Here is a 57,671-nt window from a genome sequence, read left to right as displayed (position 1 = left end):
GGCGTGTCAGTGCGCTGGGCGGTTTTTTTCTATGTCTGGAAGTGGTGTCGGGGTGAAAACTAGTTAGCCCCCTAACTCATTTGGACACCTACTTTATATAGGATGGGGTTGGTAGGTATGGGGAAAAACTCTGTTTAAAGCTATTTCCCACAGGCCTACACTTTACGCAGTGCACTTACGGAGATACATAAACAATGCCTGCTTCTTCTAGATGTGAGACAGGCATTTTCTATTTAACTTATATGTATTCGCTTTCATTTATGTTTTTGTAAGGGTTGTCTTACAATATAAGTATAATTACCCGAAAACTAGGGGGAATACCTTGTTGTTTTTTGTCAAATTCAGTCCTTTCAGATTATTTCTAAACTAGCAATACTCTCTATAATTAGAAGAGTATGACTATTTCACAAAAAAGAAGGGACTGTTTACCTTGAAGAGAGGCTTCCAACAACTAGGAAAAAAGGTTTTGGCTGTAACAATGGCACTTTCATTGCTTGCCACACCATCCATGTTCAACTCAGCTGAGGCTGCACCTAAGGGACCAAAAGCAGGAAAGCATGATGTCGAATTGAGAGTGATGGGAACGACGGATATCCACACACACTTACATAATTATGATTACTATAAGGATGCAGAAACCGACGAATTCGGTCTAGCAAAAACGGCTACTTTAATCAAACAGGCACGTGAAGAGTCAGTAAACAGCCTGTTATTTGATAACGGAGATCTTATTCAAGGAAATCCGCTTGGCGATTACAAAGCGAAGGTAGATGTATTGCAGCCTGGAGAAGTTCATCCTGTTTTCCAAGCTATGGAACTACTTGACTATGATGCGGCTACGCTAGGAAATCACGAATTCAACTATGGTTTGGATTTCTTGGAGGAAGTGTTGGACGACGCTCCATTTCCATATGTAAGTGCTAATGTATTCAAGGATGATGGCAAGAAAAATAACAAACATTATATCCAACCATATCAGATTATCAAGAAAAAGGTAAAAGACAAAAAAGGGAAAAATCAAGTATTGCGTGTCGGTGTGACCGGTGTTGTTACTCCACAAATCACTCAATGGGATAAAGCCCATCTAGAAGGGGAAGTTGTGACGAAGGACATCGTCAAGTCTGTAGAAGCAGTCATCCCTAAAATGAAAAAAGAAGGAGCTGATATCATCATCGTTCTTGCCCACTCCGGTATTGGGGATGCTGAGTATGCGGAAATGGAAGAGAACGCAACATATGATTTGACGCATGTGGAAGGAATTGATGCGATCATTACAGGTCATAATCATTTGAACTTCCCGGGCGGCTTTATGGATCTGCCTGGCGTGGACGCTGAAAAAGGTACCATCAATGGTGTTCCGATCGTGATGCCTGGCAACTGGGGGAACAACCTAGGGATTATGGACCTGACTCTCTCAAAAGTGAAAGGTGACTGGAAAGTGAAAGACTCCCACTCTCACTTAATGCCAATCTATTCAAAAGAACATGGAAGTCTGGTAGAAGCGGATCAGGATATACTGGATGCGATTAAAGAAGCGCATGAAGGAACGGTCGAATATGTACGTACACCTGTTGGAAGAACGACAGCGGACATACACAGCTACTTTGCATTAGTTCAAGATGATCCTTCCATTCAAATCGTAACAAATGCACAGAAATGGTATATTGAAAAACAACTAGCAGGAACAGTGGATGAGGGGACACCGGTATTATCAGCAGGTGCACCGTTCAAAGCTGGTGGGAGAAACGGTTCCAGTTACTATACGTATATTCCTGAAGGGGAAATTGCCATCAAAAACGTAGCTGATCTGTATTTATATCCGAACACAGTTGCTACTGTAAAAGTGACGGGTGCTGATGTAAAAGAGTGGTTGGAAATGTCTGCGGGTCAATTCAAGCAGATCGATCCAAACAACAGCAGCGAGCAAGCATTAATAGACGGAGATTTCCCGACTTATAACTATGATGTCATTGATGGCGTCACATATGAAATTGATGTAACCGAGCCTGCGAAATATAACAAAGACGGGGTTATCGTGAACGAAGGGGCAAATCGCATTAAGAAGCTGGAGTACAATGGAGAGCCTATCGACCTAGAGCAGGAATTCATCGTCGTCACCAACAACTACCGTGCGAGCGGGAATTTCCCTGGAGTACGCAACAACACAGATGTGGAAATGTATCCAGATGAAAACCGACAGGCAATCATTGACTACATCCTAGAGCAAGGTGAAATCGACCCATCCGCAGACGGTAACTGGACATTTGCGCCAATCAACAATTCCGTCAACATGACATTCGACTCCTCACCTAACGCAGTCGACGCCCTACCGGAAAACGGAACCATCCAATACGAAGGAGCCGCTTTAAACGGCTTCGGTAAATACAAACTAACAATACCAACAGTAGAATAAGTTATATAAATGAAAAGGCCTGCCTCCACAAAAAGGAGTCAGGCCTTCATTGATTCCAAAGCGAGAACCACAATCTCATCATGATCAATTCTTTTTACATCATCCTGAAAGATAAGCCTTGTATTTAAGCGGTAGCCTATATATTCTGTGGAAGGATCGATATCTTTAGGTAGCTGATAGCAAAAAGGATATTCCTCCTTGTCGTTTGCGTCCATGCTTTTGGACATGAGGATGGTGGTAACAGCGTCTACCGTTTCAATCGTATCTCCTTGGAATTCCTTCACCAAATCGCACTCCAACCTTTTAATGTGCTGCTTCGCCCATCCGCCTTCCACATGAAAGGCACCTGTCACTTTGTCACCAGGCTTTAATTCATTGTTATCTAATACAAGATCCACATGAGGAGATCCGATATTTAAGTAGTTCATCATTTTTTTTAGCATATATCATGAACCTCCGAAAAGAGTGTTTTGAATTTTGTATATTATAAGATACGGACAGACGGTATAAAAGGTTTCAAAAAGACAAAGAAAAAGGCCCCGATTCACAATCGGAGGCCACTGAAAAAGTATATTATTTTTATGATCTAGTTTATACCGCTGTTGATTTCCACAAAAGGCTGCGCTTTCCGCGGGGCGACCTTGAGCCTCCTCGGGCTGCGCCCTGCGGGGTCTCAAGATTGTCGCTACCTCCCCGCAGGAGTCTTCGCCTTTTGCTCCAATCAACAGCTAGAAATCATTAGGACGATAAGTTATTGGGTACTTCAGTTGCCTCCACAATTGAATGAAGGCCATACATGATTCTAGAACAACCACAGTCCCAATAATGTTGCCACAATCAACCCTATTATGACCGGTACAAAACTCCGCCGCACAAGCTCCATCACAGGAACCTTAGCAAAACCGGCAACCGCCACAAGTGAGGACCAGGCAATTAACGTACCGCCACCTACCCAAATTGACCCCATCTGTCCAATGGCGGCAAGTGTTGCAACTTCCACTCCAACACTATTTCCAAGTGCACCTGAAAGTGCCCCCACAAGAGGAAGTCCCGAGAAGCCAGAGCCATCTAAACCTGTAATCATGCCGATTAACAGTATTCCAAAACCGGCAATAAACGAGCTTTCCGGAATATAGGCCTGCCCGGCAAGGATGAGGTCGAACAGGAAAGAAGGAGTCTCCTCAGCAGGTGTGCCAAAGATTTTTGCCGCAAGCTCCCCACTGCCTATAAAGAAGAACCCTGCAATGGGAATAACCGGTCCCATCGCCTTAAAGGCAAACAAGAAGCCTTTGACGATATTGTCACTGACGTTTTGAAGAGAGGAGCGGGCATTGCGGAAAAAGGAGGCGGCAATCAATAGAATGAGAGAGGCCCCTCCTATAAGCGCTGCACCAGATCCACCTTCTAGTGAAGGAAGAACATCTGAGATTTTAGCTAGAATCATATAAATGATGATGGCCAGAAAGGTTCCGGGAACAAGGATGGCGAAGAGAAAACTGTACTTGCTCCTTTCCACATTACCCATGTCTTTCGTTTCAGAAGATGCCACTGTCTGACTATCGGAGTTATTCCAACTAGCTAAATGATCATTGGAAGGACGGGAAATGAGCTTGCGTATGGACAAATAAGCAAGAGTGATTGCCACTATGCCAGTAATAATGGATAAAATAAACCCACGGTCCGCTACCGTTCCTATATCCACTGCAGCAGCGGTCCCAGTCAAAGAAGGAGCAATCTGAATGATATAGTCTGACGATAAGGCCATCCCCTGACCGGCAAGGGATATGGCGATAGCCGCCCCAATTGGTGGAAGGCCTGCTCTGATCGCAACCGGAATGAGAAGTGCCCCAACCAGCGGCACAGCTGGAGTCGGCCAGAAAAATAGGGAAATTGCATAGGTGACAAACACAAGGACCCAAAAGGAGATATGGCCATTTTTCATGACCCTCTGAAACGGTGTAATCATTTGTTCATCTGTACCGAGCGACTTTAAGGAATGAAGCAGTGCTGTCATGATGGCGATGATCAGGAAGATATTAAAAAGCTCTCCCGCTGCCACTAGACTGGCATTAAATATGGTTTGTAGTCCAAAGGTGAACGAGCCTCTGAAAATCCACCCCACTAAGAACGTCACCAAGATGGCAGGGACCACCACATTATGCCTGAACAGCATCGTAAAAATAATAATCAACGTACCCACTAAATACATCCAATGCGCAGCAGTCAATTCCATCTATACCAAACTCCCCTCCAAGGCGAACAAGCCCAAGATGTAAAATATGAAGCTATGTACAATAGCCTATGTTATTAGGTGGGCTTTGGTGTAGAGCTCGAAAAATTCTCAGAAAATGTGGAAGAGAGACTGTAAAGAAAGAAGAGGTTTAATCACCTTAAATGCGGAATAGAGTATATAGAGGTGATAAACGTTGAAGAAGCATGAATACAAAAACTATGACGGACTTGGACTGGCTGAATTGGTCCAAAAGAAGGAAGTCAAACCCATTGAGCTGTTGGAAATGGCCGTCAGTGAAATCGAAACACAAAACCCTCAGTTGAATGCGGTAATCCATACGATGTACGAAAAGGCAAGGGTTGCAGCCGTGAATGCTACATCCGGCCAGTTTGCAGGAGTTCCAATCCTTCTGAAAGATATTGGTCAGGAAGTTAAAGGTGAACCCAAAACGCTAGGGTCTAGAGCTTTAGTAAAATATAGAGCAAAGAAGGATTCAGAATATGTAAAACGGCTAAGAAATAGCGGTTTCCTCCCTTTAGGGCATACCAATGTGCCGGAGTTCGGTTTAATGGCAATAACGGAACCAGTTGTCTACGGTCCTGCCAGAAATCCATGGAAGCTGTCGCACACTCCGGGAGGCTCAAGCGGTGGGTCTGCTGCTGCGGTAGCATCAGGAATGGTCCCGATAGCAGGGGCAAATGATGGGGGAGGTTCCATCCGGATTCCAGCTGCCTACTGTGGCTTGTTCGGATTGAAGCCTACAAGGGGAAGGACCCCGGTCGGACCGCAATTTGGCCGCTTTTGGCAGGGGGCAGCGGTGGAGCATGTGTTGACTAAGACGGTACGAGATAGTGCAGCAGTCCTTGATGATTTGAAAGGAAATGAAAAAGGAGCGGCATTTTCCACTCCAATGTATGAAGGGAGTTATTTAGATAAGCTACAACATCCTTTGGAGAAGAAGTTGCGTATTGCTTATTCCACAAGATCACCAATTGGAACGGAAGTCCATCCAGATTGTGTAGAGGCAGTTAGAAAAACTTTGAAGTACCTGGAGTCATCGGGTCATACTGTAGAAGAGGTGGAAGCGCCGGTGGATGGGAAGAAAATTGCCAATAGCTATCTCTCCCTCTACTTTGGAGAAGTAAGTGCCTCGGTATCCATGCTGGAGGAGATACTTGGCAGAAAGGCTACTTTGAACGATGTGGAGCCGGCGACCTGGCTGCTTGCCTTAATCGGAAAATCCATGTCGGCGCAAGAGTTTGTCCTTAGCCTGAGGGAATGGGATATAGCAGCATATGCGATGGAGGATTTCCATGAAACATATGATCTCTATGTCACGCCAACTACCGCCTTTCCACCTCCAAGAATCGGGGACCATAAACTGAAGCCTCTTGAAAGCATAGCTCTCCAAGTCACAGGTAAACTGGGATCCGCGACACTCCTCAAGAAAATGGGGATTGTGGAACAGCTAGTGCAAGAAAGCTTGAAAAGAGTTCCGTTTACACAGCTAGCAAACCTGACTGGTCAGCCTGCCATGTCATTGCCGGTTCATGTGACTCAGGATGGTCTGCCTGTAGGTGTTCAGTTTATGGCTGCTCGCGGGAATGAAGAGATGCTTTTGCAGATGGCAAGACTTGTGGAAGAGTCGGAATTATGGGTTGGAACGGACGCGCTATTTGCAGCAACCTCCAAGTAGTATTATAAAATAGGAGAACCCGTTTCAGGAGTTGCACTGACGGGTTCTTTTTTGTTTATTATCTCATTTTCTATGAGTTTTCTATATTCATATCTTCAACCTGCATTCTTTTCTCTGATACCATTTCACATACGGAATTATACATGACCTCGACCCCTTTATCTGTTGCCTCAAATTGGAAAGCCTGTTCCTCCTGTATCCCCAAGCTTTCCGCTTCCTTAGCCACATCTATGTTCGCTCCCATGAAGATGAACTGCCAGCTGTACCTTTCCTGCTGGTGGCGGATAAGCTCTTTTACTTTCGAGTAGGTGAACTCCATGCTTGAATTTTCCATGCCGTCTGTTGTGATGACAAAGATTACATTACTAGGTCTTGCAGTCTCAGGTGTGGTGGACAATCGGCCCCCTACATCCAGAATGGTTTTTCCCACCGCATCCAATAGGGAGGTGGAGCCCCTTACATAATAGTCCTCTCTCGTTAAGGTGACGCTTTTCGCATTCACACCGTTCCATAAGATTTCCACCTCGTCATCGAACAGGACAGTGGTCACACGTGTTTCCCCATCGTGCTTGCTCTGCCTTTCCAGGAATGAGTTGAAGCCTCCAATTGTATCCCTCTCAAATCCTGACATCGACCCGCTTCTGTCCAATAGAAAAATAATCTCTGTTAAGTTTTTATTCATTTTTATCATCCTCCTTCATGCTATAATAATAGCTAATAATATCCATTATATGGTCGCTTTGAAAGCGACATTTGGAGGTGGGGAAATGCTAGATAAGGAACTATGGCTGGAACTGCAGGAATACGTTTGGCAGCATCAGATTCAAGAGGTTTTGGAGGTTAGGGAATTCATATGCTACAACGAATCTCCAATTCTTGAGGAAAAAAGTGAAGTCTTTGAGCTTGAGGAATTCATTGAAAATAATAGAAGGCCGACGTTGCAGCAGATGTTATTTGAGTATATTGACCGAAAAGGTGTAAAGGATTCGACCATCTATAAAAAGGCTGGCATGGACCGGAAGCACTTCTCTAAAATTCGTTCCAATGCTAATTACCGCCCCAAAAAGACAACGATGGTTTCCTTGGCATTCGCTTTGGAACTTGATAAAGAGGAAACAGAGGACCTGCTGGGTGTAGCGGGCTATTCTTTGTCTGGAAGCGAAACGTACGACCTCGTGGTTCGGTTCTTTTTGGAAAAACGGATACATGACCTTGATAGGGTGAACGAAGCCCTCGATAACTTGAAGTTAAAGACTTTTGGAGGAGTACAATAGAAATGAGACCACAGCTTGCCAGTCTATGAAGCTGTGCTTTTTAGTTGTGTGATACAATCATAATTATGAGTAAGAAATCCAACCCTCAAAAAGGAGAAGCAACCATGAACATAAAAGTTAACCCGAAGATCATCCAAGAGCTATGTGGTTCCATCTCCTTTAAAAGAGGGGAGGCTTTTCGTCGTGCGGACAAAATAAAGGTAGAGGAATATACGGATGAAAAATGTGAGGCTATTGTATCCACGACTGAGGATTTCCGAGTTGTAATTAAGGCGGATGGTGGTGGAGGTTTTCATGCAAGTTGCACCTGTCCAGAACTTGCTTCTGTAAAAAAAGAATGCCAGCATATCGCAGCGGTCCTTTTAACGATCCATAACAGCAAGCAATATGAGACAGCGGGGCATGCATTATCAGATGAAGTGTTCCGTCTATTCCAACCTAATACGAAGCGAACAAGTGGTCATCAGCTTCATTTTGAAAAAAGGAAAGTCCTAGATTTGACGTTTATTATCAAACCCGTATCAATAGATGATGTTAATCAGGTTCTAGGCATAGAACTTATGCTGAATCAGACGGTTGTAGGAGAGATCCGTGAGCTATTGAATGCTGTGAAGAACGGGTTATCAAGCACCCTGTTCAACCCGGCTATTCATTGTTTTAAAAAGGAAGATGATATTGTCATTCAAAGTCTGATTGACATTCTCTATGATGAAAAAGTTTATATGGAAGAAGTGGCAGTACAGCCTCACGAACTAATCATTCCTCCTTCCTCATTTAGCAAAGTTGCATCGCTTTTAAAACATGCACCAGATGTAAAACTCCTCTATGGAGGAAGTGCATACGATGGCTTTAAGGTGTTAAAAGAGCCGCTGTCACTTCATTTTTCTTTTACAGAAGAGGGGGATAAGGGATTTGTATTGAAGGTGAATGGGCTCAATAGCATGCTGGTCTTTCCAGCCTACAACTCAGTGCTCATAGCCGGAAAAATGATAGCCTTGGACATTGATGACTGCAGACGTCTGGGTGAATTGAAAAGAATGATGGATGCATCAAGGACAAACTACATCCCTATTGCCGCCAATCAGGTACAGATGTTTGTTGATAAAGTGGTCCCAGGCTTAAGGAAGCTCGGAAAAGTGGACCTAGATGAATCGGTTACCAAGAGGTTTGCCAAGACACCATTGGTTGCCAAGCTCTACTTGGACAGGGTGAAAAACCGTCTGCTAGCGAGTGTGGAATTTCATTATGAACAGATGGTCATCAACCCATTGGACCCAAAAGAACAACGAATGAACACGATGATTATCCGCGACAGGGATAAGGAAGAGATCATCCTTCAGTTAATGGAGGACAGTGAATTCGGAAGCACGGAAGAAGGCTATTTTCTGCACAATGAAGAGAGGGAATACGAGTTCCTTTATCACACACTTCCAAAGCTGCAACGGTTTGTGCAAGTGTACGCAACCACCGCAGTTAGAAATCGAATCTTCCGGGAGAATGCCAAGCCGCAAATCCGTGTCAGAGTGAAAAAGGAACGGACAAATTGGTTGGAATTCAAGTTTGAACTTGATGGCATCCCGGAATCCCAGATCAGAGAGCTCTTAAGCGCTATCGAGGAAAAACGAAAATATTTCCGCCTGAGAAATGGATCGCTGCTTTCATTGGAAACGAGGGAGTTTGAGGAAATTCAACGCTTTTTGGAGGCCAATCCCGTACAGAACGAGGATCTTGAAGAGGGCTTGAATGTTCCTTTGATACGCGGCTTCAAGATGATGGATTCAGTTCGAAATGACAATGTGTTTTCATTGGAAGATTCCTTCCGTCAATTCCTTGAGGAAATACGTAATCCCAGCGAAGAAAATATCATTGTACCTTCAGAACTGGATGGTGTTTTGCGAGATTATCAAAAACAAGGGTTTAGATGGATGAAAACTCTTGCCCATTATGGCTTTGGTGGAATTCTGGCAGATGATATGGGCCTTGGAAAAACCCTGCAGAGTATTGCTTATATCCAGTCGGAGCTAGAAGGTATCAGACACAAAAAGAGTCCTGTGCTGGTCGTTTGCCCTTCTTCCTTGACCTACAACTGGTTGAGCGAGTTGTTGAAATTTACACCGGGGATTAAGGCGTTGATTGTCGATGGTTCGCGAAAAGAGCGAGAGCATGCCCTTGCACAGTTAAAGGAAGTGGATGTGGTCATCACCTCGTATCCTTTGTTGCGCCGTGATATCAATACCTTTGCTTCACAAGTTTTCCATACGATATTCTTTGATGAGGCACAGGCTTTCAAGAATCCAATCACCCAGACGGCCCGTGCAGTAAAAAGATTGGAATCAGACTATAAGTTTGCCTTGACCGGTACACCTGTCGAGAACTCCTTGGAGGAGCTTTGGTCTATTTATCATGTGGTCTTTCCGGAACTGTTTATGGGATTAAAGGAATACAGCAATCTTACCCGTAAAACCATAGCACGGCGGATCCGTCCGTTTCTGCTCCGGAGGATCAAGGAGGATGTGCTGGCGGAGTTGCCAAGAAAACTGGAAAGCCTGGAGTCTGTGGAACTCTTGCCTGAGCAGAAGAAGCTGTATGCGGCCTATCTTGCCAAGCTTCGTCATGATACGTTGAAGCATTTGAACAAGGATACGTTGAGAAAAAACAAAATCCGGATACTGGCTGGATTGACAAGGCTTCGCCAAATCTGCTGCCATCCAACCCTTTTTATTGATGGCTATAAGGGGAGCTCTGCAAAGTTTGAGTTGCTTTTGCAATTGATAGAAGAATCTCAAAGGTCAGGAAGAAGGGTACTGATATTTTCCCAGTTCACAAAAATGCTGGAGCTGATTGGTAGGGAACTTGCCTATCAGGGATTGCCCTATTTTTACCTGGATGGACAGACTCCATCGGAAGAAAGGGTGTTGCGCTGCGAACGATTCAATTCGGGAGAGCGAGATTTCTTTTTGATTTCGTTGAAAGCAGGAGGGACTGGTCTTAACTTGACTGGGGCGGATACCGTCATTCTCTATGATCTTTGGTGGAATCCGGCAGTGGAAGAACAGGCAGCAGACCGCGCGCACCGGATGGGGCAGACGCAGACGGTTCAGGTGATCAAGCTAGTAGCTCGTGGTACAATTGAGGAGAAAATGAACGAATTGCAAGATAAAAAGAGACATTTGATAGAGGAAATAATAGACCCTGATGAAAAAGTGTCGACCGCATTGACGGATGAGGATATTCGGGAGATTCTTTCCATTTAGGTTAGGTTGGTGTATTTATATGGAAGAAAAGAAAAAAATGTATGAAGTAGACCTTTATAAGCCGATCCAGAAGTATTTTATCAAGGAGGGATATGAGGTTTACGGAGAAGTGAACGACTGTGATATCGCGATGGTGAAGGGGGACGCCGTGGTAGTGGTGGAGCTGAAGCTGACACTGAATGTGCAGCTCCTCATTCAGGCAACAAAACGGCAGAAGCTAACGGACCTTGTGTATATTGCAATCCCAAAGCCATCCTTCAGCAGGCGCTCAAAGCGTTGGACGGATCTGTGCCATCTGATCAAGCGACTTGAGTTGGGCTTGATTGTGGTGTCATTCAGCGGGAACCGTAAGCGCGTGGAGGTTATGTTCGACCCTGTACCGTTTGATAGGGTAAGGAGCATGCGCCAGAATAAGCGGAAGCGTGACGCGTTGATGAAGGAGATAGAAGGTCGCTCCTCCGATGTCAATCTCGGCGGCAGTAACCGCGTGAAGATCAGGACAGCCTATAAGGAAAATTGTGTCCAGATTGCGTGCTACCTGGAGAAACTCGGCCCTTTATCACCAAAGACTCTACGGGATCTTGGAACCGGTGAGAAGACCTCTTCCATTTTGACTAAGAACTATTACCGGTGGTTCGACCGGGTGAAACGCGGTACATATGTGATCAGTGAGAAGGGGAAGAAGGAGCTTTGTGATCATCCGGAGCTTGTCGAATACTTTTTGAAGAAAATGGAGTGGATATGAGGCTATTCTACACCTTTTCGGGTGGTGGGAGAGCCTTTTTTGATTTTCGGGTAGGTTGAATGGAGTTTAGGTGGATATGTCACCCCACACACAATCAGGACTTTTGCCCCTGAACAGAACAAATGTTTTCCTGTAAAATAGCTGAAATGTGATAGTGGTTTACATAGATTCGTAAAATCAGATACTCCAACAATACAAACTTAAGAGGTGAACACAACATGAATGGTACTGCACACGCAGCAATAGGGGCTGCCACTGGATTTGCCGTGGCAAACACATTGCAGACGACACCAACTACTACCCTAATCTTAGTTAGCCTGGGAACTGTATCTGGCCTTGTGCCAGACCTTGATATTGACGGGAAACTCCGTGGACGTCTTACGTTATCCCACACACTCACAAGAACAATTGCTCAAATAATAGGAACGATGATGATCCTTTACAGTTTATACGAAGGAACGTTGGAGGAAAAATTACGAGGAGCGGGAATTGGAATCCTTATGATTATTATATCTTCCTTTATCAAGCAAAGGCATATGCTGACCATCACCGGAGCAGGGGTTATTCTTGGAGGGGTGTCCCTGCAGGAAACGTGGATGATTTTATTCGGTGTCTATGTCATAGTGGCATCCTTGGTTTCCCACAGGAGTTATACTCATTCCTTCATAGGAGTACTTTTCTTTGGGTACATAGCTTTGAAGCTAGAACACTCTTTATCTATTGATGGTGTGTTCTATACATGCCTTCTTGCTTATATTAGTCATTTGATAGCTGATATAAAACTACTGCCTTTCAATAAAAGAGGAATCAAGCTGTTCCTCCCCATCTCGTCAAAGGAAATCTAGTGAAAACGCCGGTTTCTCATCTTCTTGTATGAAGGGAGGCCCGGCATTTTTTCTTTTTTCTGTCTGTATGAAAAATACTTCCCTAAAAAGTATCCACACTCGACCTTACTTTCCTCTTACTGGTATAATAAAAATAGATATTTATGCGCGTTTTCAGCATCAAAAAACAATGAAAGTGGGAGTTGCGGTGAGCTTTAAAAAGAAACAATTTGTCGGATTAGGAATTACGGTATTTTTTCTCGTATTGCTATTATCTGTAATTTTATTTATGACCAATTCCATGAAGACAAATATGCTAGAAATTGTAGAGGACAGGTATTTCAAGGTTAATAAAGCGACTGATATCAGGCAGTTGTTCTATGAAACGGACAGGCAGCTGTTGTTTGTCATCAATAGAGACGAGACAGAAAATATAGAAGCTAACCTCACTAATATAGGGGAAAACAAGGAAACTGCGCGAAACAACATTGTTGAATTGGAAGCAGTCTTAGATAGAAATGATACGAAAGTGCTATTGAGCAGAATCCAGGAAGGCTACAACTCTTACTGGAATTTGGAACAGGAGATCATTTCCGAAATAAGCCAGGGTGCAAGCAACAATGAATTGCAAAGAATCTATGCTTCTCAACAAGATACGAGGGCAGAGCTTTTGGCGAATATATCGGACTTTAAAGTATTGCAGGAGAATTTGATGGATGGAACGTTGGAAGAAGCCAACCAAACCTATCAAACTCTTGTTGTCATTATGATAGCAGCCGTTATTTTATCACTAATAGTCATTGTCATAACGACTCTATGGGTGATAAGAAGTACCAATATGCGCCTTGATGAAGTGAAGAATGGTATAAAGGGCATTAATTACGATGACCTTTCCGACCTTCCGAGGTTAAGTACAGATATAAAAGATGAAATAGGAGAAATTTCCACTGCCTTTAATACGATGGCCTCATCCATTGAAACCTATCACGTGAAGGAAAAGCAGTTTACTGAGGAGATTGGCAGACAGAATTGGGTACAAACGAACTCTGCTGATATAATCAACCTCTACCATCGCAATGTATCCACCGATTCACTGGCTGAAAAGTTCATTGCCACGCTGACTCCTTTAATGGATGCAAAGCTTGGGGCTTTCTATCTGCTAGATGGAGAAGGGAAAGGGGCGACTTTCAAAAAGGTTGCCACCTATGCAGATGGAGCGGAAGATGTTGGAGGAGAAGCGTATAAGCTCCGTGAAGGCCTTGTTGGACAATGTGCGTGGGATAAGAAAGCGATTCTTCTAGAAGAAGTGTCAGAAAACTATTCCGTTGTAACCACGGGATTAGGACATATCAAACCAAAGAGCATTATCATTGCTCCTGTGATCATTAAAGATGAAGTCATTGCTGTCATTGAAATGGCGACACTGACAGAATTCACAAAAACGCATCGACAACTCTTGAATAAAGTATTGGAGACGCTTGGTATTGCAATTACGAACATTCTGGGAAGAATGGAAGTGGAGCGTCTACTATTAGAATCTCAAGCGCAAACGGAAGAGTTGCAGTCTCAATCAGAGGAACTGCAGGCCCAATCGGAAGAACTTCAAACTCAATCAGAAGAACTGCGCATGATCAACGAACAGCTTGAGGAGCGCTCGCGTGATGCGGAGCAGAAATCAGCCGATCTTCAGAAAGCGAAGACCGAACTTGAGGAAAAGGCGAAGCAGCTTCAACTTAGCTCCAAGTACAAATCGGAATTCCTTGCGAATATGTCCCATGAATTGAGAACACCGCTTAACAGTATTCTACTACTATCGGAAATGCTGGCTGAAGATCCAGAAGACCAATTAACTAATGAACAAAGGGAGTTCTCCCGTGTAATTAATTCTTCTGGTCAGGATCTGCTGAATTTAATCAATGATATTTTGGATCTTTCGAAAGTGGAAGTGAAAAAGCTGGAAGTGATGTTTGGGGAAGTGAATGTAGAGGAGTTCATCAACCGTTTGGAACTTCAATTCACCCATATCGCCAAGCATAAGAAACTGGATTATGAGATTGTTCGCGGCAGTCAGCTGCCTGATGTATTTTTCACAGATGAACAGCGTCTCCAGCAAATAGTAAAGAACCTGTTATCTAATGCCTTCAAGTTTACGGAAAAAGGAAAAGTTTCTGTAAAGATTGAACAGGCTGCAAAAAGAGACCTTCTAAAAGCCAATGTGTCTATAAAAGCAGAAGGCTGGTTAAAAATATCAGTGGAAGATACTGGAATAGGTATCTCCAGAGACAAGCAATCCTTGATCTTTGAAGCCTTCCATCAAGGAGATGGGGCGACAATGAGAAAGTATGGTGGAACTGGCCTAGGGCTTTCCATCTCCAAGGAATTCTCGAATCTGTTGGGTGGAAGTGTGTTTGTAGAAAGTGAAGAAGGTGAAGGCAGTGTGTTCACTTTACTGATACCTAGTCTGCCGGAAGGGATGCCTCAACTGAAAGAAGTCGAGGCAGCTTGGCAAGAAGTTGCATCAACTTCAGAGACAGATTTGATTGAGGAAGAAAACATGGTTCTGAACATGGCGGAGAAGAAAGAAGCGGTCCAGCCTGAATTTGTAGAAGAAATTGACATCTCCAATATATTAAAAGGGAAGACAGTTGTGGTAGTTGATGATGACCACCGAAATGTCTACGCCCTTAACAATGCACTGAACAAAGAGGATATGAACATTTTAACTGCAGAGAACGGGTTACAGTGTTTGGATATCCTCCATGAAAACGAGCATGTCGATATTATTCTTATGGATATAATGATGCCTGTCATGGATGGATACAAAGCTATTAAAACGATAAGAAACCTTGAAAAGCATAAAGACGTTCCAATCATTGCCCTAACAGCAAAAGCGATGAAAGGTGATCGTGAGAAATGTCTTGAGGTGGGAGCTTCTGATTATATCAGCAAACCACTTAAATTGGATCAACTTTTATCCGCAATGCGCGTTTGGGTGGCGAAAAATTAGGATATAGACAAAAGGGACGGTTACGGAACGTTTGACGCGAGTAGCCGTTCCTTTTTGTAAGATTTGAGATTTTGGAGGCAAGATGACCAGTGGACAAGCAAGACTTGGAATTAGATTTATTCTTAACAGCAGTTTATCGGCTTTCGGGGTTTGATTTTCGGAAATATATGAAGTCTTCCATAATGAGAAGAGTGGAGAATAGATTAAGGCTCGAAGGATTGAAAAATATCAGTCAGCTGACAGAACAAGTTATTCATCATGAAGTCTTTTTGAAAAAGATACTAGATGACTTTTCCATCAATGTTACGGAAATGTTCCGTGATCCTTCCTTTTTCTTGTCTTTTCGTGAAAAAGTAATTCCCCTTTTGAGGGAAGAGCCGGAAATTCGAGTGTGGCACGCTGGTTGCTCTTCTGGAGAGGAAGCCTATTCAATGGCCATTCTTTTAGAAGAAGAGGGATTGGCCCATAAGTCAAAAATCTATGCAACAGATATGAACGAGAAGATTCTGGAGAAAGCAGAGAGTGGAATTATTCCTCTTTCCAAAATGAAAACCTACACGAAGAATTATATGCAAGCCGGCGGGAAAACAGCCTTTTCGGAGTATTATCATTCCGATCATCAGTTTGCTTATATCAATGAAGAATTGTTAAGTAGAATTGTGTTTGCACAGCATAATCTGGTGACAGACCGTTCCTTTAATGAATTTCATATCATTGTTTGTCGAAATGTATTAATCTATTTCAACCTGGAATTGCAACATAACGTGATTGAATTATTTCAGGAGAGTCTCGGAGTTAAGGGGTTTCTTGGCCTTGGCAGTAAGGAGGCGTTGCGTCTTGATGCACATCCGGGATTTGAGGAATTTGATTTATATGATAAGATTTATCGAAAAAAAGCGGAAAGCTAGGGATTTATCCTGGCTCTCCGCTTTTTCTAGTTGTCATCATCTTGCTTGTATGAGGACGACGCACATATCATCTGAAGCTTCCTTTTGCATATCCTCTGGTAACACGAGATGAATAGGTTCAGGGATGGTTGGGAGATCCCAGAGTTTGGATGCAGACTTGATGAATAGGGGATATTGGTTCATCCCCACCTTCTCCATCGTTTCCACGACTCCGTCGGTATAAAGCATGATCTGAACAGAATCCTCATAGGAAATGGTTGTTTTCTTTATATCCACCTTTTCGAAAAATCCAAGTGCACAAGTTCGGTTGGAAAGCTCCACAACCTCTCCTTCATCCACAAGTGCAAAACCTGCAGGATGACCTGCATTGACGTATTCCAATGTCTTCTCTTCGGTATCTATAACGAGGTAGATGGCAGTGAAATAATATGGAATCTGCTGGTTTCGTAGATTCAACGCATGCATCCAACGGTTTAATTCGCTTATGACAAATTCTGGATCTGAACACCCTCTGATCGAGTCGCGCAGAACCGAAGAAATAAACATGCATACCAAGGAAGCCGAGATACCGTGTCCCATCATATCCAACAGGATGACAGCATACCTCGATTTATCAATTTTATACCAATAATACATATCACCTGCGAGCTTGTATGCAGGTATGTAGGATGCTTTCACAGTGAATCGTTCATCAAAGATCGGTTCGCTCAGAAGGCTGTTCTGGACTTGCTGGGAAAGGTCCAACTGGCTTCTTATTTTTTCCGCCTGCTTCTTATTCTTGTCCTTTTCCTGTTTCAGACGAAGGACAACACGTATGCGAGCAAGCAGTTCAGTTTTATTGATTGGCTTCATCACATAATCCAAGCCACCTGCATCCAGTGCTTCCGCCACTTTATTGGAATCCTCCAGTGCTGTTACAAATATGACAGGTATATCTTTCAGGTGTGGAATAGTCTGAAGCGTACGGCACGCTTCAATCCCATCTATTTCTGGCATCATAATATCCATCAATATAATATCGACGGGCATTCTAGGTGATGAGGGATTATCCGCATTTAAGTATTCAAACAAATCTCTTGCGGAAGTGAAGGATAAATAATCTTTATAACCTGCCCTTTTCAAGATGTTTTCTATGACAAACAAATTGACCTGATTATCATCCACGATTAAAATGCCCATTTCTATTTTTCTCCTCTATGTATATGAAATAGTAAACAATCTTATTGTTAATACCCTATTTAAAAGGGGATAAAACCTAATTTACTGGTTTTTTTAAAAAATATTTATATATAAAATTGTACCTAATAGTGGGGATTTATGCTAATGAAAACTCTTTGTATTTAAAATGGTACAAGCCTCATGTTTTGACGTTAGGAATTAAGGGTATTTTGCTTGTTATGAAGATTAATAATTTCATTGAAGAGGTGATTGCATGGAGACAGCAGTTCGTTCGACGAAGGGAAAGTTGCTGACAAAAGAAGAGATGACAAATCCTGAAATAGTACCTGAATGGGTGATAAATGAATATACGAACTTCCGGCGCGTGGTAACGGATAAGACCTTTCCATGCTACTTTGGAATGAGTGCTGAGAAAAAAGGGGAGCTGCGTTATTCTTATATAACACATGAGAATTGGACCCATCTACCTGATACTTTGCGTGAGTTTAATGCATTGTTTGACGAAGGGAAACCACTAGTTCGTCACGGCCTGTTTCTGTTTGTGGAACCTGAACCGGAGGAAAGGCAAATTCCATACTATCGCGAGTATTTCTGGGACATTCTGCAATTTTTACACATGAAAGATGATAAACCTTGGCCACAGGATTATCCGACAGACCCAGATCACCATTTATGGGCATTCTCCTTTTCAGATGAGCCTTATTTCGTATTCGGGAATGCCCCTGCTTATAAGCAAAGGAAAACAAGGGATCTTGGCAACAGCCTCATTCTAGGCTTCCAACCACGACGCATTTTTGAAGGACTTGAGGGGACATCAAAGGGAGGCGTTATGTCCCGTGAAAAAGTAAGGGAACGAGTGGAAAAATGGGATCAGCTTCCTACCCATCCGAACATAAGCCATTATGGGGATCCTAATCATCGAGAATGGAAACAGTATTTCATTGGAGATGATGTAAAACCGATTGAGGGTAAATGTCCGTTTTCATTTATGAGAAAATAATAGTGAAATTTATTGAGCCTGACTCCATGCTGAACATGCATAGTGGTCAGGTTTTTTTTCGAAAAGTAAGAAAGTATAAAATCCGGTTGATTTCCGTTCCAGGCGCTTCGCTTTCCAGTGGGCGGTCCGGGAGCCTCCTCGGCAAGCCTGCGGGGTCTCCCCTGTCCCTTCCTCCCACAGGAGTCTTCGCGCCTTCCACTCCAATCAACAGGGTGGTTTCAGTCACCGAAAGGATAACCAAAAACTATCTTAATGATATGACTGATTTCTAGCTGTGGATTGGAGCAAATAGCGTAGACTCCTACGGGGGAGTAGCGACAATCTTGAGACCCCGCAACGGAGTGAGGAGGCTCAAGGTCGCCCCGTGGAAAGCGGAGCTATTTGCGGAAAGGAACAGCGGCGGTTAACCAAACAACTAATGATTTTTAGCTTAAAAAGGACCAGGCGGTTTTTCCTGGTTTTTCTTATGGAAACCGGGTAGGGTTAAGGGGAATGATGAGTGAGGGGGGGATAACCCTCCATAGGGAAAATTGCTAACTTCATAGGAAACAAGTTTCATATTATTTTTAATTTTCTGGTATGATAGTAGTAGAAAAACTAACTGCGAAAATACCATGTTGAAGGTGGCTGGCAAAATGGAGGCTTCTGAGAAACTCACGCAATACTTAGAAGAGAATCATGAGCAATTTATTCAGAATTGGAGAAGTAAAAGCGTTATTTCCGAAAATGACATGTACAAAGAAGAAGTGATTCGAAACGGCTGGCAAATGTACCAGCTGGTCAAAAAAGCGATCAAAGAGCCGCTGACCGAAGAAGAAATCGCTTTCCTTGCAAACAAAACAGCACATGAACGGGTGCAGGCGAATGTCAATATTAGTGAATTTGTATATAACGTGAATACCGGTAGAAGTGAAGTCGTTAAGTGGGTATGGAATTCGGGAATATCTAGTAAGGAGCTACAGCCTTTCATAGATCAGATTAATGCACTTTTTGACAAGTTTTCCTATCTGGCAGTCCGAAAGTACACGCAAATTAAAGAGCAGGAGCTAGAAGAAAAGGAATTATACATAAATCAGACTCATAAGGAACGTCTCACGATATTAGGGCAAATGAGCTCAAGCTTTGTCCATGAATTCCGAAATCCTTTAACGTCTGTAATCGGTTTTACGAGACTTTTGCAGAATGAGCTTCCGGATCATCCGTATCTGGAGATCATGCGACATGAACTGGATCAGCTTAATTACCGGATATCACAATTTCTGCATGTTTCCAGAAAGGAATTGATTGAGAGTAAGAGAGAAGAAGTGAATCTGTCTTTCCTGTTGCAGGAGCTGGTGGAGTTCTTATATCCTAGCTTACTGGATGGGGATGTCGTTATCCACCTGGACATTGCACCTTCTATCAATCTGATTGCAAATAAGGATGAACTGAGGCAGGTCTGTTTGAATCTTATTATCAATTCCATAGATGCACTACAGCAAATGGAAGATAAAGCAAGAACAATAGAGGTTGTTTGTGTGGAAAAGGGGAATGTTACAGAGCTTTCGATAACCAATAACGGACCAAAAATTAAGGAAGAATCGATTCATGCCATTTTTGAGCCGTTTTTCACAACGAAAGATTTGGGGACCGGAATCGGCTTGTATATTTGCAAAAAGCTGATTGAAAAGCATGATGGTGAAATCTTTTGTAAATCTGATGAAAAGAGCACAAGTTTTATAATCAGAATGCCTATAAAACCAATAGAACAAGCGAAATCCTCTTAAGCTGATGAGCTGGGGATTTTTTTAGTTGACAATCGTTCAATTATATTATATCTTATAAACAATACTTTAACACCTAAAAGCGTTTAAGCGTTTAAGTGTGTTAGCGGAATTAATTTGTCTAGCAGAGTGGAGCTTAGTAAATAAATAGGTTGATAGCTTTGTATGAAGTAGTCGTCGCTTTTGCAGCAGGAAGAGACTGGGTGGTTGGTGAAAATCCAGGCAGAGCGTAGGGTGAAGTACAGTACATATCTTTATGCTATCTTTTTAGATGAGTGGGCAAAATTTCAATTTTGCCAATTAGGGTGGTACCGCGGAGCTTCTTCGTCCCTTGATTTAGGGATGAAGAGGCTTTTTTGGTGCAAATTATTAACAAAAAAGCACAATTAACTTTTGGAGGGAACATCATGGAGCAGCGAATGCAAAATGAAAAAATACACATCAGCGGAATTGCGGCTCTAGGCTTGGTTATCAGCATTATCGCTATTATCTCAATTTCATTATTTATTTTTAAAGCAGAACCTCATATTCCAATCTTTGCGAGTATCGTAATATTAATAACATTTTCACTTGCAAAAAGGCAATCGTGGGATTTTATTGAAACGGGTTTGAAAAACGGTCTGAAAGAAGGACTTACTCCAATCTTACTATTTATTTTAATTGGTATTTTGATTGGGGTCTGGATGCTGTCTGGGACAATTCCGACTTTCATCTATTACGGAGGGCAGCTTATCTCAGCCCAGTTATTCCTCCCGAGCGTATTTATCATCACAGCGGTTATCGGGATTAGTATAGGAAGCTCATTTACCACTACCGCAACAGTTGGAGTGGCTTTTATTGCTCTAGGGACAGGGATGGGCTTCAATCCGGCGATTGTGGCAGGAGCAATTATTTCGGGGGCGCTCTTGGGTGATAAGATGTCACCACTTTCGGATACAACCAATATAGCATCGGCAGTCTGTAAAGTGGACCTGTTTGAACATATCCGCCATATGCTATGGACAACCATCCCGGCAGCTATAATCTGCCTTGTTGTATTCAGTTTTATGAGCAATGGAGCCAATAGCGGATCATCTGTTGGGGAATTTGCTGATTTGCCAGCAGTGTTGAAAGCGGAAGGCTTGGTGAGCATCTGGGCCTTGCTACCTGCCGTTGTCATGTTCGTTGTGGCGTTGAAGCGTGTACCGGCAATCTTTGTCATGATGGTCGGAATTATTACGGGAGCTGTGATGGCCTTTATCCTTCAACCCGGAATAAACGTAGCACAGCTGATGGATGTCATGCAAAACGGCTACATCGGGGAAACAGGAGATGAAGCGATGGACAGCATTTTGTCTAAAGGTGGCATTCAAAGCATGATGTGGTCGGTGTCCCTTGTCTTATTGACGTTAAGCATGGGAGGATTGATTCAGCAGCTACGTGTGATGGAACGACTGCTTGAAATGGTACAGAAATTCATATCTACTACAGGGAAGCTTATTTTGGCGACTGTCGTCACTGCTATAGGGGTAAATGTGACAGTTGGGGAGCAGTACATGTCCATCATCTTAACAGGACAGGCTTTTGAAAAGGAATATGAAAAACAGGGTATCGCCTCCAAAAACTTGGCTAGGGTGTTGGAGGACGCAGGTACGGTCATCAATCCATTGATTCCATATGGGGTGAGTGGTGTATTCATGGCAGGGGTGCTTGGTGTGCCGGTATTGGATTACTTGCCGTTCGCCTTGTTCTGCTTGGTCAGCCCGTTACTGAGTCTTTTCTATGGATTTACAGGGATTAGTATCAAGAAGAGAGAGCGAGTAGAAGGATAAATTTGAATAGTGGAAGTGGAGAAAAAAGAGCTTGAAGCGCCTTAATGTTTTCAAGCTCTTTCACATTAGTACTGCAAACGGTCCATATCCGCAAACAGTGGCTTATTTTTATTATAAAGCTCCCGGTAGATGTGGTAGTATTCTTCGTACCTTACTACATTCCGAACAGTTGGCAGTATCTCCTGCCTGATCGGAATATACTGTTTTATATCCTCTATGGACTTCACTTCTCCAAGAGCATAGAGTCCAAGCCATGCTGCACCCCAAGCAGATGTTTGATGACTCTCCGGAAGAATGACTGTTTTGCGGAAAATATCTGCCGTCATCTGCACCCATAAAGGCGATCGTGAATAAACACCACTGACCATCAGTTTTCCTGTAGGACCTGCCGTTTCATTGAGGGCCTCATGAATTTCATACATATTGAAAATGACACTTTCCATGACACTTCGAATCATATCCGCACTCGTATGTGACAGAGTAAGTCCCATCCAGCCTCCCTTTGCTTTGGCATTCCATTTAGGGGCACGTTCCCCGTTTAGATAAGGTAGGAAAAAGAGGCCGTTTGCACCTGCACCTGAAGTGGAGGCTAATGCTTCCAGGTCGGTAACTTCTATTGTTTCTTTTTTGGTCAGTGATGAGAACTGCCTGGCAAGCCAGTGCATCAGGACAACCCCATTATTGGTGGCACCACCTACAATATGGGTTTCTTTTGTGAATGCGTATTGAAAGGTACGTTGCTCATAGTCTGTCTTTTTTTCGGTGGTGAATCTGCGGATTGCCCCGCTTGTACCTATAGTTAAAGCTGTTTCACCCTCGCCGATAGCTCCTACGCCTATGTTGGCGAGCACCCCATCGCTCGACCCGATAATGATAGGCGTTGACGTATGTAACACCAATTCTTTGGCAATATGTTCTGCCAATGGACCAACCTCTTCCGTACAGGGAACTACACTTGAGAGCTGTGTTGCATTAATCCCCGCAATGGCAAGAGCATCCTCCTCCCATTGCAAGGTATGGATATTGAAAAGGCCGGTTGCAGAGGCAATGGAATAATCCACTTGCCAAGACCCGCACCATTTGTATAAAATAAACTCCTTGATAGAAACAAAACGGGTTGCTTCATAATACTGCGTGTACTGGTTTTCTTTCATCCAGACGAGTTTCACAAAAAGGGACATCGGATGGATAGGTGTGCCGGTTTGTTCATAAATATCCCGCCCATAGGAATCCTTCATGATGGCTGCTTGTGGGTAGCTTCTTCCATCTGCCCAAATAATCATCGGTGAAATTGGTTCGTTGTGATCGTTGATACATATGATACTATGCATGGCAGAGGAGAGGCTAAGTCCGATTATGTCTTTTGCAGCTATGTTTTTTTGGCTGATCGAAGTGGCCACTGCCAAGCGTGCGGCTTTTTCAACCTCCAAAGGATTCTGTTCGGAGTAGTTTGGTTTCGGATGATAGGTGGAGTAGTAACATTCGAACTCTGAAACCACTTGACCTTGTTTATTGAAAAGAATGGACTTGGTTGTGGTGGTACCGATGTCCAATCCGATTATATATTTGCTCATAAATAGCACACTTCGCTTTCTGATTTATATCTCTATTTTAATCGTTGAGGGGAAAGAATATCAATTGACAACGAAAAAATGTGGAAAAAGTCGGAATTATTGCAATATAGGTGCAAAGTAATGTAATTGTCTGTAAATTCTGATTCGAAAGTCATGGTTATTTTAGGTTATCAACAGGTGTTCACCTTGATATATGGGATATACACACATTTATCCACATTATCAACAGGGTGAAGAAGTTCTATCCACATAATATTATTCACAATCAAATTTTATATTTATATTGATATAACGGCGTGCGGACAAGTTATCCACAATATCCACAATGTTGTGAACAACTATTGCTAACATAAATAAATATTGCGAACAATTTGTGAACTCTATTGTAGATAATGGAAAAAGGTTGTATAGTAAGGGTAGAAAGTAAGTGAAATACTTCACAAACTTTCTGGGGGAAAGCTAGCCGGCTAAAACCAATATTTTTTTAATAGTTATTGTGAAAAACTTCACAAACTTATTCGTTAGGAGGAAAAGATCATGAAATGGTTACGTGGACCGAAAATGGCAATCCTTTGGACAGTGTTAAGAATTTGGTTAGGTGTACAATGGCTGAAGGCCGGCTTACCGAAAATAGGAGCTTTTGATGCAGAAGGATTTTTACATGGAGCAATTGCGAAAGCGGAAGGCGCAAACCCTGCAGTCCAAGGTTGGTACGCAGGATTTCTTGAGAATGTAGCTCTTCCAAACGTAGGTTTAATTAACATTCTCATCCCTTGGGGCGAAGTACTGGTAGGAATTGCACTCATTCTTGGCTTAGCAACACTGCCCGCTCTTGTTGGGGCAGCATTTATGAATTTGAACTTCCTGTTGGCCGGAACAGTCAGCACAAACCCGGTACTATATACAGTAGCCATATTGCTGATTGCAGCAGGTGCGGCAGCGACCTTCTATGGGCTGGATCGCTTTGCAATCAGATGGATTAAAGATAGATGGAATGGGCGAAAGATGAGGGGTGCAGGCGGCAACGATGGTGAAACAGTAGACCGTGGACATGCAGCGGCTCATTGAATGGTCTGACTAAAAGTGACGTGTATTGGCTACACGTCACTTTTTTGAAAGGTAAGAAAGTATAAAATTCGGTTGATTTCCGTTCCAGGCGCTTCGCTTTCCACTACAATCAACAAGGTAATTTCATTCACCGAAAGGATGACTAAAAACTTTCTTAAAAGACGACTGGTTTCTAGCTGTGGATAGGAGCAAATAGCTTAGACTCCCACGGGGGAGTAGCGACAATCTTGAGACCCCGCAACGGAGTGAGGAGGCTCAAGGTCGCCCCGTGGAAAGCGGAGCTATTTGCGGAAAGGAACAGCGGGGGTTAACCAAACAACTAATGATTTTTAGCTTAAAAAGGACCAGGCGGTTTTTCCTGGTTTTTCTTAATGAAGTCAATTTGATTAAACAACTTGTTGAAAAAAAGGGGATTATTGGTTGGAGATAGAATAGAGTATTAATAAAGGGGACGAAGATAATGTTCTTTTGTGGAGTAGTCACTCTTGTTGTCGTATCATTTTTAGTGTTCGGTTATTTGTTAGATAGAAAAACGGATCGTTATAAATCCATGTCTGATATGAAAGTGAAGGAAGGCATTGAATCAATTAAGGATGAGGCACAAAGACAAGGGCCAGCTAACATTACTAAGCACTTGGGACCGTGATTCAATGAGGGCATTTATCCACTAGAGATAAGTGCTTTTTTGTTTCATTATCAAAGGCTGTTTTCGTAAAATTTGTTGCTTTTTCGTATTTATAAACCAACCGTTATATTCCTTACTATCGTGCTCTTTTCTTGGCTATACGGGATAGACTGTATGCCTATTTAAGAGTCGATATGCTATAAAAAGTCCAATTGCCGACTTTTTACTGGTAATAGCAACAATCTTTAAGAAAAGAGTTTTATGAAAAGCCGGGCAAGATTAGTTTAATAAAACCCGGCAGTATGGGGAACTATCTAAAGGTATCTTTCTTGCTGTTCCGTTTAATTCCAGCTGCAGATGCGCGAGCTTGTGCCTCTAGGATTTCATTATCAGCATGCTGCTCGTTCGCGAATTCTGCATCTTGTGCAGCTTTTTTCATGTTCTTAGGTACCTGTGGAAGTGATGCTTTGTTTTTACCACGAGAGTGTTGTCCGCGTGAACGACCCATTCGAAACCCTCCTAAGAATATGCGATAGACATAAGGTACAAGCAGTTGGTTCCTTTATGTCTTCTTGAATAGGTTAACCTGTTAGGGAATTTGTAATGTGAGGTAGTTGTTGGAGAGGATGATGAGAGGGGGGATTTGAAATTTTTATTAGGGAGGGTGAATTTTGCCTTTCGTCCGATTAATTTGAAAATTGCCCGAATCCAGGCAGGAATCGCCCGATAGATGAAATCGGCTCGAAAACAGAAGTACCTTCCCCTTAGCGCAAGGGGAGGGTACTGGAACTATCAAGCATATTCCTAATTGGGATTATTTGCGTCTTTCCGTATATCCTCCAACTCGATCAGCCATCTTAAACTCACGAGAATAGGTAACTTCCTGCGTTTTGCTCAATGTTGTCTTCATCTTTTCACGACGCTTTTTATCCATCTGAATTCCCTCCTTAGTATATGTCACTACCAACAGTCTTTGCTATAAGGTGGGAAAATATACTAAAAAGGGGTCTGACCCTCACCACGTTAATGCGTTACCATCCGCCGAGGTGCTTGACCTTACCAGACTACCGCGCCACCACACAAAACTACAAAAAACGCCTGCCCCACAAAGGGGGCAGGCGCAATTTCTTATGCTTCTTTCAGCTGATGTTCTTCGTGTAGAACTTCGTGGCCGGTACGCAGTTTGTATAGTGTATATTGGTCTTTAGAAATTTCGTATAGGTTATAGATATCTTCTCCGGCATTGATTTCATCAAGCAGGCTTTTGCGTGTCTCATTGGCCAGAACCACATAAGGCAGTTTTTCTGCCGCTTTGGTGGAGCGGACGTTCACTTTGCGGATACGCATGAAGATGGATTGGATATCGAGTTCATAGAATAGTTCCTCGAAGAATTGGTCCTTGGCAGGCTGGTTGTAGCCTTTGCCATGGAATGGTTTGCCGATCCAAGTGCCTAGGAAGCCTGCTCCGTCTTGCACGTCGAAAAGATTGATTGTTCCAATTGGAGTGCCCCACTCATCAAGAATGGTACGTGAAATCAATTCTCCGCGCTCTTCCGATTCGATGGTCTGCTTTGTAAGGAAAAGAAACTCATCGTAGGAATACGCTTTATGACGCACAAAAGGGAAGACTTCGGGGTGCACCATTAACTCATAAAGAGTTTGAGATTCCTGGAAATCACGTTTTTTGAGCATGTCTAACCCTCCAATTGAGGGCAGAACTGTCACGTTCACGTGAAGACTGGCCCACCCTCGAAATTTTTTAAATTACAAAAAATTTCGGGGTGGGAATCGAACCCACTAGAACCAGTTTAACTGGTGGCGCACCATTTGCCTTCCCTAACATTTTAAACACAAATTGTTAGTTGATTTAATTTTGTTTACCTACGTATCATACTCGATTTTATTTAAAAAAGAAACAACTTTTTTGTTAATTTTTTTGGTAAATTATTTCACCCTCAACCATTGTCATGACAGGCTTTGCGAGGAATTGAAAGGGGTGATGAGACCATAGTACCAAGTCTGCATCTTTCCCTGTTTCGATACTCCCGACACGGTCTGAAATATTTAGATTTTTGGCTGCAATCATCGTGATTCCCTCTAGTGCTTTTTGTTCATCCAAACCTTCCCGAACTGCCAAGGCTGCACACACATTCAAGTACTGAACAGGGGTGTATGGATGGTCAGTTGTAATGGACACCTCGACGCCAGCATCGGTCAATGCCTGATAGGTTTTCCAGTTCTTGTTTTTCAGCTCGATTTTCGACTTTCTGGTCATGGTAGGGCCGACACATACTCTCAGGTTGCGATCTTTCAATTCATTGGCGATCAAATGTCCTTCAGTACAATGTTCGATTGTGAACCTCAAATTGAATTCCTCTGCAAACCTAAGTGCAGAAATGATGTCATCCGCCCTGTGAGCATGAATACGTACTGGTATCTTATGTTCGAGCGCCATGACAATTGGTTTAACTCTAAGATTATCGGGATTGTCATAATGCTTTGCCTGATAAAAAGCTTCGCGAAGCATTCCCATAATTCCCATTCGCGTAATGGAATCTTTGTTTCCTTGACTATGAATGCGCTTCGGATTTTCCCCGAATGCGATTTTTAATCCAGCTGTCTCCTGTACGATCATTTTGGAGATATTCACACCATGGGTTTTGATAACTGATGTGGTTCCACCAATAACATTGGCACTGCCAGGCATGATGTGGACTGTGGTCACACCGTATTGAATGGCGTCCTGAAACCCTTGGTCAAAGGGATGAACTCCATCCAAAGCACGTATATGTGGGGTGAGTGGCTCCACTGTTTCATTGGCATCATTGCCAGCCCAGCCTGTTCCTTCATCATATAATCCGAGATGTGTGTGAACATCGATGAATCCAGGAAACAAATTCCTTTCGTTACACTCTACCACTTTCCCGCTTTCGGGAACCGCCAATCCTTTGCCTACCAGTTTTATTTTGCCATTCTCCGTGATTACATCAGCGTTATGGATTGGTGCTGATGTGATGGGGTAGACTGTCGCATTTTTGAACATCACTATACCCATAGAAGACTCCTAATTTTCTGTCATTACTTTGATTGTAATATGTCGGACAGAGCGTCATCAAGATGAGAATAAAAGAATTTATAGCCGTTTTTCTCTAATTTTTCAGGGAGCACCCTTTGACCTTCAAGAACAAGCACACTCATTTCCCCGAGAGCTGCTTTCAAAGCAAACCCAGGTGTAGGGAACCAGTGTGGTCGGCCCATGACCTTGCCAAGTGTTTTACCGAAGTCTTTCATTTGTTTAGGATCAGGAGCAGTAACATTCACCGGACCAATTAAGGATTTATTTTCAATGCTGAACGAAATGGCACCAATGACATCTTTAATATGCACCCATGACATCCATTGTTCCCCAGATCCGATTTTCCCGCCGGCAAACATCTTGTAAGGCAACATCATCCTTGGAAGTGCCCCTTCTTCTTTATCCAAAACAATCCCGAACCTGGTGAAAACAGTTCGAATGCCTTCCGCCTTGGCGTGCTCGGCTTCCTTTTCCCATGCATAAACCGTTGATGCCAGAAAATCCGAGCCAGGTGTTGTATCTTCTTCGGTGAATATCTGGGTGTCTGATGTCCCGTAATAGCCAACTGCACTTGCATTGACCAGCACTTCCGGTTTATTTTTCATGGAAGCCATAATTCTGTTGATTTCCTTTGTCGAGGAAATGCGGCTTTCGACAATCTTTCTTTTCTGTTCTTCTGTCCAGCGTCCGCTATTGATGGATTCACCTGCAAGGTTTACAATTGCATCCACTCCATCCAGGCTGGCTTCCGGTGTAGTAGAATCTTTCAACCATTCTACATAGGTAACATGATCCTTTTCCTTTTTATTCGAACTGTTTCGCGTTAAAATAAAGATGGAATGTCCTTTATCAATCAAATGGTCTGTCAGTGCTTGGCCTACAAGCCCCGTACCGCCTGCAATGGCAATTTTCATCTATATCACCCTCTCTATAGAATATCTTACCTACTTATATTAGTTCTTTTCCCTAAATATCCTTTATTTAATACGAACCAATGTGCTAAGAAATGGAGTGAAAGCAGAAATGAGAAAAATAACGAAAATATCCGTACAGCAAAAAAATAAAGAGCGCTTCAACATTTTTTTGGATGAAGAATATGCATTTGCAGTGTTTGAGGGCACTTTATTAAAATTCCAGCTTGTTAAAGGCAAGGAATTAGACGAACTGGATATAGAAGAAATCGTGTTTAGTGACCAGATCAATAAAGCCTATAATACCGCTGTCCATTATCTTTCGTTCAGAATGAGAACCGCAAAAGAAATAGAGGATTATTTGAAGGAGAAAGAATATGAACCATTTGTCATTAAAGAGATCGTGGTGAAGCTGAGGGAGCAGGGATACTTGAATGACAGTGAATTTGCTATTGCTTTTGTGAGAACGCAGGTGAACACTACATTGAAAGGGCGCGGTGTAATTAAGAGGGAGCTATTAGAGAAAGGTGTGGACAAGGGGGTTATGGAAGAAGCGGTCGAGTCGGAGTTCGGTACTGAAAAGGAGCTTGAACATGCAGTCAAGCTAGTTCACAAGTATGCACCGAAATATAAGAAGGATTCCTTTAAAATAATGATTCAAAAAGTGGAACAGGCATTGATGAGAAAGGGATACTCATTTTCGGTCATTAAGGTGGCAATCGAGGAGGCGGAACTGGAGGTCGATACTTCAGAAGAATGGGAAGCAGTTGTAAAGCAAGCGGAGAAGTATCACCGGAAGTACGCTAAATTGGATCATTATGAGTATAAGATGAAAATGAAGGGTGCCCTTTACCGTAAAGGCTTTTCAATGGATCTAATTGATCGCTGGCTGGAGGAGAATGAGTGAAGGTAGCCTTGTTTTTATTGGCAGGGTAAAAGCAAAGAGGTAGAACTTTGTGGTTAAGAGGTAGAAGTGAGTTCGGGAAATGTAGACGAAAACCTGGGAAATGTAGAAGCGCGCCTGTAAACGGTAGAAGATAAAGATCGAAAGGTAGAATGGCCGAATTTCGGATGATGGCAAGCGGAGAATCGAAAGCTTAATTAAAATGGAACGCCGTTTGGGTAATCGCGGCCCCAAACGGCGTTCGTGTTTCACCTATGCAAAGTTCCCCACTTAAACCTGTACCTCGAGCTCTCCATCCTGGCTGATAATAATCTCAGCCACCTCACGCGGAGATCTCAATCTTGATTTATCTTTAATATGATCGGTTTCATCCCAGAATGGAGTATCCATGCCGCCCATGTATGTGGCTGTAACGAATACTTTGCCTTCGAGTTCCTTTTGCAGGCTTTCCGTAAAACCTCGAACCGCGAACTTGCTTGCAACATAGACACTCTCATTTATTTTGCCTTTTTGCCCCGCAGTAGAAATGATGTTCATGATTTTAGCACTTTTCTTTTTCAACAAATGAGGAAGCAGTTCTTTTGTCAAATAGATAGTACCTAATAAGTTGGTTTGGATGGCTATCTCGATTTCCTCATAGGCCAGCTCTGTCAGCGACCCGAAGCAGCCTGCCCCTGCATTGTTCAATAAAAAAGTAACCTCATGTTCTGCTGTTATTCCTGCTACGGTTTGCTTGACTTCCTCTAGATTACTGACATCCATTTGGTATGTGAATGCTTTACCGCCGGTCGATTGAATTTCTTCTTTTACAGCCTCTAATGGTCCAAACCTTCTACCTGTCAAAATGATTGTGTTACCTTTTTTTGCGTAAGCGAGGGCCAATTCCTTTCCAAGGCCGGTCCCCGCACCTGTAATCAGTATCGTTTGCATTTGTATCACTCTTTTCATAATAGCTTTGGATTGAATTGAAATCGTGCTATTCTTATTTTATATAGATTTTTTAGGGGGAACGCAAGTGGAACAAGATAAGCGCTATAGTCAAATGACCTCATATGAGTTGCATCAGGAAATCGCAACATTAAAAGAAAAGGCGCGTAAGGCGGAACAGCTGGGGATAGTAAATGAATTTGCAGTACTCGAACGCAAGATAACGATGGCCAAAGCATATATGCTGAATCCGGATGATTATAAACCGGGAGACGTTTTGGAGATCGAAGGCGACCCAGGTGTACATTTCAAAATAACCTATATGAATGGTGTTTTCGCTTGGGGACACAGAATTCATGGGGATAATGTCAGCAAGGAAGAGGAAGGTCTGCCGATTTCGATGCTGTTGAAAGAAGAAAGCAAAGAGGTGTGACTCCTCTTTGCTTTTTTTGTTGGTCCGTAAAATTAAAGCTATTACCGGAACCTATGTTGATAGTAGCAAAAGGTGTGTGACTCCTGCGGGAGGAAGGGACATGGGAGACCCCGCAAGGCGAAGCCTGAGGAGGCTCCCGGACCGCCCGCGGAAAGCGAACACCTGCAGCGGAAATCAACAGTCGATAAAATAGCCCCTTAGTCTAAGATCTTTTTCTCGTCTGCACTTCTAAGATCTGGATGTTCTGAGCTTGTTGCGTTTCACCGTTTACTTGGCGGAACGAGTGTTTAGAATGAGCATTCGGCTGCGGAAATGGATGGTCATTTAACGTAAAAGGATTACTGCGTGATGGCTTGTGATTTTGTTTTGCCATGATAACAACCTCCTATTAGTTAGGTGTAAGCCAAGTTTAAAATGTATCTTCTTCTCTAGCGCCAGAAGCTCGCATGCGCTCCTGTGGATGTGTGTTGATGGTCCCGTTTGCGCGTTTCGAAGCATACTCCGACTTTGCACGACCTTCCCCTTCAAACTTGTTGTCATTGGGGTTTGGAAAGTTTCTCGCTTTGTTCCTCATGCGACTCGCCTCCTCGGTAAATAGGTGCCGGTTCGTCAGTGCTGTTATGTTACACTCACGAAGGAATTCAACACCTATCTTTAATATTGGATTTTAGGTACGATTATATGTAATGATAAGAAAAGTGAAATAAACCCAAAACCTAAAGAGGTGTTTTTTATGGAGCAATATTTTGAACGCTTGACTGATCGATTACTTGAAAAGAATCCGGCGTTGACATATGACAAGGCAAGAACCTGGGTGGAATTTTTGTGGGAAGATTTTGAAAGTTCCTATGCAAAGGCAGGGTATAAATATAAGGGGAAGGAATTGACCGAGCGGATGGTAAGCCAGATCATTGACCGTCACGGAGATAGCCTTCATGAATTCTTTTCAAATAACCCTAAATATAAGCATCTTTTAAATGCTGATCAAGATTTGACACATTAAGAAAACCGCTCGCCCATTTGTGGGCGGGCGGTTTTAATCTAGATTTGGAATAATATCCAGTTTTGTCCGCAATTTTTCCTCACTAAAAATCCACCCGGTGTAAGAGCTAATGATATTCAGATCGTGATCTAACTGCACAATTGCAACGAATGGGTAGTAATCTTTACTCCGGTAGCGCAGATCGATAAACCGGACTTCATAATGGTCATCATATTCTTCCATTTCCCAACGGTACACGGGGGAGAAGGATAGGAATGCCGAAACATTGTCGTCGAATTTTGCCGATTCAATAATGGCATTCTCCGGTAACGGAACTTTGTCAAAGGTGTCGTGAATGAAAATTTGATATTTCACGGCTCTTGCCACATAGAAATTCTCTTTCGTTGTAATGGCTAAATGCCATTGATTCCAGTATAAAGTCGGTGATATCAATGTCTGTTTCACTTCAGGTATGATTTCCCGTACTTGCTGCAATACTTTCTGTTGCATTCGGTAACGCAAGACATAATAAGCTATCAAGATGCCGTAAATGGCCAAGAAGGTGAAGCCTGGGTGGAATCCAGCTCCCCATAGAACAAGTCCCACGATATGAAACCCGAATATGACAGGATCAAATGTATTGATAATCCCAAGAGCGACCCATCTTTTTGTAAAAGGACGGAGCGCTTGTGTCCCATAAGCGTTGAAAATGTCGACAAAAACATGAAGGATTACGGCAATGAATGTCCAAATCCATAAGTAAAGAAAGTTAGCTTCCGGTATAAAAAGATATATGGCAGGAGCTATCAAAAGCGGCCATAAGCACACTGCCGGAATGGAATGTGTAATTCCTCTATGGTTTCGTATATAGGTCGCGTTGTTTTTGAATTTCAAAACAGTATCCATGTCTGGAGCTTGTGAACCGATCAGAGCTCCGATCATGATGGCAGTTGCGGTTTCGGGACTGCTTGCAACGTAAGGGTCTATTGTAGCCATGGAACCGAGAGCGATTCCCATCACAACGTGTGTGCCTGTATCCAATGGTCGGCCTCCTTTCCGGTCAGTACTTATCATTATTTCGTTTTCACATACTTTGTTCTGAATCGTTTAATTCGGAAAAAGCCTATTTTTATATTTTGATGCAAAAGGGGTGTTTTCAAACATGATAACAAAACAGTTGCATATTTTCATTCAATATCCTATAAAGGAAACAGTGACCTTGCAATATGAAGAAACGATGCAAAGGGTCTTAAGGGTAATGAGAGACATGGGTGCTAATGAGTTCAAATGGGCCAGGGAAGGCGATGAAAAAGGGGCGGCCTATTACCGCGAATCTTTTCTGCTACCGACTGAATCCCATTATTTTGCGATGAAAGCCCTTCGATGTTCTGAAGAGAATCATGTTTTTCATGAACTGTCTCAATATATTGATACAGAGGCCGGTGCTGTGCAATATGTCGGCCTGAAAATTACTAGCTGATTAACTGGAGGTTTATTTTGAATAAAGAGCGTAAGCACCACGAAAGACTTGATGATTTTGATATATATGGTTTTCAGCACGATTTAATTACTTGGTTTGAACGGGAGCAGCGAGATTTGCCCTGGAGAAAGGATCAGGACCCCTATAAAGTCTGGGTTTCCGAAATCATGCTCCAGCAGACGAAAGTGGACACGGTCATCCCTTATTTCAATTCCTTTATTGAGCAGTTCCCAAACATACAAAGTTTGGCGGAAGCGGAGGAGGACAGGGTCTTGAAGGCTTGGGAGGGGCTTGGCTATTACTCTCGTGCACGGAATCTGCAGAGTGCGGTAAGGGAAGTCCATGAGAGCTATGAAGGTATTGTCCCGAATTCGCCGAAAGAGATTTCTACTTTAAAAGGGGTAGGTCCGTACACGACAGGAGCTATTTTGAGTATCGCTTATGGTGTTCCGGAACCTGCTGTGGACGGGAATGTCATGAGGGTATTGTCTAGAATACTGATGATTGAGGACGATATTGCCAAACCGAAAACCCGGAAGATATTTGAAGAGGTCATTCGTGATTTGATTTCAAAAGAAAACCCTTCATTCTTTAATCAAGGACTGATGGAGCTTGGGGCGATGGTCTGCACACCAACCTCTCCGTCCTGTCTGTTGTGCCCTGTGAGGGAGCATTGCCGAGCTTTTGCCGAAGGGGTACAAACGCAGCTGCCTGTTAAAACGAAAAAGAAATCAACAAAGCAGGTTGCGCTTGTTGCGGGAATCCTGATGGACAGTGATGGCAGATTCCTGATTCACCGCAGGGCAGGTAAAGGCTTGTTGGCTAACCTATGGGAATTCCCCAACTTTGTAAAGGTGGACGAATTGGGAACAGCAAAGCAACAGCTGCATCAGTTGGTGAAGACAGAATATGGGATGGATGTAGCGGTTGGAGAGTATTTATGTGATATCAAGCATGTCTTCTCCCATTTGGTGTGGGATGTGAGTGTTTATGTCGGTAAATGGAGCGGGGAGATTCCACCGGATAGTGGATTGAATGCCGTAACGATGGAGGAAATGAAGAAGTATGCGTTTCCGGTATCTCATCAGAATATGTGGAAGGAATTTATGAAAATTAATCAATAGTAGAAGGATCAGCCATGTGGTTGATCCTTTTTGTGGTGTCAATCGTAACTGATTCGAGTTCCGTGTGTCCAGTCAGCATCGTGGCGTTTAAATCCTCCGCGTGCCTCGATTTCCAGGACAATTTCCCTGTGAATGCTTTGGCCCTCTGCATTTAAGTAAGGCACCATCTGTTGCAGGGAATGATGAAAGTAAGCGAGCTCACTGTCTTTCCATTCTTTTTTGGAATGCATGGATAGTTCGGTCATGTCACGTCCGACATACATAGCTTCCTGCCTCCTTCATGGCAAAGTATATGGGGTTATTGTTTGATGAATCAATAAGGCTTATACTGAAAGATATTATATATAGTTTCCATACATAAAGGAGTAGAGATTATGACAAACAAAGTGGCATTAGTAACGGGAAGCAGCCGTGGAATCGGTAAGAAAATAGCGTTGGAATTGGCAAAAGAGGGCTATAACATTGTCATCAACTATAATCGCAGCAAGACAGCGGCACAGGAAACGGCTACGGAGATCGAGTCACATGGTGTGAAAGTTTTGACAGTGAAAGCGAATGTCGGCCAACCAGAGAAGATTAAAGAAATGTTTGTGAAAATTGATGAAGAGTTCGGGCGTCTTGATTTATTGGTAAGTAACGCGGCATCCGGGGTATTGCGTCATGTGATGGAACTTGAAGAGTCTCATTGGGATTGGACGATGAACATCAATTCCAAGGCGTTGCTTTTCTTGGCTCAGGAGGCAGCAAAACGAATGGAGAAGGTTGGCGGAGGGAAAATCGTCAGCATGAGCTCCTTAGGTTCCATCCGCTATTTGAAAAACTACACCACTGTCGGCGTATCAAAAGCTGCCATTGAGGCATTGACTCGTTACCTGGCTGTTGAGTTGGCTGATAAGAATATCGTCGTAAATGCGGTATCTGGTGGAGCAGTGGATACGGACGCATTGAAACATTTCCCAAATAGAGAAGAATTACTTGAGGATGCGAAGAGCAATACGCCTGCTGGACGAATGGTGGAACCAGATGACCTGGTGAATACAGTTATGTTCCTATTATCTGATCAATCGAGTATGATTCGTGGGCAAACAATTATTGTGGATGGAGGAAGATCTTTACTCGTCTAAAATATACAGAAAATATTTTTTTAACTTTTTGTCATAGTTTACCCTCGAAATGGTTATCTTAAATTTCGTGGAGGTGATAAACAATGGCAAACAACAACCAACAAAACCAAGCTAACAAAACAGCTTCTGGTACAAGCGTTCAACACGTGAAACAACAAAATGCTCAGCAAAACCAACAACAATTCGGTGCTGAATTTGCGAGTGAAACAAACGCTCAACAGGTGAGACAACAAAACGCTCAATCTGCAGCTAAAAAGAACCAACAAAACCAACAACAATAATAAAGAAATAACAAGAAGCACTCCTTATCACACCGATGGGGAGTGCTTCTTCGTTGTGGAGGGGGAAATTCCTGCGGGGGTCTGACCCCCGATTTAAAATATTTTTCGGTCGACAAAACTTCCCTTTGGTCTACATATGTAGTCAAAGGGTTTGGGGGTAGGGGGAAGAATGTTATGTAGTAGAGGGGTATTGTATTTGGTAAGGAGGAGAATTTTATGGAGGATAGGTTTGATATGGCGGTGGCTGAGCAATTGAAGACGATGGATAGGCTTTTATTGCTGCAAGGTGAGATTGAACAAAGCCAGAAAGTGGAGGAACAGTTGCAGCAGCTGAAGGAAGAAGCGGAAAAGCTCGAAAAATTAAAAGAGGATATAGCCAAAATGAAAGAGGATTTGGCGGAAATACAATCGGTTTTCGAAACGCAAACGGAAGAGGCAATTCGATCCTACCACTTACAAGGGTCTGTGTAATCGGAAATATTTTTACGTTCAGAGCGTTATAACTTTAACGGTGGAGCTATCTTCTTTTCATAAAGATGGCTCTTTTGTTTTAAATTTTCACTTGAAACGTTATAATAGTAGAAAATGGTTTGCTTTTAACTGAGAAGTGCGGGCATAAAAAAGAAAGAAGGGGAGAGGAATGGGTTGTCCCAAAGAAGGTGAAACAATACAAATACATAGCTATAAGCACAATGGTCTTATCCATAGAGTCTGGGATGAGACGACAGTGCTTAAGGGGACGCAAAACCTTGTTATTGGTGGAAACGACAAAACCATTGTGACAGAATCGGACGGAAGAACCTGGATCACAAGGGAACCGGCTATTTGTTATTTTCATGGGAAGCATTGGTTCAACATTATCGGTATGATCAGAGAAGATGGGGTGTACTACTATTGCAATATCAGCTCCCCTTTTATCGCGGATGATGAAGCGTTGAAATACATAGATTATGACCTTGATATAAAGGTATTTCCTGATATGACGTTTATTTTGTTGGATGAGGATGAATACGAGAAGCATCGTAAAGAGATGAACTATCCTGAAGTCATCGATAAAATTCTTAAGAGCAATGTTCAAACGTTGATTTCGTGGATCAGGCAGCGGAAAGGCCCGTTTGCCCCAGACTTTATCGATTTGTGGTATGAGCGTTACCTCACGTATAGAGGGTAATTTTTGCAAAAGGTACCTGGTTAGTTGATATGCCAGGCCTTTTTTGTTTTATGGACAGTTAAAACATTCTTAAATATTGAGTGTTTTCTAGCTGTTGATTGGAGCACGGGGCGTAGACTCCTGAGGGAGATATCGGTAGCTTGAGCCCCCGCAACGAAGTGAGGAGGCTCAAGCACCGCCCCTAGGAAAGCGAAGCCCAGTGCGGAAATCAACAGCGGCGTTTATATGATTACATACATGTTTTAATACGGAAAGCGGAAGCTAACAAGAAAGAGAAGTTAGCAGACATCAATGGGAGGAAGTCAATTGGATAGTATAAAGAGGTACATGCAATTTGTGAAGCCTTATCGGTGGCAGATTGTCGGTACCATCCTTATTGGGATGCTGAAATTCGGTTTGCCATTATTAATTCCTTTATTATTAAAATACGTTGTGGATGATATATTGCTGATGGACGGTCGGTCAGCAGAAGAGAAAACGAATGAGTTGCTTCTTATCATGGGAGCTATCTTTGTGACTTTTTTAGTGTTAAGACCGCCGATTGAGTATTACAGACAATACTTCGCACAATGGACAGGCAGTAAAATTCTTTATGACCTGCGGGATAAGCTGTTTGACCATATTCAACGCTTGAGTTTGAGGTTTTACTCCAACAATCGGGCAGGAGAAGTTATTTCAAGGGTCATCCATGATGTGGAACAGACGAAGCACTTTGTCATCACGGGCTTGATGAACTTTTGGCTGGACCTTGCGACCATTTTAATCGTGATCATTATCATGTTCCAGGTGGATATCACTTTGACACTTGTGTCCATCATGTTGTTCCCGTTTTATGGATTTTCGATCAAATATTTTTACAGTCGGTTACGCCATCTGACAAGAGTGCGTTCTCAGGCATTGGCCGAAGTGCAGGGCCATCTGCATGAGCGTGTTCAGGGGATGCCTGTCATTCAAAGTATGGCAATTGAGGACTATGAGCAGGAGCAGTTCAAGAAACAGAACACCAACTTTTTGCATAAAGCACTGGATCATACAAGCTGGAATGCAAAAACTTTTGCAGTAGTGAACACAATTACGGATATTGCCCCGCTACTTGTTATCGGGTATGCAGGGTATCAAGTAATTAATCAAGGGCTGACGGTCGGAGAAATGGTCATGTTTATTGCATATATCGACCGCCTATACAATCCGTTGCGCAGGCTGATCAACTCTTCAACAACATTGACTCAGTCCATTGCATCAATGGACCGTGTGTTTGAATTCGTGGATGAAAAGTATGATATTACGGATAAGCCTAATGCCATGGAATGTAAAACGGCACGCGGGGAAGTCAGCTTTGAAAATGTCTCCTTTAAGTACGAGGAGAATGAAGATTACGTATTGAAGAATTTGTCGCTGCAAGTCCGCGAGGGGGAAACCATTGCACTTGTCGGAATGAGTGGTGGAGGAAAATCCACTCTGGTCAGCTTGTTGCCAAGATTTTATGACGTTACTGACGGTAAAATAAAGCTGGATGGAGTGGACATACGTGATGTAACGGTCCAATCGTTGCGGAAGCAGATCGGAATCGTCCTTCAAGACAGCATTCTGTTTAGTGATACCGTTCGCGAAAATATTGCTCTTGGGAAACCTGATGCAACGATGGAAGAAATTATCGAAGCTGCCAAAGCAGCAAATGCGCATGATTTTATCTCGAGCTTGTCTGAAGGCTATGAAACGAAGGTGGGAGAGCGCGGTGTGAAGCTTTCAGGTGGCCAAAAGCAGCGTGTTGCCATCGCTCGCGTGTTCCTGAAAAATCCGCCGATCCTTGTGATGGATGAAGCAACATCCGCACTGGATCTCGAAAGTGAGCATCTGATTCAGGAGTCGCTAGAACGCTTGGCGGCCAATAGGACAACCTTTGTTGTTGCCCATCGCCTTTCTACAATCACCCATGCAAGCAGAATCGTCTTGCTTGAGCACGGGAAGATTGTTGAGGTCGGGTCTCATGAAGAGTTAATGAGGAAAAAAGGACATTACTATAATCTATTTACGATTCAAGAGATAAGTTAATTAAGTATCTTTAGTGAGCCAACCTTTGGCGTAGGTAAGTTACTGCTGAAGGTTGGTTTTTTGTGTGGGGAAAATGTTTAAAATTTATGAATTGTACGGTTCAGAGGTGAGCTTCTACCCTATACGGTCTACTGTTCTACCTTTCAGTGGCCAGCTACTACATTTCCTGGATTGCTTTCTACATTTCCCAAACTAGCTTCTACATTTCCCAAACCAACTTCGACCTTTCCGCTATTATGTCACCTCAAAAAATCACTTGTCATCTTAGAACCCAATCAAAAAACACCTCCCCGCAAAACTTCAGCAGGAAAGTGCTTCATATTACTTTTATTCTTCTTCATTTTCTCCAATTTCAAACTCATTATCATCTACATGATATTTCTGGAAGCTGTCAATCAATTTGTCCAAGTGTTCTAATTGGTCACTGTAATCAATGATCTTGGAGACGAGAGGGAACAGATGGTACCAGACTTCGACGTCGCCTTCGTATTCACCCCAGTTTTCTTTGTGAATCATGAACTTATCAATGAATTGCTGCTTGTTAAAGCGTTCTTCTTCATACATTTCCGATGTGTTGTGCTGTTTTATTTTACCAACGAATTTCAGTAGGATCTGTTCGTGCAAGTTTACCAGGTGATCCAGTTCTGCTTTGATATAATGCTGATATTCGACAGGCATATGGTGCAGTTCGTTTTCCAGTCGGTGTAGCGTCTTCAATGTGTATAATGCCCGGTTACTCGTCAGAATCAGTTGTCTGAATATAACGAGTTTGCGTGCTTTGGAACTTGATTTCTTCAGAGTAGGGAAGTAGGTTCGCTCTTCTTGATATAGCATGAACAGTTGCTCAAGCTTCAGCACTCGTTGGCGGAGCATTTCAATATCCGTTTTCAGAAGGTGATGCTCTGTACCATGACGCATGTTGATGCGGATCCATTTCAAAATGTCCTCTGTCGTTAATTTCACCTTATAGTAAAGTCTTGTTTCGTATTTAGGCGGTAAAAAGATCAGATTTACTAGAAAGGCACATAAAATACCAATCATGACGGTCGAAAAACGTACGAGGGCAAATTCAAGAAAATTTTCCCCAGGGCTTTCCATAATCGCGATAACAGTCACAAGTGCTAGAGGAATCGTGTTTTCAATCTTAAGCTTCAGGTTGATTCCAATGACAAAGATTGCTGTCAGACCGATGATGAATGGGTCATGGCCAAAGAGTAAGGAAAAGATGATGGCTAAAATTGCTCCGATCAGGTTTGCCTGCACATGTTCAATAATGGATTGATATGATTTATAAATGGATGGTTGGATAGCAAAGATCGCTGCGATTCCTGCAAAGAAGGGAGTGGGAACATTGAGCCACTGGGCCACAAAAAGGGCAAGGGTTATCGCGATACCGGTCTTAACTATACGGGCACCAAGTTTCATTTTTAATAAAATTCCTTTCCTGTGTTTCCGTTTTATATAGCCTACTTACTGGTGAGCTAAACACATATGAATTATATGTTGCGCTGTAAGTATCTTAAACACCTAATGTACTATACAACGTTTCGAAACTTCGTGCAATAAGTTAATGAATAAATTTACAAAAAATGGGCTGTTGGTTTGGTTGATATAATAGCCCTATTTCTTATTATCCATTGCCTTCCATTAATTTATCCTACAAAAATAGCACCCCATTGACGGGTGCTATTTTGTTTTCCTATTAGGCTGGTTTTCATAAAAGAGCCTTCTATTATTACTCAGTTGAAACAGCTGGGTCTGCCTGTTCTTTGACAGGGTTGACCTGTAGGAAGTATGCTGACGGGTTATCGAGCATCTGCTTGATTTCCGCGGCTTCTTCCAATTGATGCTGGTCCTTTAGGGACTGATGATAGATGGATAGTAGTTCTACCACATCTTTTGTTCCTGCAGCATTAAGAGGTTCGATGTTCACTTTCGCACCTTTTGCGATACGGCGTTGTAGTGCTTCTTTCGTCAAGCCCATTTCCGGCTGGTGACGGAGGTAAACTGCACCGCCTGTCATCCCTGCGCAGATCCATGGGCCAGGGTCACCAAGTACGAGCCCGCGTCCGTTTGTCATGTATTCAAATGCGAAGCCCTTGATGTTGGCGTTGACTCCAAGGTTCCCGTGCTCAACTGCTGGAATAGGAGTGGTTACTTTTCCACCTATGATCATGTCAGCACCTGATAGACGGATACCTGCGCGGGCGTCGGCATTACCTTGGACGACAAGTGCACCTTTCTGGGCACCATAGCCAAAGCCTTTTCCGACAGAGCCGTTATAGAACTTGCCGTCTTTCCCTTTATATTTAAAGACGAAGATGCTTCCACCGAATGCAGTTTTTCCGATGCCATCCTGTGCGCCACCCTCTACTTTGATGTTGATACCAGTTGAGTTGTAGGCACCAAGACCGTTACCAGGAATGGAGCCTTTGTTATATCGAAGCTCCACATCCGGCAATTCCAGATATGAGCCATCCAAACGTCCACGTACTCGGTGGCAGGAAACACGGCTACCAAGGACACGTTGCTCGGCTGTCACCGCATCGAATTGACGGGATTCATGCAGATCGCTTTCTTGGTAATCAAGATATTCTGCACCTGCTGCAACAAGAAGCTTTTCTTTTTCCATGCTTGCAGCTACTTCTTTTTGTGCAAGCTGTGGCACGTCTAACGTATGAAGCAGGTTGGAAAGATCCAGCGATTCCAAACCACGCGTCTGTTCAAGAAGGTCGGAGCGGCCAACGATATCCTGCAGATTCTCAAAACCTAGGGAAGCGGTCAATGCTTTCAGTTCTTCACCAAAAGCGGTGAAAAGGTTCATCAATCCTTGAACTGCAAGATCCGATTGTCTTGGAACAAAGCGGCGCAATCCGTGATCCTTCGCTTGTGCTTCGGATTCGATTTGCGTTGCGATTCCAACGTGACATGTATCCAAGTGACAGCCGCGGCATGTCGTACAACCAATGGCGATCATGGAAAGTGTTCCAAATCCAATACGGTTCGCACCTAAGAGCATGACCTTCATGCAGTCGAGTGCGCTCTTAATTCCGCCGTCCGCCCAGACTTCCACTTTGTTGCGGAGGCCGGATTCTATTAACGCGTTATGCGCAGCTTTTACACCAATTTCCACTGGCAAACCTACATATTGAAGGGCATGTATTCTCGCTGCCCCTGTACCGCCGTCAAAACCACTGATCGTGATGATGTCGGCACCAGCCTTTGCGATTCCGACTGCAATCGTTCCGATATTTGGAACAACCGGTACTTTTACGGCAACTTTCGCCTGATCGTTGGCTGTTTTCAGCTCGGCAATCATCTGAGCCAAGTCTTCGATGGAGTAGATATCATGGTTATTGGATGGAGAGATTAAATCCGATCCAATCGTTGCATTACGTGCTTCAGCGATTTTGGCAGTTACTTTTGATCCTGGCAAGTGTCCACCTTCACCAGGCTTTGCACCTTGCCCGATCTTGATTTCCAACAGGTTGGAAGAGTTCAGTAGCTCAGCATTCACTCCAAAACGTCCGGAGGCAACCTGCTGTCCGCGCGTTTTTGGGTATTTTCCAAGCATATCCTTGATCTCGCCACCCTCACCGTTAAGGCTGACCATGTTCAGCTTATCCGCAGCTTCGGCATAGGCTCTGAACGCAATCTCGTTCTGGGAACCAAAGGACATAGAAGCGATGACGAATGGAAGGTTGTGCGCGCCTACTCCGATATTCACTTTTTCTTTGGTAGTCTGTTTGTCAGATACCTTCAAATCGGTCAAGTGACGGATGGTAATAGGATTTTTTGTTTCCTGTTCATTCAGTTTCTCGCGATAATCATCGTACGTTCCGTTCTTCGCAACATCTCCAATTGCTTTCCAGATACGTGGGAAGAGATGAAACGACTTGCCTGGACGTGCTTTTTCATCTTCAAAGTCAATTGCACGATCAGCAGCATCCTCTTTTAATTTTGCAAAATTGAATCCGAGCTTATCGGAACCAAGGAAGTTGACGATTCCAAGGGCATCTTCTAATTCTTTATGAAGGCCGATTGCAGAGAACAGGCGTCCATATCCTCTTAGTTCATGAATTCCGATAGTGGAAATTACTTTCTCCATTCCTTTAGTCAACGCACCAAACAGGTTCACAACAGGTTTGGTTATGTCATCGCTAACCGTGCCGAACAAAAGGTATGGACTGATGGCATTTGCTCCAAGACCGATTGCGACCATCACATCATGCAGAGAACGGATGGCACCGGAACGAAGCAACAGTGCACATTTACGGCGATACTGGTGCTGAACCAGTTCTTCATTGATGGCTGCTGTCACAAGATGCGGGTCTAACCAAAGTTGACCATCCTTATGTGCTTGGGCATCATCAATAATCAGTAATGTTTTACCGTCTTTTACCGCGTCCACCGCTTCCATTTTTAAACGGTCCAATGCAGTGGGGATCTTTTCATCCGTACCACAAGTGGCATTTAGGTAATATGTCAGCCCTTGTGTGTGGAACTGGTTTACGACTTGGTCATATGATGGTTGCCCCAATTCTGCGGCACAGTCCATGCCAACCTGACCTTCCACTAATAATGGAGTAAGAAGTTCAATTGTGTACCCGTTAGGTATCTCCTCTTCACTTTGCAAAGCAGGACGAGCTCCAATAACTGTTCTTGTGGAAAAGTGCTCTGTCTCACGGTCACGGTCAATCGCAGGGTTCGTAACAACCGCAACGCTTTCTTTTATAAAATCAGCGATATTGCTGCGACCTGGATTCATGGCAGCAAGTGGAACGTCATGACCAAGGGAGCGAATTGGTTCAGCACCTTTTTCCGCCATTTGTTCAATCATTTGAATATGCTCACGGTCCCACCCAAATGCGGCATAATGTCCGTTATGGACTTTCGCAAGCGGAGCGGTAGATACATAGCTCTCAAGCTTCGGTGCATTTAGACGCTCAGCGAAGCCTCTGACCGCGAACTTTTCGTTCATGCGCTGGTAGACTTCCTCTTGATAAGCATGATAGTCATATACTTTGATCGTGTCGCCATCCCATTTCATCCCGACTTTTTCACCAGGGGAGAAAGGTTTCGGCTCTGCCATGTATTCCGTTGTCGGAATGATTCCAGGCTCTGATGAAAAATAATAAGATGTTTCCGTCTCAAGCATCCAAAGTGGACGCAAGCCAAGGGCATCCAAGCTGAACACCGCTTCATCCTTATTTCGGGAGATGATACCCGCTGGACCTTGTGCAAAGTGCCCCCACGTTTCACGGACATATGTGTAAAGGTCCTGTAAGTGAGCAGGATAGCTCTTGATTTCATTGATAATTGGAGGGAACACGATATCAAGCGCTTCAAAGAGCGTGAAACCGTCTCGTGAAATCAATGTATCGATTGTTCTGTTCAAGTCTTGTGAATCACTTCCACCGTTCGTCAGTGGCACACCGATCATGGTCGCCTCATCACGAAGCTTTGCAATCGTGTTGATTTCTCCGTTATGCCCTAGGACGCTAAATGGCTGCACACGAAAAAAGTTCGAGAGTGTATTAGTAGAGTAGCGGTTATGGCCAAGAGTCATCGTAGATGCAACTAGCGGGTTAGCCAGGTCATGATAGAATTTCGGCAAAATATCCCCGGCACCCATCACTTTATAGACTGCATGGTAGTTGGAAAGTGATGCTACATGTACGTCATCATTCTTTTCAATTTCAATGGCAGCATGGAACAATTGCGCCTGTGTACAGTCCTGATCTTCGGAAACAAGGGCAATCTGCCAGAAGACAGGGTCCTGGATGATGGCAATTGGTCCTAATGCTTCAGAAGAAGTGACCGTGTCAGAAGCGAAAACAAGCTTAAGAGACTCTTTTTCTAAAATACTTGTAATCTCCTTTTTCACTTGGTCCACGTCAACGTGATGATTGATGAAAAAGTGGCCGACTACGAAATCTTCGCGATCTACCAGGGAAGCGTCCTGATCAACTTTCTCAAGTTTTTTCTTCCATAGCGCAAGAGGGATGTCGATATGGATACCAACACCATCTCCTTCACCGTTAATGAAACCTGCACGGTGATTCATTTTGACAAGTGCATCTATACAGTCATCGATATTTTTCTTTGTTGGGATTTTTTTCTTTTCGATAGCGGATACAATACCACATGCATCATGTTCTGCGTTGTGAAAATCTTTAAATGTACTTGGACTCCAATTTTTCATATGGATTGGCTGTTAACTAGGGATATAAGAGGGGACCCTAACTAGCCATTCACCTCCTGTGGTTTGATAGTTTAATAAGAAAAACGCGTGCAGTTAATTTGTAGTAGCTGTACGCTCTGCGTGAGGTTTGCCATACGGTTTTCTTATAAATAGGTAAAAAGTGAGGAAAAATAAATAAGGGAATTTTCAGACTTTAAATTATATATTAACATTTCAAACAATAAAAATCAATTTTTTATGCAAAAAAATGAAGAAGTCATACAAGTAAGGGTAGATAGAAAACGTTTATTTGTAAGCGTTTTCAATGCAAGTCATAGAAAAAGACAGCGTATGGGTGTACACGCTGTCTTGTATATTTATGCATTCGCCAATTCTTTGAATGCGTGCTCTACTGCATCCAGAGTAACTTTTACGTCTTCTTCCGTATGCTCGGTTGTTACAAACCATGCTTCATATTTAGAAGGGGCAAGGTTAATTCCTTGATTCAGCATCAGTTTGAAAAATTTTGCGAACTGCTCGCCGTCGGTGTTTTCCGCCTGTTCGTAGTTGACCACCGTTTCGTCTGTAAAATAGATGGTAAGTGCTCCTTTAAGGCGGTTGATGGTAATGGTGATTCCGTACTTTTCTGCTCTTTCGAGAATACCTTCTTCAAGCAAGCGTCCAATATGGTCGAGGTGTTCGTAGACTCCTTCTTTTTGGAGGACTTCCAAGCATGCGATCCCCGAAAGGATGGATGCCGGGTTACCAGCCATGGTTCCTGCCTGATAAGCAGGTCCGAGCGGTGCCACTTTTTCCATGATTTCCGCACGGCCGCCATATGCACCAATCGGAAGTCCGCCACCGATGATTTTCCCAAGAGCAGTCAGGTCAGGTGTAATTCCCAACATATCCTGTGCGCCACCGTACATAAAGCGGAATGCCGTGATTACCTCATCGTAAATCACCAGTGCTCCAGCTTCATGACTGATGTCGTTCACTGCTTGAAGGAATCCGGGCATCGGTTCCACAATTCCGAAGTTACCTACGATCGGCTCCACAAGAACACCTGCAATCTGCTCGCCCCATTTTTCCATTGCTTCACGGAACGGTTCGATGTCGTTAAAAGGAACGGTGATCACTTCATTGGCAATACTCTTCGGTACGCCGGCGGAATCCGGGATTCCCAATGTTGCGGGACCAGATCCTGCTGCAACGAGTACAAGATCGGAATGGCCGTGATAGCAACCTGCAAACTTGATAATTTTGTCGCGACCTGTGTAGGCTCGCGCTACACGGATGGTTGTCATGACCGCTTCCGTACCTGAGTTGACAAAGCGCACCTTGTCCATCCCAGGCATCGCTTCTTTTAGCATTTTCGCAAACTTCACCTCGTGGGGAGTAGGAGTTCCGTATAGGACCCCGTTTTGGGCCGCTTTTGTAATGGCTTCTGTAATATGCGGGTGGGCATGACCTGTGATGATTGGTCCGTATGCTGCCAGGTAGTCTATGTACTTATTGCCGTCTATATCCCAGAAGTATGCTCCTTCCGCTCGTTCCATTACTACAGGCGCTCCGCCACCAACTGCTTTATACGAACGTGACGGGCTGTTTACACCGCCGACTATATGTTGTAGTGCTTCTTCGTGTATTTGTTCGGATTTTGTGAAATTCATTTTGCTTGAATCCTCCTCTTGATTTGGGTAGACCAAATGATATGTTATTTTATCATGAATGCGTGGGTGATGTAATGGAAAACAGAATTCCCAAACCTTCCCGTTTGAGTGTTCCCCTTCCTTTGTAATAAACTAGTCTCTATGAGCTTTTTTTACAAGGCTCTTTTCTCAAAGATTGTTGCTATTCACAAGTAAAAAGTCGGCAATTGGACTTTTTACCAAGAAAAGTTGGCTATTGGACTTTTTACCAAGAAAAATCGGCTATTGGACTTTTTACCAAGAAAAATCGGCCTTTGGATTTTTTACCAAGAAAAATCGGCCTTTGGATTTTTCACAGCTTATCTACTCTAAAATTGGCATGTAGGTTATTCTGTACGCCGGGAAAAGAGCACGACAGTAAGGAATATAAAGGTTGATTAAAAAATACGAAATAGCAACAAAGTTTACGAAAATAGCCTTTTATAAAGAGGTAATTTTCATATAAAAGAAAGGAAGAAAAATAGATGCATAACGTAATAGAAGTAGATTCACTTCGCAAAGAGTTTAAAGCATATTCTAGTCGTTCTGGTTTGAAGGGAGCGTTCCGAGACCTTTTTACAAGAAACTATAAAATAGTGCCAGCCGTCCATGATGTTTCTTTTAACATCAAGCAAGGGGAGATGGTTGGGTATATCGGGGAGAATGGTGCTGGAAAATCGACCACCATTAAAATGTTGACGGGGATCCTCACCCCGACATCCGGTACGGTACGTGTAAACGGGATGAACCCCCACAAAGAAAGAGAGGAGTTTGTCCGTTCCATTGGTGTCGTGTTCGGTCAGCGCTCCCAGCTTTGGTGGGACATAGCGGTTCAGGAATCATTCCGACTTCTAAAAAAGGTGTACAAGGTGTCGGACGAGGATTATAACGAGCATATGGAACATGTCATCCAAACTCTCGATATCGGCCACCTGTTGGACAAGCCGGTCCGAAAGCTCTCGCTTGGTCAACGTATGCGTTGTGAACTGGCAGCGGCGCTCATTCACAATCCGCCACTGCTATTCCTGGACGAACCGACAATCGGTCTGGATGTTCTCGTGAAGCTGAGAATCAGGCAGTTCCTAAAGGAAATAAACGAAAAGTATAAAACGACCATCCTGTTGACCACGCATGACATGGCGGATATTGAAGCACTTTGTGAGAGGGTTGTCATGCTCGATGAGGGGAAAATCATCTATGATGGATCACTACAAAAGCTACGCAACAACTGGGGAGAAGGGAAGCAGATCCGTTTTCAATTTGCCCAAAATGTAATGGAAGAACAACTCGCACAACTTACTCCCGACCTAGAAGTCCTCTGGAAAAACGAAGGGAAGGAAACAATCTGGAGTGCGGTTGTACCAAAAGAAGAGGATGAAATCTCTGAACTGATAGGAAGGGTTGTCGGTAAGTTCGCCATCACGGATCTCACCATCCAGGAGATTTCCACAGAGGAAATTATCCGCAACATTTACGAAAAGGGAATGGCTGCCACGCAACCACAATCCGAAACGGAGCCGGTGTTGACCCATGGATAAATATATTGAAATGATACGGATTCGCTTTTTGATGATGCTTGCGTATCGAACCAATTACTATTCAGGGATTCTGATATACAGCATCAATATCGGTGCCTACTATTTCCTTTGGCAGGCTATCTATAGTGGAAAAGAGGATATCCAAGGCATCTCCACCATCCAGATGACAACATATGTCGCAGTTGCCTGGATGGCTCGGGCATTTTATTTTAATAATATTGACCGCGAAATCGCTCAGGAGATAAAAGAAGGAAAGGTTGCAGTTGAGTTAATCAGGCCTTATAACTACCTTGGCATGAAGACCATGCAAGGACTGGGAGAGGGAATTTTCCGTCTCGCGTTCTTCTCGATTCCCGGGATGGTAATCGTGGCGCTTGTTTTTCCGCTGGAGTTCTCGGCAAACCTTACCACTTGGGGGCTATTCGGCATCTCCATCATTTTCAGCTTTATCGTGAATACACAGATAAATCTGCTGACTGGTATTATGACGTTCTTTCTATTTAATAATGACGGCCTGATTCGGGCCAAGCGTGTGGTCATTGATTTGTTCTCGGGATTACTACTTCCAATAAGCTTTTATCCGTTATGGGCACAAGACATCATGAGTTTTCTGCCTTTTCAGGCGATCAGCTATATTCCCAGCATGATTTTCACAGAGGGTATTACAGGTAACGCGGTATTTCAAGCATTGCTCCTGCAGGTGGTTTGGGTATTCATCTTGATCATCCCTATTCAATTGCTATGGAATCTGGCAAAAAAACAACTAGTCGTGCAAGGAGGGTGAGGAATGTTTTATATCTCGATGTTTTTTCAATACATGGGCCAATATATGAAAACGCGGTTCCAATACAGGGCTGACCTAGTCGTGGAAATCCTCTCCGACTTGCTGTTCCAGGCGGTCAACCTGGTGTTCATCCTGGTTGTTTTTGGTCATACGCAGTTCTTGAGCGGTTGGAGCAGGGAAGAGATCATCTTCATCTATGGCTTCTTTTTGGTGCCATATGCACTGTTTTCCGCGTTTTTCAATATTTGGGATTTTAATGAACGGTACATTGTAAAAGGGGAGATGGACCGCATCCTGACAAGACCGATCCACAGCCTGTTCCAAGTAGTGCTTGAGCGGATGGAGTTGGAGTCGTTATTCGGTGTCGTGACAGGTGTTGCCATCATGATATATGCCGGAAGTTCGCTAGGGTTAAGCTTTGCTTGGTACGATTACATTCTTCTGGTTGTATTTGTTCTAGGAGGAGCACTCGTCTATGCGGGGATCTTCGTTCTGCTTGCAAGCATCGGCTTCTGGTCAGATGCCAGAACGTCAATTATGCCAATGATGTATAATATTGGGAACTACGGCAGGTATCCGGTGGACATCTACAACAGTGTCATTCGATTTGTTTTAACGTGGATTCTTCCATTCGCCTTTGTCGGCGTTTATCCTTCTGCCTATTTTCTCGGAAGATCTGAGTGGTATGGATACGCCTTTATGACTCCGTTCATCGGAGTGGCGTTCTTTGTTCTAGCCGTGTTTGTCTGGAACGTCGGTGTGACAAAATATAGAGGTGCAGGGAATTAACAATTAAAAAGTGGATTGGAGCGGAAGGCACTCGACTCCGGCGGGAGGTAGCGGTAGGTTGAGACCCTGAAGCGTTGTGAGGAGGCTCAAGCACCGCCCCGCGGAAAGCGAGTGACTGCAGCGAGAAGGAACGGTAAAACTCTTTATAGATACAAAAAAAGCATACCTATTCTTCTACTGCGTATATTGTACTAATGGCATGTCCGCGTATTGGAGGAATAGGATGCTTTATTTATTTATTGTCATATTCATTTTCATTGCTATCTTCATCAGTTTCTCGCATGTATTCTCTTCAGAAAGCAGAAGCATTCCCTATGTATCAAAAGAGACACTATTGTTGTTACTGCTTATATACTCCACGCTTTTACTTTCCTTTGGACTTTTATATACAGTTTTGCATATTGAAGGACACCCTGTTTTGTTGGAGAGGGGAGAGCTGATCAGTGGAAGTTATTTTTCCATCTTCTTTCGCTCGGTCTATTTCAGTGCCATTACTATTCTGACGGTTGGTTACGGTGATATAACACCTATAGGGATAGGCAGGGCCATCGCCATGACGGAGGCGTTGATCGGTTTTGTCATGCCGGCAGCATTTGTAGTCAGGGTGGTACTGCATATGGACGGGCGTGAGAGGTGAACTTTTAATTCCCCTCGTTTAAAAACCGGTTTGATAATTCGGATACCGGCTCCGGGCAATTATCATCAGTGTTTACTGCAGTCTCTATGGACTTCTGGTGGACGCTGATTTTCTTATTGTGCTCTGTTACTGCGCCTTCACGTGATACTTCTTCCTTTTCCATGACACTTTCCTCCATTCATTCGAATCTCTCATTAGTTTAGGTCATTTGACAAAGTATATGTATGACATCTCATTTCTTGATAATTCCACATTCTTTCGATAGGCTTAGATAAACACTCTATTACAAGGAGGAAAAAGAAATGACAATTGAAGTTGGCAAAAAGGCACCTGATTTTTCACTGCTTTCCAATACCGGGGAAACGGTTACACTTTCAAGTTATCGCGGCAAAAATGTAGTTCTTTATTTTTATCCGAAAGATATGACCCCTGGGTGTACAACACAGGCCTGCGATTTTCGTGATATGCATGAGGATTTCTCAAACCTCGACACAGTAATTCTTGGTGTCAGTCCGGACCCTCAATCTAAGCACGAAAAGTTCATTGAAAAGCACGGTTTGCCGTTTCTGCTTTTAGTAGATGAGAATCATGAAGTGGCTGAGCTTTATGATGTATGGAAGTTGAAGAAGAATTTCGGTAAGGAATACATGGGAATTGAGCGATCCACCTTTCTTATCGATAAAGAGGGAGAAATGGTGAAAGAGTGGAGAAAAGTGAAGGTGAAGGGCCATGTGGAAGCGGCCTTGAGCTTTGTAAAAGAAAATCTGCAGTAGAAAAGCCCATTTCATTGAAAATAAGTCAAATGTCTAACTCCAAAAGAGGCATACTTGAGTATTTTATAAGTGTAGGGCATACCTCCTCAAAAGTTGACGTGATTAGAGTGCGAGCATAAAGCTTGCACTCCTTTTTATGTTGCACACCTGAAAGTTCAATATTTATATTAATGCTCAAAAAGAAGGTTTTATGGATAAAGTAAGAGAGGATGTATAATAAGACAAGTAGCGTTATTTTAGTAAGGCTCTTTTCTCAAAGATTGTTGCTAATTGCTAGTAAAAAGTCGGCATTAGGACTTTTTACCGTTTATCTACTTTAAATAACGCATGCCATTTATATTGGACAACTAGGAAAAGAGCACGACAGCAACGATTATAACGTTTGTAGTAAAATTTCGAAAAAGCAACAAAGTTTACGAAAACAGCCTTTAGTATAGAATACATAGTATTAATATTATTTCAAAAATTGGTTATTTTTCGCATATTCCTATAACCCTTCCATTGGAAAGGGTTTTTTATTATACTGGTAAAGGATTTTTTGCTATTATTTTTTGAAAATTTGATAGATTGAGAAAGGGGATTTCTTTATGGAAGCAACTCAAAAGAAACGTGGCTTTGTTATGCGTGCTCTGGACAGTATTGAGCGTGTAGGAAACAAGCTGCCACATCCGGTAACTCTATTCGCGATATTCGCGTTATTAGTTATTGTCGCTTCTGGAATTTTTTCCAGTTTGGGCGTCCAGGTAGACGATCCATTGAATGAAGGAGAAGTACTGCAAGTTAAAAACCTATTCAGTTCAGAAGGGATTGCCTACATCTTTGGAAGTGCTGTAACCAACTTTACAGGCTTTGCTCCACTTGGAACAGTGCTTGTAACAATGATTGGTATCGGTATCGCTGAAAGGTCCGGTCTTATCAGTGCGGCTCTTCGGGGTATGGTTACATCCGTACCGAAACAGTTAATGACAGCTGCTTTGGTATTCGGTGGTATCATGTCATCCATGGCTGCTGATGCAGGTTATGTTGTTCTTACACCACTCGGTGCGGTCCTTTTCGCAGGGCTTGGCCGACATCCGCTTGCAGGTCTAGCGGCAGCATTTGCTGGTGTATCAGCAGGATTCAGTGCAAACCTATTGCTGACTTCTCTAGATCCACTATTGGGGTCACTAACACAAGAAGCTGCAGCAACTGTTAACCCTGAATACGCTGCAGGTATGAACTATATGATGAATTACTACTTCATGTTCGCTTCAGTATTCGTACTTACTATTGTTGGTACATTTGTAACGGATAAGATTGTAGAACCTCGTCTTGGTGAGTACAAAGGTGCCTACAAAGGGGACGTTAACTTCCTTAAGCCTGAGGAGAAAAAAGGTTTATGGGCAGCATTGTTTGCATTTATTGCAACAATTGCAGTATTGGCTTTACTTGTTGTTCCTTCTTGGGGACCACTGCGTGGAGATGGTACATTCCTTGAAGCGCCATTCTTCCATACGCTTGTACCAGTAATTCTGATTATGTTCTTCATTCCAGGACTTGTCTATGGGATGATCACGAAATCAATTAAAAATGATAAAGATATAGCAAACCAGATGTCTGACACAATGGCAACGATGGGTGCGTACATTGTCCTTGCCTTTGTTGCAGGTCAATTTGTCGCTTATTTCAATGAAACAAACCTGGGACTTGTTCTTGCTGTAAATGGTGCAGAACTGATTCAAGGTATCGGATTTGACAGTTCCAACCGTTTCATGAGTATCGTATTGATACTAGTGTTTATGATTGTTGCTGGATTCATAAACCTGTTTATCGGAAGTGCATCAGCTAAATGGGCGATCATGGCCCCTGTATTCGTTCCAATGATGATGGGTCTCGGTTACTCACCGGAACTGACTCAATTGGCATACCGTCTTGCAGATTCCACAACAAACGTCATCTCACCACTAATGCCATACTTCGCAATCGTAATTGCGTTTGCACAAAAGTATGATAAGAAAGTGGGAATCGGTACACTTATCTCAACGATGATACCGTACTCTGTATTCTTCTCCATCGTATGGGTAATCATGTTGGTCGTATGGATTTTGACAGGTCTGCCTATCGGACCTAATGCGCCGATTGATTATGTTGGATAAAAAAATGAAAACACCTGCTGTCCTTGATGGACTTGCAGGTGTTTTTTTGCTATAAGGGGAATAGAGTGAAAATAACTGAAGTTAAGGGGATGGGGATATGAAAATTTACACGAAAACAGGCGACAAAGGACAAACTTCTCTCGTTTACGGACAAAGAGTGGATAAAAATCATGTGCGTGTTGAAGCATATGGTACATGTGATGAAGCAAACTCGATGATTGGGCTGGCAGTAGCATTTCTTAACGATGAAAAATTCCCACGTAAAGAAGAATTGCTCAAATCCTTCTCCAACATTCAAACAATCCTCTTTCACGTCGGAGCGGAACTTGCCACTCCGACAGGGAAAGAAGTGAAATGGAAGCTGAATGAAAATCATGTAAAAAGCTTAGAGGACGAAATGGATGAGCTAGACGCAACGCTTACACCTTTGAAGAATTTCATTTTACCTGGGGGAACGAAAGCTGGAGCGACATTGCACAGTGCACGAACAATTGTCCGAAGAGCGGAAAGATCTGCTGTGGGTCTGAGTGATGAGCTTTCGCCGAACGTCCTGGCTTATTTGAACCGCCTTTCCGATTATCTGTTTGTTGTAGCAAGGTATGTGAACAGCCAATTAAAAAGGGAAGAACCGGTTTTGAAGCCAGAGGTTTAAAATTCGCATTACTTCATATAGATAATAGTAGAAAAGAGCTTAGTAATAATATTGACAAAAATATCGATATCACGGTACACTAATTATAAATATTATAAAGTAATAATCTTTATGAAAAGTGAGGTGCATGACTGTGGCAAACGAACAATTAAAAGAAGCGCTTGAAACGCTAAAACAAACTGGAGTTCGCATAACTCCACAGCGTCATGCGATTTTAGAGTATCTTATTCAATCAATGTCCCACCCGACAGCTGACGATATATACAAAGCACTTGAAGGAAAGTTCCCGAACATGAGTGTCGCGACCGTGTACAACAACCTGAGAGTTTTCCGTGAAGTAGGACTTGTGAAAGAATTGACCTACGGAGACAACTCCAGCCGTTTTGATTACGTGACAACCGACCATTACCATCTGATCTGTGATGAATGCGGCAAAATTGTCGACTTCCATTATCCTGGTCTTGATGAAGTGGAAGCGTTGGCTGCCCATGTTACCGGATTCAAAATTGCTCGCCATCGCATGGAAATCTACGGGGTTTGCCCGGAATGTGACAAAGGTGCGCATTAACGAAAGCTTGCACCTAATAGAACTCGTGGAAACCAAATATAAAAAAGCTGATAGGATCAAATCCTATCAGCTTTCTTTTTTGAATTATAGTCTTCATTGAACTCTTTCCCCTCAAGAGAAGGATCCATCGTTAGCGGTTCATTGCAATACATACACATGTCGACGCGCCCGAGAACTTTGGTATGCTTCCCGCAGTTGGGGCAAACTACCTGCACTGCCTTGGTCGAAAGCATTCCGATCCAAAAGTAAACGACAGTGGAACCAACAATGCATAAAAGACCCAACAACATGAACAAAGTCATGACGAGCATATTTCCTTGAAAGAAAATACCTATATACATAACGAAGAAACCTATAAATACCAGACTGAGTGCAAAGGTTCTGATTTTATTTATTTTACTGGAATATTTACGAGCCATAGCCACTACCTCCTAAAACATTATAATAGCACATTTTTATAGAAAATGAAGAAATCAAAGCACAGATCTTACAAGAAGTAAGTTGACGGAATGTTCTGGATTAAAATTGAAAAAAGGTTTTTAAAAGAAAGTGTCGAATAATAAAAGTGTCGAATAATAGGGGAAACCCTTTTAAATATGGAGGTCTCTAAGATGGAAGATTTACTTCGTCCTATCTATCAAGAACGTGCAAGTCAATCCAATACGCAAGGAATCTTAATGATAGAAAAGAAAAACCCTGTAAGCCCCAATACAGATAAGTTTGATGTAATTCTCTTTATGGTTGTAAAAGAGCTTGATGAATCTCTTTACGTGAAACATTATGAACTACTGCAAAAAAAGGCTGCCCTTTATATCGCAAGCGAGCAACAATTGGAAGAGTGGATTACACTTGGAACAAACCGAAGAGTGATTGACTGGATCATAAACGGTAAAGTCCTGTTTGACCGGAATGAGTTCATCTATTCTCTGAGAAGTAAGCTCCTCGACTTCCCTTTAGAAGACCGAAAGCTGAAAATAGGACTGGAATTTGCTAAATTGATAAGAAGATACCTAGAAGGGAAAGACTTCTTTGATTCTAAACATTACATTGATGCCTATAACCACATCGTCCACTCCCTTCATCACCTAGCGAGGTTGGCTGTAATTGACCATGGCTTCCATCCTGAAATCACGGTGTGGAACCAAGTGAAGAAAATAGAACCGGAAATCTACAAGTTATATGAAGAACTTATTCAAGGGGATGAACCAATCGATAAAAGATTGGAGCTTCTGTTCCTCGCAAATGAATTTATGATCTATTCCAGAACACGTACAGGTGCAAAACATCTGTTGGAAGTATTGGAAGAAAAAGAAGAGGCCTGGTCCTACAATGAAATGCTTCACCATCCAAAATTGCGAAAGTATTCCGTAGATCTGAGTGTCCTTGTGGAATATCTGGTCGAAAAGGGATTCTTGCAGGTGGAGAAAAAAGAAACCAAAGGCAATGGGGTATATCACCGTCTATATCAAGTTGTTCCTGATAAATAAATAGAAGTGGTTGCATTTGCCGAGGCTCCTGCAGAGAGGTATTCTCTTAGGGAGCTTCACCATTTAAAATCATTCGAAAAATTATTTCGAAAAAGTTTAAAAGATATATTGACGGTCGATAATATTACATGGTATATTATTATTCGTCGCCGCAAGAGAAAAGCTTGCTAGCGACAACGAGAAAAAAAGAAACTCAAAAAACATGTTGACTTAAACTTACGAAACATGTTATATTAGTAAAGTCGCTTCTGAGCGATTAGCAGATTGAAATGATCTTTGAAAACTAAACAAAACAACAGCGTCAAACGTTAATCCTACGAGATTAACAAATGAACGAAAAGTAAGACAAGCTAGCAAATTTTGAGCAAAAGCTCAAACTCTTTATTGGAGAGTTTGATCCTGGCTCAGGACGAACGCTGGCGGCGTGCCTAATACATGCAAGTCGAGCGGACTTCTTAAAAGCTTGCTTTTAAGAAGTCAGCGGCGGACGGGTGAGTAACACGTGGGCAACCTGCCTGTGAGACTGGGATAACTTCGGGAAACCGGAGCTAATACCGGATAATATAAGGAACCTCCTGGTTCTTTATTGAAAGA

At 43.0% G+C, this 57,671-nt stretch carries 52 protein-coding genes and 1 rRNA gene; 33 read left to right on the top strand and 20 right to left on the bottom strand.

What is annotated here, in order from left to right:
* Positions 1–508 precede the first annotated feature (508 nt).
* A complete protein-coding gene (locus AB685_RS15315) occupies positions 509–2,413 on the top strand; it encodes a bifunctional 2',3'-cyclic-nucleotide 2'-phosphodiesterase/3'-nucleotidase (RefSeq protein ID WP_047971739.1) in 1,905 nt (634 codons plus the stop codon).
* A 38-nt stretch (positions 2,414–2,451) separates the two neighbouring features.
* On the opposite strand, the gene AB685_RS15310 is transcribed toward AB685_RS15315, so the two are convergent.
* Both AB685_RS15310 and AB685_RS15300 read right to left on the bottom strand, forming a co-directional pair.
* Entirely contained in the window at positions 2,452–2,856 is a 405-nt protein-coding gene (locus AB685_RS15310; protein WP_047971476.1) for a sporulation protein, read from the bottom strand.
* A gap of 359 nt (positions 2,857–3,215) precedes the next feature.
* Positions 3,216–4,646 (bottom strand): hypothetical protein, encoded by a 1,431-nt coding sequence (locus tag AB685_RS15300; RefSeq protein WP_047971474.1) that lies wholly within the window; start codon positions 4,644–4,646, stop codon positions 3,216–3,218.
* 193 nt (positions 4,647–4,839) lie between these two features.
* Between AB685_RS15300 and AB685_RS15295 the strand changes: the two genes are divergently transcribed.
* The gene (locus AB685_RS15295; protein ID WP_047971473.1) at positions 4,840–6,342 is read left to right on the top strand and encodes an amidase family protein; all 1,503 of its coding nucleotides are present in this window, start codon (positions 4,840–4,842) and stop codon (positions 6,340–6,342) included.
* A 70-nt stretch (positions 6,343–6,412) separates the two neighbouring features.
* On the opposite strand, the gene AB685_RS15290 is transcribed toward AB685_RS15295, so the two are convergent.
* Positions 6,413–7,024 (bottom strand): vWA domain-containing protein, encoded by a 612-nt coding sequence (locus tag AB685_RS15290; RefSeq protein WP_047971472.1) that lies wholly within the window; start codon positions 7,022–7,024, stop codon positions 6,413–6,415.
* An 85-nt stretch (positions 7,025–7,109) separates the two neighbouring features.
* Between AB685_RS15290 and AB685_RS15285 the strand changes: the two genes are divergently transcribed.
* The 6 genes from AB685_RS15285 to AB685_RS15260 all read left to right on the top strand — a co-directional run bounded on the left by AB685_RS15285 (position 7,110) and on the right by AB685_RS15260 (position 16,354).
* Positions 7,110–7,616: a hypothetical protein gene (locus AB685_RS15285; RefSeq protein ID WP_047971471.1), complete on the top strand. Its 507-nt coding sequence runs from the start codon at positions 7,110–7,112 to the stop codon at positions 7,614–7,616.
* Between the two features lie 104 nt (positions 7,617–7,720).
* Positions 7,721–10,870 carry a DEAD/DEAH box helicase gene (locus tag AB685_RS15280; RefSeq protein WP_047971470.1) on the top strand — a complete coding sequence of 1,050 codons (3,150 nt, stop codon included), beginning with the start codon at positions 7,721–7,723 and terminating at the stop codon, positions 10,868–10,870.
* Positions 10,839–11,615, top strand: a complete 777-nt coding sequence (locus AB685_RS15275) for a DUF2161 family putative PD-(D/E)XK-type phosphodiesterase (protein WP_347230871.1) — start codon at positions 10,839–10,841, stop codon at positions 11,613–11,615. Before AB685_RS15280 ends, AB685_RS15275 begins: the two co-directional genes overlap by 32 nt.
* Positions 11,616–11,833: 218 nt before the next feature.
* Positions 11,834–12,460, top strand: a complete 627-nt coding sequence (locus tag AB685_RS15270; RefSeq protein ID WP_047971468.1) for a metal-dependent hydrolase — start codon at positions 11,834–11,836, stop codon at positions 12,458–12,460.
* A gap of 169 nt (positions 12,461–12,629) precedes the next feature.
* Positions 12,630–15,446, top strand: a complete 2,817-nt coding sequence (locus tag AB685_RS15265; protein ID WP_241773307.1) for a response regulator — start codon at positions 12,630–12,632, stop codon at positions 15,444–15,446.
* 89 nt (positions 15,447–15,535) lie between these two features.
* Complete coding sequence (locus AB685_RS15260; protein ID WP_047971467.1) at positions 15,536–16,354, top strand: protein-glutamate O-methyltransferase CheR; 819 nt, start codon at positions 15,536–15,538, stop codon at positions 16,352–16,354.
* A gap of 36 nt (positions 16,355–16,390) precedes the next feature.
* Here the strand turns inward: AB685_RS15260 and AB685_RS15255 are convergent, their stop codons facing one another.
* A complete protein-coding gene (locus AB685_RS15255; RefSeq protein WP_047971466.1) occupies positions 16,391–17,533 on the bottom strand; it encodes a fused response regulator/phosphatase in 1,143 nt (380 codons plus the stop codon).
* A gap of 253 nt (positions 17,534–17,786) precedes the next feature.
* Between AB685_RS15255 and AB685_RS15250 the strand changes: the two genes are divergently transcribed.
* From AB685_RS15250 to nhaC, 3 genes are all read left to right on the top strand, one after another.
* On the top strand, positions 17,787–18,533 hold the full coding sequence (locus AB685_RS15250) for a YqcI/YcgG family protein (RefSeq protein ID WP_047971465.1): 747 nt from the start codon (positions 17,787–17,789) through the stop codon (positions 18,531–18,533).
* 635 nt (positions 18,534–19,168) lie between these two features.
* Positions 19,169–20,299, top strand: coding sequence for a HAMP domain-containing sensor histidine kinase (locus tag AB685_RS15240; RefSeq protein WP_047971463.1), 1,131 nt, complete (start codon positions 19,169–19,171; stop codon positions 20,297–20,299).
* A gap of 404 nt (positions 20,300–20,703) precedes the next feature.
* Complete coding sequence (gene nhaC / locus AB685_RS15235; RefSeq protein ID WP_053073858.1) at positions 20,704–22,107, top strand: Na+/H+ antiporter NhaC; 1,404 nt, start codon at positions 20,704–20,706, stop codon at positions 22,105–22,107.
* Between the two features lie 65 nt (positions 22,108–22,172).
* Here nhaC and AB685_RS15230 read toward each other — a convergent pair whose 3' ends face one another.
* The gene (locus AB685_RS15230; protein ID WP_047971462.1) at positions 22,173–23,681 is read right to left on the bottom strand and encodes a gluconokinase; all 1,509 of its coding nucleotides are present in this window, start codon (positions 23,679–23,681) and stop codon (positions 22,173–22,175) included.
* A gap of 537 nt (positions 23,682–24,218) precedes the next feature.
* Here AB685_RS15230 and AB685_RS15225 point away from each other — a divergent pair.
* Together AB685_RS15225 and AB685_RS15220 are read left to right on the top strand one after the other, a co-directional pair.
* Entirely contained in the window at positions 24,219–24,749 is a 531-nt protein-coding gene (locus AB685_RS15225) for a DoxX family protein (RefSeq protein ID WP_047971461.1), read from the top strand.
* Between the two features lie 460 nt (positions 24,750–25,209).
* Positions 25,210–25,395, top strand: a complete 186-nt coding sequence (locus AB685_RS15220; protein ID WP_047971460.1) for a hypothetical protein — start codon at positions 25,210–25,212, stop codon at positions 25,393–25,395.
* Positions 25,396–25,684: 289 nt separating this feature from the next.
* Here the strand turns inward: AB685_RS15220 and AB685_RS15215 are convergent, their stop codons facing one another.
* From AB685_RS15215 to AB685_RS15200, 5 genes are all read right to left on the bottom strand, one after another.
* On the bottom strand, positions 25,685–25,882 hold the full coding sequence (locus AB685_RS15215) for a YfhD family protein (protein WP_047971459.1): 198 nt from the start codon (positions 25,880–25,882) through the stop codon (positions 25,685–25,687).
* Positions 25,883–26,188: 306 nt separating this feature from the next.
* Positions 26,189–26,308: a YfhE family protein gene (locus tag AB685_RS30405; protein WP_082153654.1), complete on the bottom strand. Its 120-nt coding sequence runs from the start codon at positions 26,306–26,308 to the stop codon at positions 26,189–26,191.
* Positions 26,309–26,502: 194 nt separating this feature from the next.
* The gene (locus tag AB685_RS15210; RefSeq protein WP_047971458.1) at positions 26,503–27,066 is read right to left on the bottom strand and encodes a GNAT family protein; all 564 of its coding nucleotides are present in this window, start codon (positions 27,064–27,066) and stop codon (positions 26,503–26,505) included.
* Between the two features lie 235 nt (positions 27,067–27,301).
* The gene (locus tag AB685_RS15205) at positions 27,302–28,429 is read right to left on the bottom strand and encodes an amidohydrolase (RefSeq protein WP_047971457.1); all 1,128 of its coding nucleotides are present in this window, start codon (positions 28,427–28,429) and stop codon (positions 27,302–27,304) included.
* A gap of 23 nt (positions 28,430–28,452) precedes the next feature.
* Positions 28,453–29,364, bottom strand: coding sequence for a TIGR01777 family oxidoreductase (locus tag AB685_RS15200; protein ID WP_047971456.1), 912 nt, complete (start codon positions 29,362–29,364; stop codon positions 28,453–28,455).
* A 109-nt stretch (positions 29,365–29,473) separates the two neighbouring features.
* On the opposite strand from AB685_RS15200, the gene recX reads away from it, so the two are divergent.
* A complete protein-coding gene (recX, locus tag AB685_RS15195) occupies positions 29,474–30,268 on the top strand; it encodes a recombination regulator RecX (protein ID WP_047971455.1) in 795 nt (264 codons plus the stop codon).
* A 267-nt stretch (positions 30,269–30,535) separates the two neighbouring features.
* Here recX and AB685_RS15190 read toward each other — a convergent pair whose 3' ends face one another.
* On the bottom strand, positions 30,536–31,195 hold the full coding sequence (locus tag AB685_RS15190) for an SDR family oxidoreductase (protein ID WP_047971454.1): 660 nt from the start codon (positions 31,193–31,195) through the stop codon (positions 30,536–30,538).
* 85 nt (positions 31,196–31,280) lie between these two features.
* On the opposite strand from AB685_RS15190, the gene AB685_RS15185 reads away from it, so the two are divergent.
* Entirely contained in the window at positions 31,281–31,625 is a 345-nt protein-coding gene (locus AB685_RS15185) for a YfhH family protein (protein ID WP_277814290.1), read from the top strand.
* A 202-nt stretch (positions 31,626–31,827) separates the two neighbouring features.
* Here AB685_RS15185 and AB685_RS30400 read toward each other — a convergent pair whose 3' ends face one another.
* Together AB685_RS30400 and AB685_RS15180 are read right to left on the bottom strand one after the other, a co-directional pair.
* Positions 31,828–31,998, bottom strand: coding sequence for a YpzG family protein (locus AB685_RS30400; RefSeq protein ID WP_010198993.1), 171 nt, complete (start codon positions 31,996–31,998; stop codon positions 31,828–31,830).
* A gap of 36 nt (positions 31,999–32,034) precedes the next feature.
* Entirely contained in the window at positions 32,035–32,199 is a 165-nt protein-coding gene (locus tag AB685_RS15180) for a small, acid-soluble spore protein K (RefSeq protein ID WP_010198995.1), read from the bottom strand.
* 159 nt (positions 32,200–32,358) lie between these two features.
* Here AB685_RS15180 and AB685_RS15175 point away from each other — a divergent pair, with 159 nt between their 5' ends.
* A complete protein-coding gene (locus AB685_RS15175) occupies positions 32,359–32,628 on the top strand; it encodes a YfhJ family protein (RefSeq protein WP_047971453.1) in 270 nt (89 codons plus the stop codon).
* Between the two features lie 33 nt (positions 32,629–32,661).
* Here the strand turns inward: AB685_RS15175 and AB685_RS15170 are convergent, their stop codons facing one another.
* The gene (locus AB685_RS15170) at positions 32,662–33,648 is read right to left on the bottom strand and encodes a metal-dependent hydrolase (RefSeq protein WP_047971452.1); all 987 of its coding nucleotides are present in this window, start codon (positions 33,646–33,648) and stop codon (positions 32,662–32,664) included.
* Between the two features lie 121 nt (positions 33,649–33,769).
* On the opposite strand from AB685_RS15170, the gene AB685_RS15165 reads away from it, so the two are divergent.
* Together AB685_RS15165 and mutY are read left to right on the top strand one after the other, a co-directional pair.
* Complete coding sequence (locus AB685_RS15165) at positions 33,770–34,087, top strand: hypothetical protein (RefSeq protein ID WP_053073832.1); 318 nt, start codon at positions 33,770–33,772, stop codon at positions 34,085–34,087.
* A gap of 17 nt (positions 34,088–34,104) precedes the next feature.
* The gene (gene mutY / locus AB685_RS15160; RefSeq protein WP_047971451.1) at positions 34,105–35,211 is read left to right on the top strand and encodes an A/G-specific adenine glycosylase; all 1,107 of its coding nucleotides are present in this window, start codon (positions 34,105–34,107) and stop codon (positions 35,209–35,211) included.
* A 38-nt stretch (positions 35,212–35,249) separates the two neighbouring features.
* Here mutY and AB685_RS15155 read toward each other — a convergent pair whose 3' ends face one another.
* Positions 35,250–35,474, bottom strand: a complete 225-nt coding sequence (locus AB685_RS15155; RefSeq protein ID WP_047971450.1) for a hypothetical protein — start codon at positions 35,472–35,474, stop codon at positions 35,250–35,252.
* Between the two features lie 108 nt (positions 35,475–35,582).
* Between AB685_RS15155 and fabL the strand changes: the two genes are divergently transcribed.
* From fabL to AB685_RS15130, 5 genes are all read left to right on the top strand, one after another.
* A complete protein-coding gene (gene fabL / locus AB685_RS15150) occupies positions 35,583–36,335 on the top strand; it encodes an enoyl-[acyl-carrier-protein] reductase FabL (protein ID WP_198530528.1) in 753 nt (250 codons plus the stop codon).
* A gap of 83 nt (positions 36,336–36,418) precedes the next feature.
* Positions 36,419–36,616: a gamma-type small acid-soluble spore protein gene (locus tag AB685_RS15145; RefSeq protein ID WP_047971448.1), complete on the top strand. Its 198-nt coding sequence runs from the start codon at positions 36,419–36,421 to the stop codon at positions 36,614–36,616.
* Positions 36,617–36,832: 216 nt separating this feature from the next.
* On the top strand, positions 36,833–37,087 hold the full coding sequence (locus tag AB685_RS15140; protein WP_047971447.1) for a YgaB family protein: 255 nt from the start codon (positions 36,833–36,835) through the stop codon (positions 37,085–37,087).
* A gap of 169 nt (positions 37,088–37,256) precedes the next feature.
* Positions 37,257–37,787 (top strand): DUF402 domain-containing protein, encoded by a 531-nt coding sequence (locus AB685_RS15135; RefSeq protein ID WP_047971446.1) that lies wholly within the window; start codon positions 37,257–37,259, stop codon positions 37,785–37,787.
* Between the two features lie 306 nt (positions 37,788–38,093).
* Positions 38,094–39,839 (top strand): ABC transporter ATP-binding protein, encoded by a 1,746-nt coding sequence (locus AB685_RS15130; protein ID WP_047971445.1) that lies wholly within the window; start codon positions 38,094–38,096, stop codon positions 39,837–39,839.
* Between the two features lie 327 nt (positions 39,840–40,166).
* Here the strand turns inward: AB685_RS15130 and AB685_RS15125 are convergent, their stop codons facing one another.
* The 3 genes from AB685_RS15125 to AB685_RS15115 all read right to left on the bottom strand — a co-directional run bounded on the left by AB685_RS15125 (position 40,167) and on the right by AB685_RS15115 (position 47,696).
* Positions 40,167–41,264 (bottom strand): aromatic acid exporter family protein, encoded by a 1,098-nt coding sequence (locus tag AB685_RS15125; protein ID WP_047971444.1) that lies wholly within the window; start codon positions 41,262–41,264, stop codon positions 40,167–40,169.
* A 310-nt stretch (positions 41,265–41,574) separates the two neighbouring features.
* A complete protein-coding gene (locus AB685_RS15120; RefSeq protein ID WP_047971443.1) occupies positions 41,575–46,044 on the bottom strand; it encodes a glutamate synthase-related protein in 4,470 nt (1,489 codons plus the stop codon).
* Between the two features lie 356 nt (positions 46,045–46,400).
* Positions 46,401–47,696 carry a glutamate-1-semialdehyde 2,1-aminomutase gene (locus tag AB685_RS15115; protein ID WP_047971442.1) on the bottom strand — a complete coding sequence of 432 codons (1,296 nt, stop codon included), beginning with the start codon at positions 47,694–47,696 and terminating at the stop codon, positions 46,401–46,403.
* A 503-nt stretch (positions 47,697–48,199) separates the two neighbouring features.
* Between AB685_RS15115 and AB685_RS15110 the strand changes: the two genes are divergently transcribed.
* From AB685_RS15110 to AB685_RS15095, 4 genes are all read left to right on the top strand, one after another.
* Positions 48,200–49,252, top strand: a complete 1,053-nt coding sequence (locus AB685_RS15110) for an ATP-binding cassette domain-containing protein (RefSeq protein ID WP_047971441.1) — start codon at positions 48,200–48,202, stop codon at positions 49,250–49,252.
* Complete coding sequence (locus AB685_RS15105) at positions 49,245–50,036, top strand: ABC-2 family transporter protein (RefSeq protein ID WP_047971440.1); 792 nt, start codon at positions 49,245–49,247, stop codon at positions 50,034–50,036. The genes AB685_RS15110 and AB685_RS15105 overlap by 8 nt, the downstream gene beginning before the upstream one ends.
* Before the next feature lie 3 nt (positions 50,037–50,039).
* Positions 50,040–50,825 (top strand): ABC-2 family transporter protein, encoded by a 786-nt coding sequence (locus tag AB685_RS15100; protein ID WP_047971439.1) that lies wholly within the window; start codon positions 50,040–50,042, stop codon positions 50,823–50,825.
* A 223-nt stretch (positions 50,826–51,048) separates the two neighbouring features.
* Positions 51,049–51,462 carry a potassium channel family protein gene (locus AB685_RS15095; protein ID WP_010198147.1) on the top strand — a complete coding sequence of 138 codons (414 nt, stop codon included), beginning with the start codon at positions 51,049–51,051 and terminating at the stop codon, positions 51,460–51,462.
* Between the two features lie 4 nt (positions 51,463–51,466).
* On the opposite strand, the gene AB685_RS31330 is transcribed toward AB685_RS15095, so the two are convergent.
* On the bottom strand, positions 51,467–51,625 hold the full coding sequence (locus AB685_RS31330) for a hypothetical protein (protein WP_157860726.1): 159 nt from the start codon (positions 51,623–51,625) through the stop codon (positions 51,467–51,469).
* Positions 51,626–51,764: 139 nt separating this feature from the next.
* On the opposite strand from AB685_RS31330, the gene bcp reads away from it, so the two are divergent.
* From bcp to perR, 4 genes are all read left to right on the top strand, one after another.
* Entirely contained in the window at positions 51,765–52,235 is a 471-nt protein-coding gene (gene bcp, locus AB685_RS15090) for a thioredoxin-dependent thiol peroxidase (protein WP_047971438.1), read from the top strand.
* 587 nt (positions 52,236–52,822) lie between these two features.
* Positions 52,823–54,370, top strand: coding sequence for an AbgT family transporter (locus tag AB685_RS15085; protein ID WP_047971437.1), 1,548 nt, complete (start codon positions 52,823–52,825; stop codon positions 54,368–54,370).
* 97 nt (positions 54,371–54,467) lie between these two features.
* On the top strand, positions 54,468–55,022 hold the full coding sequence (locus tag AB685_RS15080) for a cob(I)yrinic acid a,c-diamide adenosyltransferase (protein ID WP_047971436.1): 555 nt from the start codon (positions 54,468–54,470) through the stop codon (positions 55,020–55,022).
* Positions 55,023–55,155: 133 nt separating this feature from the next.
* Positions 55,156–55,590 carry a peroxide-responsive transcriptional repressor PerR gene (gene perR, locus AB685_RS15075; RefSeq protein WP_010198161.1) on the top strand — a complete coding sequence of 145 codons (435 nt, stop codon included), beginning with the start codon at positions 55,156–55,158 and terminating at the stop codon, positions 55,588–55,590.
* 56 nt (positions 55,591–55,646) lie between these two features.
* Here perR and AB685_RS15070 read toward each other — a convergent pair whose 3' ends face one another.
* Positions 55,647–56,009 carry a YgzB family protein gene (locus AB685_RS15070; protein WP_010198164.1) on the bottom strand — a complete coding sequence of 121 codons (363 nt, stop codon included), beginning with the start codon at positions 56,007–56,009 and terminating at the stop codon, positions 55,647–55,649.
* 192 nt (positions 56,010–56,201) lie between these two features.
* On the opposite strand from AB685_RS15070, the gene AB685_RS15065 reads away from it, so the two are divergent.
* Both AB685_RS15065 and AB685_RS15060 read left to right on the top strand, forming a co-directional pair.
* Positions 56,202–57,077, top strand: a complete 876-nt coding sequence (locus AB685_RS15065) for a nucleotidyltransferase-like protein (protein ID WP_047971435.1) — start codon at positions 56,202–56,204, stop codon at positions 57,075–57,077.
* Positions 57,078–57,458: 381 nt separating this feature from the next.
* A 16S ribosomal RNA gene (locus AB685_RS15060) occupies positions 57,459–57,671 on the top strand; the annotation flags it as partial.

This window comes from Bacillus sp. LL01 (genome assembly GCF_001037965.1).
Note: the sequence above shows the minus strand (reverse complement) of the source record. Positions and strands in the feature narration are given on the sequence as shown.

Bases quoted from the DNA above. Each gene is read 5' to 3' on its own strand.
- AB685_RS15215 (WP_047971459.1), bottom strand. From the start codon at position 25,882: ATGGGTCGTTCACGCGGACAACACTCTCGTGGTAAAAACAAAGCATCA.
- bcp (WP_047971438.1), top strand. From the start codon at position 51,765: ATGACAATTGAAGTTGGCAAAAAGGCACCTGATTTTTCACTGCTTTCC.
- AB685_RS15255 (WP_047971466.1), bottom strand. From the start codon at position 17,533: ATGGGCATTTTAATCGTGGATGATAATCAGGTCAATTTGTTTGTCATA.
- AB685_RS15190 (WP_047971454.1), bottom strand. From the start codon at position 31,195: ATGCAAACGATACTGATTACAGGTGCGGGGACCGGCCTTGGAAAGGAA.
- AB685_RS15315 (WP_047971739.1), top strand. From the start codon at position 509: ATGTTCAACTCAGCTGAGGCTGCACCTAAGGGACCAAAAGCAGGAAAG.
- AB685_RS15100 (WP_047971439.1), top strand. From the start codon at position 50,040: ATGTTTTATATCTCGATGTTTTTTCAATACATGGGCCAATATATGAAA.
- AB685_RS15300 (WP_047971474.1), bottom strand. From the start codon at position 4,646: ATGGAATTGACTGCTGCGCATTGGATGTATTTAGTGGGTACGTTGATT.
- AB685_RS15145 (WP_047971448.1), top strand. From the start codon at position 36,419: ATGGCAAACAACAACCAACAAAACCAAGCTAACAAAACAGCTTCTGGT.
- AB685_RS15220 (WP_047971460.1), top strand. From the start codon at position 25,210: ATGTTCTTTTGTGGAGTAGTCACTCTTGTTGTCGTATCATTTTTAGTG.
- AB685_RS15210 (WP_047971458.1), bottom strand. From the start codon at position 27,066: ATGCTCAAAAAACGTGATTTCCAGGAATCTCAAACTCTTTATGAGTTA.
- AB685_RS15105 (WP_047971440.1), top strand. From the start codon at position 49,245: ATGGATAAATATATTGAAATGATACGGATTCGCTTTTTGATGATGCTT.
- AB685_RS15205 (WP_047971457.1), bottom strand. From the start codon at position 28,429: ATGGGTATAGTGATGTTCAAAAATGCGACAGTCTACCCCATCACATCA.
- AB685_RS15080 (WP_047971436.1), top strand. From the start codon at position 54,468: ATGAAAATTTACACGAAAACAGGCGACAAAGGACAAACTTCTCTCGTT.
- nhaC (WP_053073858.1), top strand. From the start codon at position 20,704: ATGGAGCAGCGAATGCAAAATGAAAAAATACACATCAGCGGAATTGCG.
- AB685_RS15180 (WP_010198995.1), bottom strand. From the start codon at position 32,199: ATGAGGAACAAAGCGAGAAACTTTCCAAACCCCAATGACAACAAGTTT.
- AB685_RS15280 (WP_047971470.1), top strand. From the start codon at position 7,721: ATGAACATAAAAGTTAACCCGAAGATCATCCAAGAGCTATGTGGTTCC.
- AB685_RS15175 (WP_047971453.1), top strand. From the start codon at position 32,359: ATGGAGCAATATTTTGAACGCTTGACTGATCGATTACTTGAAAAGAAT.
- AB685_RS15125 (WP_047971444.1), bottom strand. From the start codon at position 41,264: ATGAAACTTGGTGCCCGTATAGTTAAGACCGGTATCGCGATAACCCTT.
- AB685_RS30405 (WP_082153654.1), bottom strand. From the start codon at position 26,308: ATGGATAAAAAGCGTCGTGAAAAGATGAAGACAACATTGAGCAAAACG.
- AB685_RS31330 (WP_157860726.1), bottom strand. From the start codon at position 51,625: ATGGAAAAGGAAGAAGTATCACGTGAAGGCGCAGTAACAGAGCACAAT.
- AB685_RS15085 (WP_047971437.1), top strand. From the start codon at position 52,823: ATGGAAGCAACTCAAAAGAAACGTGGCTTTGTTATGCGTGCTCTGGAC.
- AB685_RS15065 (WP_047971435.1), top strand. From the start codon at position 56,202: ATGGAAGATTTACTTCGTCCTATCTATCAAGAACGTGCAAGTCAATCC.
- AB685_RS30400 (WP_010198993.1), bottom strand. From the start codon at position 31,998: ATGGCAAAACAAAATCACAAGCCATCACGCAGTAATCCTTTTACGTTA.
- recX (WP_047971455.1), top strand. From the start codon at position 29,474: ATGAGAAAAATAACGAAAATATCCGTACAGCAAAAAAATAAAGAGCGC.
- AB685_RS15115 (WP_047971442.1), bottom strand. From the start codon at position 47,696: ATGAATTTCACAAAATCCGAACAAATACACGAAGAAGCACTACAACAT.
- AB685_RS15265 (WP_241773307.1), top strand. From the start codon at position 12,630: ATGAAAGTGGGAGTTGCGGTGAGCTTTAAAAAGAAACAATTTGTCGGA.
- AB685_RS15140 (WP_047971447.1), top strand. From the start codon at position 36,833: ATGGAGGATAGGTTTGATATGGCGGTGGCTGAGCAATTGAAGACGATG.
- AB685_RS15070 (WP_010198164.1), bottom strand. From the start codon at position 56,009: ATGGCTCGTAAATATTCCAGTAAAATAAATAAAATCAGAACCTTTGCA.
- AB685_RS15110 (WP_047971441.1), top strand. From the start codon at position 48,200: ATGCATAACGTAATAGAAGTAGATTCACTTCGCAAAGAGTTTAAAGCA.
- AB685_RS15135 (WP_047971446.1), top strand. From the start codon at position 37,257: ATGGGTTGTCCCAAAGAAGGTGAAACAATACAAATACATAGCTATAAG.
- AB685_RS15270 (WP_047971468.1), top strand. From the start codon at position 11,834: ATGAATGGTACTGCACACGCAGCAATAGGGGCTGCCACTGGATTTGCC.
- AB685_RS15230 (WP_047971462.1), bottom strand. From the start codon at position 23,681: ATGAGCAAATATATAATCGGATTGGACATCGGTACCACCACAACCAAG.
- AB685_RS15165 (WP_053073832.1), top strand. From the start codon at position 33,770: ATGATAACAAAACAGTTGCATATTTTCATTCAATATCCTATAAAGGAA.
- AB685_RS15095 (WP_010198147.1), top strand. From the start codon at position 51,049: ATGCTTTATTTATTTATTGTCATATTCATTTTCATTGCTATCTTCATC.
- AB685_RS15155 (WP_047971450.1), bottom strand. From the start codon at position 35,474: ATGTATGTCGGACGTGACATGACCGAACTATCCATGCATTCCAAAAAA.
- AB685_RS15285 (WP_047971471.1), top strand. From the start codon at position 7,110: ATGCTAGATAAGGAACTATGGCTGGAACTGCAGGAATACGTTTGGCAG.
- AB685_RS15310 (WP_047971476.1), bottom strand. From the start codon at position 2,856: ATGCTAAAAAAAATGATGAACTACTTAAATATCGGATCTCCTCATGTG.
- AB685_RS15275 (WP_347230871.1), top strand. From the start codon at position 10,839: ATGAGGATATTCGGGAGATTCTTTCCATTTAGGTTAGGTTGGTGTATT.
- AB685_RS15200 (WP_047971456.1), bottom strand. From the start codon at position 29,364: ATGAAAATTGCCATTGCAGGCGGTACGGGGCTTGTAGGCCAAGCACTG.
- AB685_RS15250 (WP_047971465.1), top strand. From the start codon at position 17,787: ATGGAGACAGCAGTTCGTTCGACGAAGGGAAAGTTGCTGACAAAAGAA.
- AB685_RS15290 (WP_047971472.1), bottom strand. From the start codon at position 7,024: ATGAATAAAAACTTAACAGAGATTATTTTTCTATTGGACAGAAGCGGG.
- AB685_RS15240 (WP_047971463.1), top strand. From the start codon at position 19,169: ATGGAGGCTTCTGAGAAACTCACGCAATACTTAGAAGAGAATCATGAG.
- AB685_RS15225 (WP_047971461.1), top strand. From the start codon at position 24,219: ATGAAATGGTTACGTGGACCGAAAATGGCAATCCTTTGGACAGTGTTA.
- AB685_RS15120 (WP_047971443.1), bottom strand. From the start codon at position 46,044: ATGAAAAATTGGAGTCCAAGTACATTTAAAGATTTTCACAACGCAGAA.